This is a genomic window from Bradyrhizobium sp. Ec3.3 (assembly GCF_000472925.1).
Taxonomy (GTDB): Bacteria; Pseudomonadota; Alphaproteobacteria; order Rhizobiales; family Xanthobacteraceae; genus Bradyrhizobium.
Map to the genome: position 1 here is coordinate 55,541 of NZ_AXAS01000031.1, position 54,754 is coordinate 110,294.

General features: G+C 64.7%; 57 protein-coding genes (2 of these 57 cut by a window edge). 31 read left to right on the plus strand and 26 right to left on the minus strand.

Features of this window, described 5'->3' with window-relative positions; translation table 11 throughout:
* The 3 genes from mnmE to hemJ all read right to left on the minus strand — a co-directional run.
* Nucleotides 1–171, minus strand: partial view of a tRNA uridine-5-carboxymethylaminomethyl(34) synthesis GTPase MnmE gene (gene mnmE / locus YUU_RS0126520; protein ID WP_027525103.1) — the 5' portion only. Its footprint begins 1,230 nt before the window's first position; only the first 171 of its 1,401 coding nucleotides appear in the window; its start codon is at nt 169–171; the stop codon falls past the left edge of the window.
* A 319-nt stretch (nt 172–490) separates the two neighbouring features.
* Nucleotides 491–1,756: a transcription termination factor Rho gene (rho, locus tag YUU_RS0126525; RefSeq protein ID WP_027525104.1), complete on the minus strand. Its 1,266-nt coding sequence runs from the start codon at nt 1,754–1,756 to the stop codon at nt 491–493.
* Between the two features lie 251 nt (nt 1,757–2,007).
* A complete protein-coding gene (gene hemJ, locus YUU_RS0126530) occupies nt 2,008–2,463 on the minus strand; it encodes a protoporphyrinogen oxidase HemJ (RefSeq protein ID WP_371260505.1) in 456 nt (151 codons plus the stop codon).
* Nucleotides 2,464–2,910: 447 nt separating this feature from the next.
* Here hemJ and YUU_RS0126540 point away from each other — a divergent pair, with 447 nt between their 5' ends.
* Genes YUU_RS0126540 through dnaQ form a run of 4 tightly spaced genes read left to right on the plus strand, consistent with a single transcriptional unit; the run spans nt 2,911 to nt 5,731 of the window.
* Nucleotides 2,911–3,750 carry a pyruvate, water dikinase regulatory protein gene (locus tag YUU_RS0126540; protein WP_027525107.1) on the plus strand — a complete coding sequence of 280 codons (840 nt, stop codon included), beginning with the start codon at nt 2,911–2,913 and terminating at the stop codon, nt 3,748–3,750.
* Between the two features lie 7 nt (nt 3,751–3,757).
* A complete protein-coding gene (locus YUU_RS0126545; RefSeq protein ID WP_027525108.1) occupies nt 3,758–4,366 on the plus strand; it encodes a nucleoside triphosphate pyrophosphatase in 609 nt (202 codons plus the stop codon).
* A 22-nt stretch (nt 4,367–4,388) separates the two neighbouring features.
* The gene (gene coaE, locus YUU_RS0126550) at nt 4,389–4,988 is read left to right on the plus strand and encodes a dephospho-CoA kinase (RefSeq protein WP_027525109.1); all 600 of its coding nucleotides are present in this window, start codon (nt 4,389–4,391) and stop codon (nt 4,986–4,988) included.
* A gap of 20 nt (nt 4,989–5,008) precedes the next feature.
* Nucleotides 5,009–5,731, plus strand: a complete 723-nt coding sequence (gene dnaQ, locus YUU_RS0126555) for a DNA polymerase III subunit epsilon (protein WP_256375306.1) — start codon at nt 5,009–5,011, stop codon at nt 5,729–5,731.
* Between the two features lie 263 nt (nt 5,732–5,994).
* Here dnaQ and secB read toward each other — a convergent pair whose 3' ends face one another.
* The gene (gene secB, locus YUU_RS0126560; protein WP_027525111.1) at nt 5,995–6,477 is read right to left on the minus strand and encodes a protein-export chaperone SecB; all 483 of its coding nucleotides are present in this window, start codon (nt 6,475–6,477) and stop codon (nt 5,995–5,997) included.
* A gap of 398 nt (nt 6,478–6,875) precedes the next feature.
* Here secB and YUU_RS0126565 point away from each other — a divergent pair, with 398 nt between their 5' ends.
* Genes YUU_RS0126565 through YUU_RS0126575 form a run of 3 tightly spaced genes read left to right on the plus strand, consistent with a single transcriptional unit; the run spans nt 6,876 to nt 9,686 of the window.
* Entirely contained in the window at nt 6,876–7,580 is a 705-nt protein-coding gene (locus YUU_RS0126565) for a Tim44/TimA family putative adaptor protein (protein WP_027525112.1), read from the plus strand.
* Nucleotides 7,558–9,099, plus strand: a complete 1,542-nt coding sequence (locus YUU_RS0126570) for a murein transglycosylase A (RefSeq protein WP_027525113.1) — start codon at nt 7,558–7,560, stop codon at nt 9,097–9,099. Before YUU_RS0126565 ends, YUU_RS0126570 begins: the two co-directional genes overlap by 23 nt.
* Nucleotides 9,096–9,686, plus strand: coding sequence for a Smr/MutS family protein (locus YUU_RS0126575; protein WP_027525114.1), 591 nt, complete (start codon nt 9,096–9,098; stop codon nt 9,684–9,686). The genes YUU_RS0126570 and YUU_RS0126575 overlap by 4 nt, the downstream gene beginning before the upstream one ends.
* Before the next feature lie 230 nt (nt 9,687–9,916).
* Here the strand turns inward: YUU_RS0126575 and YUU_RS0126580 are convergent, their stop codons facing one another.
* From YUU_RS0126580 to hslV, 5 genes are all read right to left on the minus strand, one after another.
* The gene (locus YUU_RS0126580; RefSeq protein WP_027525115.1) at nt 9,917–11,041 is read right to left on the minus strand and encodes a hypothetical protein; all 1,125 of its coding nucleotides are present in this window, start codon (nt 11,039–11,041) and stop codon (nt 9,917–9,919) included.
* 225 nt (nt 11,042–11,266) lie between these two features.
* The gene (hslU, locus tag YUU_RS0126585; protein WP_027525116.1) at nt 11,267–12,571 is read right to left on the minus strand and encodes an ATP-dependent protease ATPase subunit HslU; all 1,305 of its coding nucleotides are present in this window, start codon (nt 12,569–12,571) and stop codon (nt 11,267–11,269) included.
* Nucleotides 12,572–12,624: 53 nt separating this feature from the next.
* Nucleotides 12,625–13,257 (minus strand): DUF2585 domain-containing protein, encoded by a 633-nt coding sequence (locus YUU_RS0126590; RefSeq protein ID WP_027525117.1) that lies wholly within the window; start codon nt 13,255–13,257, stop codon nt 12,625–12,627.
* The gene (locus YUU_RS0126595) at nt 13,254–13,739 is read right to left on the minus strand and encodes a GNAT family N-acetyltransferase (protein WP_027525118.1); all 486 of its coding nucleotides are present in this window, start codon (nt 13,737–13,739) and stop codon (nt 13,254–13,256) included. Before YUU_RS0126595 ends, YUU_RS0126590 begins: the two co-directional genes overlap by 4 nt.
* Nucleotides 13,740–13,742: 3 nt before the next feature.
* Nucleotides 13,743–14,300 (minus strand): ATP-dependent protease subunit HslV, encoded by a 558-nt coding sequence (gene hslV, locus YUU_RS0126600; RefSeq protein ID WP_027525119.1) that lies wholly within the window; start codon nt 14,298–14,300, stop codon nt 13,743–13,745.
* Nucleotides 14,301–14,578: 278 nt separating this feature from the next.
* Between hslV and hisB the strand changes: the two genes are divergently transcribed.
* The 7 genes from hisB to coaA all read left to right on the plus strand — a co-directional run bounded on the left by hisB (nt 14,579) and on the right by coaA (nt 19,408).
* On the plus strand, nt 14,579–15,172 hold the full coding sequence (gene hisB / locus YUU_RS0126605; RefSeq protein WP_027525120.1) for an imidazoleglycerol-phosphate dehydratase HisB: 594 nt from the start codon (nt 14,579–14,581) through the stop codon (nt 15,170–15,172).
* Between the two features lie 67 nt (nt 15,173–15,239).
* The gene (locus YUU_RS0126610; RefSeq protein ID WP_027525121.1) at nt 15,240–15,770 is read left to right on the plus strand and encodes a DUF2628 domain-containing protein; all 531 of its coding nucleotides are present in this window, start codon (nt 15,240–15,242) and stop codon (nt 15,768–15,770) included.
* Nucleotides 15,767–16,417, plus strand: coding sequence for an imidazole glycerol phosphate synthase subunit HisH (gene hisH / locus YUU_RS0126615; protein WP_027525122.1), 651 nt, complete (start codon nt 15,767–15,769; stop codon nt 16,415–16,417). Before YUU_RS0126610 ends, hisH begins: the two co-directional genes overlap by 4 nt.
* Nucleotides 16,405–17,154, plus strand: coding sequence for a 1-(5-phosphoribosyl)-5-[(5-phosphoribosylamino)methylideneamino]imidazole-4-carboxamide isomerase (gene hisA, locus YUU_RS0126620; protein WP_035663422.1), 750 nt, complete (start codon nt 16,405–16,407; stop codon nt 17,152–17,154). The genes hisH and hisA overlap by 13 nt, the downstream gene beginning before the upstream one ends.
* A 10-nt stretch (nt 17,155–17,164) precedes the next feature.
* Nucleotides 17,165–17,941: an imidazole glycerol phosphate synthase subunit HisF gene (gene hisF / locus YUU_RS0126625; RefSeq protein WP_027525124.1), complete on the plus strand. Its 777-nt coding sequence runs from the start codon at nt 17,165–17,167 to the stop codon at nt 17,939–17,941.
* A 79-nt stretch (nt 17,942–18,020) separates the two neighbouring features.
* On the plus strand, nt 18,021–18,344 hold the full coding sequence (locus tag YUU_RS0126630; protein ID WP_027525125.1) for a phosphoribosyl-ATP diphosphatase: 324 nt from the start codon (nt 18,021–18,023) through the stop codon (nt 18,342–18,344).
* Between the two features lie 107 nt (nt 18,345–18,451).
* Nucleotides 18,452–19,408: a type I pantothenate kinase gene (gene coaA, locus YUU_RS0126635; RefSeq protein WP_027525126.1), complete on the plus strand. Its 957-nt coding sequence runs from the start codon at nt 18,452–18,454 to the stop codon at nt 19,406–19,408.
* A 120-nt stretch (nt 19,409–19,528) separates the two neighbouring features.
* Here coaA and YUU_RS55245 read toward each other — a convergent pair whose 3' ends face one another.
* Nucleotides 19,529–20,185: a CGNR zinc finger domain-containing protein gene (locus YUU_RS55245; RefSeq protein ID WP_051389907.1), complete on the minus strand. Its 657-nt coding sequence runs from the start codon at nt 20,183–20,185 to the stop codon at nt 19,529–19,531.
* Between the two features lie 190 nt (nt 20,186–20,375).
* Here YUU_RS55245 and YUU_RS0126645 point away from each other — a divergent pair, with 190 nt between their 5' ends.
* A complete protein-coding gene (locus YUU_RS0126645) occupies nt 20,376–21,539 on the plus strand; it encodes a branched-chain amino acid ABC transporter substrate-binding protein (protein WP_027525127.1) in 1,164 nt (387 codons plus the stop codon).
* Between the two features lie 167 nt (nt 21,540–21,706).
* Here YUU_RS0126645 and YUU_RS0126650 read toward each other — a convergent pair whose 3' ends face one another.
* The 3 genes from YUU_RS0126650 to YUU_RS0126660 form a co-directional block, all read right to left on the minus strand.
* Complete coding sequence (locus YUU_RS0126650; protein WP_027525128.1) at nt 21,707–23,941, minus strand: ATP-binding protein; 2,235 nt, start codon at nt 23,939–23,941, stop codon at nt 21,707–21,709.
* Nucleotides 23,942–24,069: 128 nt separating this feature from the next.
* Nucleotides 24,070–24,537: a hypothetical protein gene (locus YUU_RS0126655; protein WP_027525129.1), complete on the minus strand. Its 468-nt coding sequence runs from the start codon at nt 24,535–24,537 to the stop codon at nt 24,070–24,072.
* A gap of 123 nt (nt 24,538–24,660) precedes the next feature.
* The gene (locus YUU_RS0126660) at nt 24,661–26,199 is read right to left on the minus strand and encodes a YifB family Mg chelatase-like AAA ATPase (RefSeq protein WP_027525130.1); all 1,539 of its coding nucleotides are present in this window, start codon (nt 26,197–26,199) and stop codon (nt 24,661–24,663) included.
* Between the two features lie 231 nt (nt 26,200–26,430).
* Here YUU_RS0126660 and YUU_RS0126665 point away from each other — a divergent pair, with 231 nt between their 5' ends.
* Nucleotides 26,431–26,676: a PilZ domain-containing protein gene (locus YUU_RS0126665; RefSeq protein WP_027525131.1), complete on the plus strand. Its 246-nt coding sequence runs from the start codon at nt 26,431–26,433 to the stop codon at nt 26,674–26,676.
* Between the two features lie 190 nt (nt 26,677–26,866).
* Nucleotides 26,867–27,634, plus strand: a complete 768-nt coding sequence (locus YUU_RS0126670; RefSeq protein WP_027525132.1) for a tetratricopeptide repeat protein — start codon at nt 26,867–26,869, stop codon at nt 27,632–27,634.
* Nucleotides 27,635–27,760: 126 nt separating this feature from the next.
* Here YUU_RS0126670 and YUU_RS0126675 read toward each other — a convergent pair whose 3' ends face one another.
* The 6 genes from YUU_RS0126675 to rsmI form a co-directional block, all read right to left on the minus strand.
* Nucleotides 27,761–29,050, minus strand: a complete 1,290-nt coding sequence (locus tag YUU_RS0126675; protein WP_027525133.1) for an AAA family ATPase — start codon at nt 29,048–29,050, stop codon at nt 27,761–27,763.
* Between the two features lie 2 nt (nt 29,051–29,052).
* Entirely contained in the window at nt 29,053–29,787 is a 735-nt protein-coding gene (locus tag YUU_RS0126680; protein ID WP_027525134.1) for a CpaD family pilus assembly protein, read from the minus strand.
* Between the two features lie 35 nt (nt 29,788–29,822).
* The gene (locus tag YUU_RS0126685) at nt 29,823–31,262 is read right to left on the minus strand and encodes a type II and III secretion system protein family protein (RefSeq protein WP_371260506.1); all 1,440 of its coding nucleotides are present in this window, start codon (nt 31,260–31,262) and stop codon (nt 29,823–29,825) included.
* A 553-nt stretch (nt 31,263–31,815) separates the two neighbouring features.
* Nucleotides 31,816–32,760, minus strand: a complete 945-nt coding sequence (gene gshB, locus YUU_RS0126690) for a glutathione synthase (protein ID WP_027525136.1) — start codon at nt 32,758–32,760, stop codon at nt 31,816–31,818.
* A 10-nt stretch (nt 32,761–32,770) separates the two neighbouring features.
* Nucleotides 32,771–33,178 (minus strand): YraN family protein, encoded by a 408-nt coding sequence (locus YUU_RS0126695; RefSeq protein WP_027525137.1) that lies wholly within the window; start codon nt 33,176–33,178, stop codon nt 32,771–32,773.
* Nucleotides 33,165–34,130: a 16S rRNA (cytidine(1402)-2'-O)-methyltransferase gene (gene rsmI / locus YUU_RS0126700; RefSeq protein WP_027525138.1), complete on the minus strand. Its 966-nt coding sequence runs from the start codon at nt 34,128–34,130 to the stop codon at nt 33,165–33,167. Before rsmI ends, YUU_RS0126695 begins: the two co-directional genes overlap by 14 nt.
* 240 nt (nt 34,131–34,370) lie before the next feature.
* Between rsmI and YUU_RS0126705 the strand changes: the two genes are divergently transcribed.
* The gene (locus tag YUU_RS0126705) at nt 34,371–35,600 is read left to right on the plus strand and encodes a penicillin-binding protein activator (RefSeq protein ID WP_027525139.1); all 1,230 of its coding nucleotides are present in this window, start codon (nt 34,371–34,373) and stop codon (nt 35,598–35,600) included.
* A gap of 151 nt (nt 35,601–35,751) precedes the next feature.
* Here YUU_RS0126705 and hemW read toward each other — a convergent pair whose 3' ends face one another.
* The 3 genes from hemW to rph are packed head-to-tail and all read right to left on the minus strand — an operon-like array spanning nt 35,752 to nt 38,255.
* Nucleotides 35,752–36,909 (minus strand): radical SAM family heme chaperone HemW, encoded by a 1,158-nt coding sequence (hemW, locus tag YUU_RS0126710; RefSeq protein ID WP_027525140.1) that lies wholly within the window; start codon nt 36,907–36,909, stop codon nt 35,752–35,754.
* Nucleotides 36,896–37,531, minus strand: a complete 636-nt coding sequence (rdgB, locus tag YUU_RS0126715) for an RdgB/HAM1 family non-canonical purine NTP pyrophosphatase (RefSeq protein ID WP_027525141.1) — start codon at nt 37,529–37,531, stop codon at nt 36,896–36,898. Before rdgB ends, hemW begins: the two co-directional genes overlap by 14 nt.
* 10 nt (nt 37,532–37,541) lie before the next feature.
* The gene (gene rph / locus YUU_RS0126720; protein ID WP_027525142.1) at nt 37,542–38,255 is read right to left on the minus strand and encodes a ribonuclease PH; all 714 of its coding nucleotides are present in this window, start codon (nt 38,253–38,255) and stop codon (nt 37,542–37,544) included.
* A 184-nt stretch (nt 38,256–38,439) separates the two neighbouring features.
* Here rph and hrcA point away from each other — a divergent pair, with 184 nt between their 5' ends.
* A complete protein-coding gene (gene hrcA / locus YUU_RS0126725; protein WP_027525143.1) occupies nt 38,440–39,528 on the plus strand; it encodes a heat-inducible transcriptional repressor HrcA in 1,089 nt (362 codons plus the stop codon).
* 99 nt (nt 39,529–39,627) lie between these two features.
* Nucleotides 39,628–40,242 (plus strand): nucleotide exchange factor GrpE, encoded by a 615-nt coding sequence (grpE, locus tag YUU_RS0126730; protein WP_027525144.1) that lies wholly within the window; start codon nt 39,628–39,630, stop codon nt 40,240–40,242.
* Nucleotides 40,243–40,404: 162 nt separating this feature from the next.
* Here grpE and pncA read toward each other — a convergent pair whose 3' ends face one another.
* Nucleotides 40,405–41,127 (minus strand): bifunctional nicotinamidase/pyrazinamidase, encoded by a 723-nt coding sequence (gene pncA / locus YUU_RS0126735; RefSeq protein WP_027525145.1) that lies wholly within the window; start codon nt 41,125–41,127, stop codon nt 40,405–40,407.
* Nucleotides 41,128–41,296: 169 nt separating this feature from the next.
* Nucleotides 41,297–42,235: a hypothetical protein gene (locus YUU_RS0126740; protein WP_027525146.1), complete on the minus strand. Its 939-nt coding sequence runs from the start codon at nt 42,233–42,235 to the stop codon at nt 41,297–41,299.
* 422 nt (nt 42,236–42,657) lie between these two features.
* On the opposite strand from YUU_RS0126740, the gene dnaK reads away from it, so the two are divergent.
* The 8 genes from dnaK (at nt 42,658) to YUU_RS0126780 (ending at nt 49,943) form a co-directional block, all read left to right on the plus strand.
* The gene (gene dnaK / locus YUU_RS0126745) at nt 42,658–44,559 is read left to right on the plus strand and encodes a molecular chaperone DnaK (protein ID WP_027525147.1); all 1,902 of its coding nucleotides are present in this window, start codon (nt 42,658–42,660) and stop codon (nt 44,557–44,559) included.
* A gap of 238 nt (nt 44,560–44,797) precedes the next feature.
* Nucleotides 44,798–45,931 carry a molecular chaperone DnaJ gene (dnaJ, locus tag YUU_RS0126750; RefSeq protein ID WP_027525148.1) on the plus strand — a complete coding sequence of 378 codons (1,134 nt, stop codon included), beginning with the start codon at nt 44,798–44,800 and terminating at the stop codon, nt 45,929–45,931.
* A gap of 88 nt (nt 45,932–46,019) precedes the next feature.
* On the plus strand, nt 46,020–46,619 hold the full coding sequence (locus tag YUU_RS0126755; protein WP_027525149.1) for a class I SAM-dependent methyltransferase: 600 nt from the start codon (nt 46,020–46,022) through the stop codon (nt 46,617–46,619).
* A gap of 57 nt (nt 46,620–46,676) precedes the next feature.
* Complete coding sequence (locus YUU_RS0126760) at nt 46,677–47,255, plus strand: NADPH-dependent FMN reductase (RefSeq protein WP_027525150.1); 579 nt, start codon at nt 46,677–46,679, stop codon at nt 47,253–47,255.
* Nucleotides 47,256–47,261: 6 nt separating this feature from the next.
* The gene (gene pyrF / locus YUU_RS0126765) at nt 47,262–47,972 is read left to right on the plus strand and encodes an orotidine-5'-phosphate decarboxylase (RefSeq protein ID WP_027525151.1); all 711 of its coding nucleotides are present in this window, start codon (nt 47,262–47,264) and stop codon (nt 47,970–47,972) included.
* A gap of 20 nt (nt 47,973–47,992) precedes the next feature.
* The gene (locus YUU_RS0126770; RefSeq protein ID WP_035663427.1) at nt 47,993–48,298 is read left to right on the plus strand and encodes a DUF1330 domain-containing protein; all 306 of its coding nucleotides are present in this window, start codon (nt 47,993–47,995) and stop codon (nt 48,296–48,298) included.
* 175 nt (nt 48,299–48,473) lie between these two features.
* Nucleotides 48,474–49,289, plus strand: coding sequence for a 4-hydroxy-tetrahydrodipicolinate reductase (gene dapB / locus YUU_RS0126775; protein ID WP_027525153.1), 816 nt, complete (start codon nt 48,474–48,476; stop codon nt 49,287–49,289).
* A gap of 30 nt (nt 49,290–49,319) precedes the next feature.
* Nucleotides 49,320–49,943, plus strand: coding sequence for a 2,3-bisphosphoglycerate-dependent phosphoglycerate mutase (locus YUU_RS0126780; RefSeq protein ID WP_027525154.1), 624 nt, complete (start codon nt 49,320–49,322; stop codon nt 49,941–49,943).
* Between the two features lie 104 nt (nt 49,944–50,047).
* Here YUU_RS0126780 and YUU_RS0126785 read toward each other — a convergent pair whose 3' ends face one another.
* Together YUU_RS0126785 and YUU_RS0126790 are read right to left on the minus strand one after the other, a co-directional pair.
* Nucleotides 50,048–50,944, minus strand: coding sequence for a bifunctional helix-turn-helix domain-containing protein/methylated-DNA--[protein]-cysteine S-methyltransferase (locus tag YUU_RS0126785; RefSeq protein ID WP_027525155.1), 897 nt, complete (start codon nt 50,942–50,944; stop codon nt 50,048–50,050).
* A 54-nt stretch (nt 50,945–50,998) separates the two neighbouring features.
* Nucleotides 50,999–51,517 (minus strand): DUF2244 domain-containing protein, encoded by a 519-nt coding sequence (locus tag YUU_RS0126790; RefSeq protein WP_027525156.1) that lies wholly within the window; start codon nt 51,515–51,517, stop codon nt 50,999–51,001.
* A gap of 22 nt (nt 51,518–51,539) precedes the next feature.
* On the opposite strand from YUU_RS0126790, the gene nth reads away from it, so the two are divergent.
* From nth to YUU_RS0126805, 3 genes are all read left to right on the plus strand, one after another.
* Nucleotides 51,540–52,322, plus strand: coding sequence for an endonuclease III (gene nth / locus YUU_RS0126795; RefSeq protein ID WP_027525157.1), 783 nt, complete (start codon nt 51,540–51,542; stop codon nt 52,320–52,322).
* 120 nt (nt 52,323–52,442) lie between these two features.
* Entirely contained in the window at nt 52,443–53,582 is a 1,140-nt protein-coding gene (locus YUU_RS0126800; protein ID WP_027525158.1) for an HlyD family secretion protein, read from the plus strand.
* Nucleotides 53,569–54,754, plus strand: the 5' portion of a protein-coding gene (locus YUU_RS0126805) for an MFS transporter (protein WP_027525159.1). The gene runs 443 nt beyond the window's last position; only the first 1,186 of its 1,629 coding nucleotides appear in the window; its start codon is at nt 53,569–53,571; its stop codon lies beyond the right edge, outside the window. The genes YUU_RS0126800 and YUU_RS0126805 overlap by 14 nt, the downstream gene beginning before the upstream one ends.

The following is a 54,754-nucleotide window of genomic DNA, read 5'->3' on the forward strand; positions in this document are numbered from 1 at the left end:
GCCGGTCGCATCGCGCAGCAGCACCCGATGTGCGAGCCGCGGCTTCGGCAACGTCCCAGCTAGCCTCGTCAGGACCTGGCTGGACTCTGCGCCCGAGACGCGAACGATCGCGATGGCGCTTGGTGGCCGCCCTGACGACAGCGCGAAAATGGTCTGGTCCCGCGGATGCATGACCTATTTGTCCGCGCGCCCGTCAAAACGCAATTCTCGTTTTTTGGGTCTGTTCGCGAGCTTGCCGGGCATTCCTGGCGGAGCAAGTGCTGCGTGCTGCGGCGCAATATGAAGCGCAGCATTTTGCTGCATGTTTTTGGTTCCAGCAGACCCAGAGCCAATGGCAAGAATAAAATTATATAGCAATATCAATTAATTATAAAAATATTAACTCAGTGAGCCAGATTCACATTTTGCTGCACGGTCGCGCAGCAACGCTGCAGCAAAAACGCAAAAGGGCGCCCACCGGCGCCCCTCGCGAAAATTGCTGTAACCCGGCTCAGGTGTTCATCGAATCGAAGAACTCGGCATTGCTCTTGGTCGAGCGCAGCTTGTCGAGCAGGAAGTCGATCGCGTCCATCGTGCCCATCGGGTTGAGGATGCGGCGGAGCACGTACATCTTCTTGAGCACCTGCGGATCGGTGATGAGCTCCTCCTTGCGGGTGCCCGAGCGCGAGATGTCGATCGCCGGGAAAGTGCGCTTGTCCGAGACCTTGCGGTCGAGGATCAGCTCCGAGTTACCTGTGCCCTTGAACTCTTCGAAGATGACTTCGTCCATGCGGCTGCCGGTATCGACCAGCGCGGTCGCAATGATCGTCAGCGAGCCGCCCTCCTCGATGTTGCGCGCGGCACCGAAGAAACGCTTGGGGCGCTGCAGCGCGTTGGCGTCGACGCCGCCGGTCAGCACCTTGCCGGATGACGGCACCACCGTATTGTAGGCGCGACCCAGGCGCGTGATCGAGTCGAGCAGGATCACGACGTCGCGGCCATGCTCGACCAGGCGCTTGGCCTTTTCGATCACCATCTCGGCGACCTGGACGTGACGCACCGCCGGCTCGTCGAAGGTTGACGAGACGACCTCGCCCTTCACCGAGCGCTGCATGTCCGTGACTTCTTCCGGACGTTCGTCGATCAGAAGCACGATCAGATAGCAATCCGGGTGATTCGCGGTGATCGAGTGCGCGATGTTCTGCATCAGCACGGTCTTACCGGTGCGCGGCGGCGCAACGATCAAGGCGCGCTGGCCCTTGCCGATGGGAGCGACGATGTCGATCACGCGCGCGGAGAGATCCTTTCGCGTCGGATCGTCGATTTCCATGCGGAAACGCTGATTCGGAAACAGCGGCGTGAGGTTGTCGAAATTGACCTTGTGCTTGGCCTTTTCCGGGTCCTCGAAATTCAGCGTGTTGACCTTGAGCAGCGCGAAATAGCGCTCGCCCTCCTTCGGGCTGCGAATATGGCCCTCGATGGTGTCACCGGTCCGCAGGCCGAAGCGGCGGATCTGCGACGGCGAGACGTAGATGTCGTCCGGTCCCGGCAGATAATTGGCGTCCGGCGAACGCAGGAAGCCGAAGCCGTCGGAGAGCACCTCGACGACGCCCTCGCCGACGATGTCGGTCTCAGCGAGCGAAAGCTGCTTGAGGATGGCGAACAACAGCTCCTGCTTGCGCATGGTGCTGGCATTCTCGACCCCATTCTCTTCCGCGAACGAGACCAGTTCGGCCGGGGTCTTGGACTTGAGGTCTTGGAGTTTGATTTCCCGCATTGGGGTGGTCCTGTGGGGTAACCTTGGAAGGGGGGTGCGAGGAGGCTTCGAAAATGCGGACGCGAGCAGGTAAGGTCCGCAGGTCTAGCAAGGTGAGTGCCGGTGAGGCTTCAAACCTGATGCGGCGCCCGGCTTTCGAAGAAGCTCGGACACAACCACATCCGCCTGCGTTGGGTGGGGATAGGGACAATATAGAAAATCGCTTGGCCCTCCGCAAGCCGAAGCGCTGAGCGCTGCCCCTCGAACTTTGCCTAGAACGGCTTCACGATCACCATGATCACGATGAAGATCATCAGGACCGTCGGCACCTCATTGATAATACGATAGAATTTCTGGGTTCGTGGACGCCGGTCGGCAGCGAAATCCTTACACCAGCGGGAAAAAAAGCCGTGGACCGCGGACAACACCAGCACCAGTGCCAGTTTTACATGCAACCAGGGCGAGGTGAACCAATGGCCGGACCACGCGAGATAGAGCCCGGCGAGCCAGGTCACGATCATCGCGGGGTTGATGATCGCCTTGAGAAGCCGGCGTTCCATCACCTTGAAGGTTTCCGACTGCTTTGAGCCGATCTCGGCCTCGCAGTGATAAACGAACAGCCGCGGCAGATAGAGCATGCCCGCCATCCAGGAGATGACGGCGATCACATGCAGCGCCTTGATCCAGGGGTAGAGCTCGTCGAGCATTTCCAACGTCCGAATTTGCATCCAGCGTTCCGATCGCTGGGGATAGTAAGAACTCGTTAAGTTCTCTCGGCGCACACATATCCGTCCGTAGTGCCCTTCTCAAATCTAGAATCTTAGATTCTTAAGGTTTGAGTCTGAATGACGGTGGATTGGACTCACGCAATGCTATCAGGCGCATTGCGGGCGCTTGTACACATCCATCAACATATCCCGCGCGATCCCGGCGAACGCGGATAATTCATCCATCTTCAAAGACTTGTGAGAAATTATCGGTAGCTTATGAAGCGGCTTGCCGGTGCTGTCCCGCTTCCCCTTCGCCTGTCCTCCGGACTTGTCCTTCCGGGCAGTGGTGTGAAGAAACTTGGCCGTTATCCCGCCCGTCCTGTCGCACAACCCTTTCCGAGGGGTTAAGCTCCACAGAAATTCACAAACCACTCAGCCTTCATCCCAAGCCCTCAAAGAGATTTCGTGCCGACCTCCAACAATTATTTCCATCTCCATCTGGTTTCCGACTCCACCGGTGAGACCCTGATCACCGTGGCGCGCGCGGTCGCCGCGCAATACGCCAACGTCACGCCGGTCGAGCACGTCTATCCGCTGGTGCGCAGCCAGAAGCAGCTCGATCGCGTGCTCGACGAGATCGAGGAGGCGCCGGGGATCGTGCTGTTCACGCTGCTGGAGAAGGATCTGGTCTCCCGGCTCGAGGACAAGTGCAAGCAAATCAATGTTCCGAGCCTGTCGATCATCGGCCCGGTGATGCAATTGTTCGAGGCCTATCTCGGCGCGGCAACGACGGGCCGTGTCGGCGCCCAGCACGTGCTCAATGCGGAATATTTCAAGCGCATCGACGCCCTGAACTACACGATGATGCATGACGATGGTCAGCACGTTGATGGCCTGGAAGAAGCCGACGTCGTCCTCGTCGGCGTGTCGCGGACGTCGAAGACGCCGACCTCGATCTATCTCGCCAATCGCGGCATCCGCACCGCCAACGTGCCGCTGGTGCCGGGCATTCCGGTGCCCTCGCAATTGGAGACCCTGACCCGGCCGCTGGTGGTGAGCCTGCATGCGACGCCGGAGCGGCTGATCCAGGTCCGTCAGAACCGGCTTTTGACGATGGGCGCCGATACCAGCAGCGACACCTATATCGACAAGCAGGCTGTGGCGGATGAAGTCGCCTTCGCCCGCAAGCTCAGCGCCAAGCACAATTGGCCGTTGCTCGAGGTGACGCGCCGCTCGATCGAGGAAACGGCGGCGGCGATCATGAAGCTCTATACCGACCGGCAACGCAACCGTCCCTCGGACTAGGCCGTCTATGTCCCTCTGGCGCGGCAAAGCTCCACTGATCCTGGCCTCGCAAAGCCAGGCGCGAAAAATGTTGCTGGCCAATGCCGGCCTCGCGTTCGAAGCGAGACCTGCCGATATTGATGAGCGCGGCGTGCAGGAAGCCTCGGAGCTGTCCAGCCCGCGCGAGATCGCGCTGCTTCTGGCGCGCGAAAAGGCGAAGGCAGTATCTGCTCAATGTCCCGGCTGTTACGTCATCGGTGCCGATCAGACCTTGGCGCTTGGCGAGCACCTGTTCACAAAGCCGTCCGGCCGGGCTCAGGCAATGGCGCAACTGCGCGATCTCGCCGGCCGCGCGCATGAGCTGCACTCCGCGGTCGCCGTGGCGCGCGACACCGCTGTCCTGTTTGAGGATGTTTCGGTCGCTCGCATGACCATGCGACAAATGACTGAGGTTGAGCTCTCCGCCTATCTCGATGCCGCCGGCGATAATGTCACTACCAGCGTCGGCGCCTATCAGCTCGAAAGCCTCGGAGTTCATCTGTTCGAGAAAATCGAGGGCGATCATTTCACCATCCTCGGCCTGCCGCTGTTGCCGCTGCTTGCGTTCCTGCGGCACGAGCGTCTAGTTGCTGACTGAACCGACAAATGGCTGCGACCTGATGCTGATCCTCGGACTGACCGGCTCGATCGGGATGGGCAAATCCACCACCGCGAATCTGTTCGCGGAGGCTGGTGTCCCCGTCTACGACGCCGATGCCGCCGTCCATCAACTCTATGAGGGCGAGGCGGCTCCCGCGATCGAAGCTGCCTTTCCCGGCACCACAGGGAACGGCAAGGTCGACCGTGCAAAGCTGTCGGCGCGGGTGGTCGGCGATGCCGCGGCGATGAAGCAGCTCGAGCAGATCGTCCATCCGATGCTCGGCGCCTCGCGCGCGCGGTTTTTCGCGGATGCCGAGGCCAGGAAGGCGCCCGTCGTCGTGCTGGACATCCCGCTGCTGTTTGAGACCGGCGGCGAGAAGCGCGTCGATGCGGTCGTCGTGGTCACGACCTCACCAGAACTTCAGCGCGAGCGCGTGCTGGCGCGCGGCACCATGGATGCCGAAAAACTCGACGCCATCATCGCCAAGCAGACGCCCGATGCCGAGAAGCGCAAGCGGGCCGATTTCGTGGTGGATACCTCGCACGGGCTCGATCCCGTGCGTGCACAGATCAAGCACATCCTGGCCGAGGTCGTTAAGATGCCGCAGCGGCGAAGCTGATTCGCTCATCTGACCGGCTCCTGAAGAATATGCGCGAAATCGTTCTCGACACTGAAACCACCGGCCTTGATCCCCTGCGCGGCGACCGCCTGGTCGAAATCGGCTGCGTTGAGATCTTCAATCGCATGCCCACGGGGCAGACCTTTCACCGCTACATCAATCCTGAAAGGGACATGCCGGCGGAAGCCTTTGCGGTGCACGGCCTGTCGAGCGAGTTTCTCGCGACCAAGCCGCTGTTTCACGAGGTCGTTGACGAGTTCCTGGAATTCATCGGCGATGCGCCGCTGGTGATCCACAACGCCTCGTTCGACATCAGCTTCATCAATGCCGAGCTCGACCGCATCAAGCGCGCCGCGATCCCGCGCGAGCGGCTGGTCGACACGCTCCTGTTGGCGCGGCGCAAGCATCCCGGCGTGTCGAACCGGCTCGATGATCTCTGCTCGCGCTATGCGATCGACAATTCCCACCGCACCAAGCACGGTGCGTTGCTCGACTCCGAGCTGCTCGCGGAAGTCTATGTCGATTTGATCGGCGCCCGGCAGTCGCAGCTCATCCTGGCATCTGACGCCGAGGAAATCCGCGTCGGGGCGAGTGGCGATGCACCGCGGCGGCAGCGGCCGGCACCGCTGGCCCCACGCGTCAGCGAGGCGGAGCGCGAGGCCCATCGGGCCTTCATTGCGACGATGGGTGAAAAGGCGATCTGGAACGAGTATCTCGCCCAGCCGGCAGCAAGTCCGACCTAACTAGACCCTGATGAGATGAGGTCTGGTGGCCGCGGCGGAAGTGCGCTCTCCCGCTTGCGGGAGAGGGTGTTTCCGCAATCGACACTCCCGATGTGGAGAAAGCCCCCACCCGGCGCTTCGCCATAGCCGAGGCTTTGCCTCGGCGTTTTTTAAGAGGACGGCCGCCGAAGGCGGCCTGTGCCTCCCCCGCAAGCGGGAGAGGTTGCATCGAGCCCGTGGCTAGTCGTTCCAACCAAGAGCCATCATTATTAATTAGACCTGACTCAGCTCGGCTTGACCTGACCCTGGGCGGCCATTTGTCGCTCCATGTTCTGCCGGTAGAGACCGACGAAGTCGACCGGATCCAGCATCAGCGGCGGGAACCCGCCGTCGCGCACGGCGGTGGCGATGATCTCGCGGGCGAACGGGAACAACAGCCGCGGGCATTCGATCATGACCAGCGGATGCAGGTTTTCCTGCGGCACATTGACGATGCGGAACACGCCGGCATAGGCGAGCTCGAAGGAGAACATCACCTTGCCCGCGGTCTCGGCCTTGCCTTCGACCGACAACACGACCTCGTACTCGTGTTCCGAGAGGTTGTTGGCATTGACGTTGATCTGGATGTTGATCTGGGGCTGCTGGCTCTGCGGCTGCAACGAGGTCGGGGCGTTCGGATTCTCGAACGACAGATCCTTGGTGTATTGCGCCAGCACGTTGAGCTGCGGAGCCTGGCCTGCCTCGGGGGTGCCGTTTCCGTTGGTCATGAAAATGTCTCCTTACCCGAATGGGCCTGATATCGCGGCCGGTTGGCTAACATAGGCCTGCCTCGTTCCACAAGGACGAAGGGCCCCGGATTCGGCCGCCTGGCAGTGTCGAAAAGGGTGGCCTTTTACCCATTCTGGCCCAACGGAGTACTTCTTAAACGATTGAAGATGCGCGATTTCCAGTCAGGATCCGATTTCCCCTTAAGGATAAAACGCGCTACAATTCGCGCTGTGCCAAAAGGCGCCATTGGCCGGGCAAGATTTCGTGCCTACATCGCTTGGATCTGAAGCGGACCTAAAAAGGTGATGTGACTTGCCGTTCCTGTGTGGAACGGTTGACTGGCCGGACTGATTTTCCCGGCGAAGACCCTGAGCAGAGACCAGAGAGCGAACACGACGTGGATATCTACACCATCATCTTCCTAGCGTTGGCGGTCTTCATTTTCCTGCGCCTGCGCAGCGTGCTCGGGCAGCGGACCGGCAATGAGCGGCCTCCGTTCGACCGCACCGCCCGCAATGCGCTCCAGGGTGCCCAGGACAAGAACGTCGTGACCATGCCGGGCAAGGTGATCGATCAGGCTCCGCTGGCGCCGACCGCCGACGTCACGCAGCCTGCCGACCGCTGGAAAGGACTGACTGAACCCGGCACTGCGCTGGGCCAGGGGCTGGACGCGATCGTCGAGAAGGACTCGTCCTTCGATCCGCGCCACTTCCTGTCCGGCGCCCGCAGCGCCTATGAGATGATCGTGCTCGCCTTTGCCAATGGCGATCGCCGGTCGCTGCGCGACCTCTTGTCCTCCGAAGTGTTCGAGAGCTTCGACGCCGCGATCAAGGACCGCGAGAAGAACGAGCAGAAGACCGAGACGCGCTTCGTCTCGATCGACAAGGCCGAGCTGGTCGGCGCCGAGATGCGCGACCGCACCGCGCAGCTCACCGTTCGCTTCGTCTCGCAGATGATTTCGGTCACGCGCGACAGGGCCGGCAACATCGTCGACGGGAATGCCGACAAGGTCGCCGACATCACCGACATCTGGACCTTCGCCCGCGACACCACCTCTCGCGATCCGAACTGGAAGCTGGTTGGCACCGGAAGCGCGCATTAAGGCAGCCCTGACAAATTGCGCGACGGCGCTGTGCGCAGGTGCCGTCGCGCTGTCGTCGTTTTCGCTCGGCGCTGAAGCGGCGCGCCGCCATCACTACAGCCGCAGTGCTCCCGAGATCGCCGCCCCACCACCGCGGGCGTTGCCCTACCCTCAGCTCGCGTTGCCGTTCGAGATTCCCGGCGCGCAATATCTGCCGCTTGCCTGGTCCGAGGTGGCCGGCTGGAGCGATGACGATCATCTCGCGGCCTACAAGGCGTTTCGCGCGAGCTGCAAATCGATCGCCGCGCAGCAGCCGGCGGTCGTCGAGCCGAAGGCGATCGGCGGCTCGCTTGGCCAGCCGTGCAAAATCGCCAAGTCGCTCGACCTTTCCGACGAGAGCAAAGCCAAGGCGTTTTTCGAAGAGCATTTTTCGCCGCTACGGATCTCGCGGCTCGGCGAGGCCGACGGCTTCGTGACCGGCTATTACGAGCCGGTGCTCGACGGCTCGCACGTCCAGACCGACGTCTACAACGTCCCGGTCTATCGCCGCCCCTCGAACCTGTTCGTGCGCGGCTTCAAGCAGGATGCGCTGAGCCTGCCCAACAAGGGCCCGGTGTACCGCAAGATCGGCCGCCGCAAGCTCGTGCCCTATTACGATCGCGGCGAGATCGAGGATGGCGCGATCGCCGGCCGCGGCCTCGAGCTCTGCTGGCTCAAGGATCCGACCGACCTCCTGTTCGCGCAGATCCAGGGTTCGGCGCGGATCAAATTCGACGACGGCTCGACGATCCGGATCAACTACGACGCCTATAACGGCTATCCCTATACGGCGGTCGGACGCATCCTGATCGAGCGCGGCATCATCCCGAAAGAGGAGATGTCGATGCAGAAGATCAGAGAGTGGATGGCGCAAAACCCCGATGGCGCCAAGGAGCTCCGCCGCCAGAACCGCTCCTACATCTTCTTCCGCCAGGTCAATCTGTCCGACAAGGACGAGGCGGTCGGGGCGCAGGGCATTCCGCTGACGGCGGGCCGATCGATTGCGGTCGACAAATCGCTGCATGTCTATGGCACGCCGTTCTTCATCGAGGGTGAGCTGCCGATCGACTCCGAGAAATCGAAGACGCCGTTCCATCGCCTGATGATCGCGCAGGACACCGGGTCGGCGATCATCGGCCCCGCGCGCGCCGACCTCTATTTCGGCGCCGGCCAGGAAGCCGGCCGCGTCTCGGGCCGGCTGCGCCACAACATGCATTTCGTGATGCTGGTGCCCAAAAGCCTCGATCCCGTCGCGCGCGGTTCGAGGCTGCCCCTACCCGATCCGCGGCCGTCGGCGAAGATCGCAAAGCTGTTTCCACAACCAGATCAGGCGAAACCCGTTGAATCTGGGAAAGCTGGCGCGGCGTCAGCCACCGTGTCACAAGCCAGGGATGCCACCGTCGCGGTGGCGAGCCCCGTGCCGCTGCCGGAGCCGCGTCCCGCCATCAAGCCCGTTCGCGAGCAGCGCAAGCACGTGCGCCGTCGTACCAGCCCGCAATGAAGCGATCGTCCCGTCCGCCTGTCCTGGACCCGCCGCCCTCGCCCCGCCGTCGCGCGCTCAGCGAAGACGAGCGCGCGCTGTGGGACACGGTTGCGAAGCAGGTCAAGCCGCTTCGAAAACTTCGGGTGACGAAGGCGGAGGCGGCGGCGCGCGCCGAAGTTTTGCCGGCTGCGCCTGCCGCAAAGCATCCAGTGCCCGCAAGGCCGATTGTCCCCGCGCCGGCTCCCCGCGTGATGAAGCCCGCCGTCCCGCCTTTGGCGCCGCTCGGCAAGCGCGAGCGCGCAAAACTGTCGCGCGGCCGCAGCGAGATCGACGCGCGGCTTGATCTGCACGGCATGACCCAGATGCGCGCCCATCGCGCGCTCTCAGGCTTCATCCAGCGCGCCCATCACGACGGCCTGACCTTCGTGCTCGTCGTCACCGGCAAGGGAAGGACCGGCGGCGAAAGCGGCGTGCTCCGCCGCCAGGTGCCGGAATGGCTGAGCCTGCCGGAATTCCGTGCCTTTGTCGTTGGATTCGAGGAAGCCCATATCGGCCATGGCGGCGAGGGCGCGCTTTACGTGCGAATTCGCCGGGCGAGATGTTAGAGAACTCGATTTGGCCGCGGGCTCCCCTAACCTCTCCCGCTTGGCGCGCCGAAGGCGCGGGTGAGGGCTCTCTCCGCATCGGGAGTGCCCCATTGCGGAAACACCCTCTCCCATAGCCGATGCTTCGCATCGGCGTTCTTTTTCTAAGAACGGCGGCCGTAGGCCGCCTACGCCTCTCCCGCTAGCGGGAGAGGGAGCGCACCTCCACAGCGGCTGCTGGCAGTGAATCTTCAGAACGGCCGCACGATTCCGACGCGCGGGATCAGGGTGATGATTAGCCCGAAGATGTTCGTCTTGCGATCCTCGGTCGGGATCGGCGGCACTTCCCGCTTGGACGGTAGCATCTTCACCGCGTGCAGGATCAGGAACATGCAGACCGCCCAGTTCGAGATCCAGCGCGAATAGTCGAACACCATCGCGAACATCACGACATAGGCGAGGCTGACGCCAGCGATGCCTGCGATGACAAGACGCCGGTGCGTCTCATCGGCGAGCGCGCGGATCAGGTTCGCAAGATAGCGCCAGAGCGGCGTGTGCAGCCAGATCAGCAGCGCAAACACGGGCACGCCGAGAATGTTGTGGGGCATGCGGCCCCAGGTGTCCGCAAGCTCCTTCGAAAGCGGCTGGTACCAGATGTAGCTGAATTGCAGGAGATCGGTACGCGACGGATCGGCCATCCGGCCCTTGAGGTACGCGACGAAATCCGCCTCCGGTATCGGCATCGTTCCGAGGAATTGCGCGGCCAAGAACAGCGCACCGACGCAGAGCAGCGCCGCGAGGCCGAACGCGACGTTCGCGCGATTGATGCCGTGCCCGAGATAGTGCCTGACGACGACGATCATGATGATCGTCGGCACGTACATCAAGAGATGAATGTGGTGGATCAGGATCAGCACGATCGCGAACAGGGCAGCCAGCGCGACATAGAGGATCGAGCGCGCCGGGATCAGCAGCAGCACGATCGCGAGCGCACAGCCATAGATGTCGAAATGGCCGAGCGTGTGCATGAAATTCTTCAGGAAGAACGGCGAGCCCGCGATGAACACGAACAACGGCAGGGTCTTCTCGTTGAGACCGAACACCTTGCGGAACAGCTGAACCAACAAAGCGAGTGTGACGAGCCATGTCACCCCGCCAAGCGCAAACACCAGCCACACCGGCACCTTCGCCGTGAACAGCGCAATGATGGCGCCGATCAGCGCGCGCTTGATGAAGCCGAAATGATAGTCGACGAGCAGGTGGATATAGGGGACGTAAGGCGGCAGCAGGATTTTATGGATGAACACGCCGGCGATCACGAAGACGTTGATCGCGAGCAACAGGCGCCAGGGATTTTGCCAAAGGCTAGCGCGCACAGCGCACCTGCGCTGCGGACATTACCTCCGCCGTCGTCCCGGACAAGCGAGCTCCTGGCAACGCGCAGCGTTGTCCAGAGCGAGCGCAGATCCGGGACCCATAACCACAGGAGGTCGTTTGAGCCGAGATTGGGGCCGCCATCTGTATCAACAATAAGCGCTCGGGGTAATGGGTCCTGGCTTTCGCCAGGACGACGGCCCGATAGATAGCGGACTGGCCGGAAATTACAAAATAAACCGGCTGAGATCGGCGTTCTTGGCGAGGTCGCCGATGTGCTTCTGCACGTAGTCGGCATCGATCTGGATGGTCTCGCCGTTGCGGTCGGGGGCGGTGAAGGAGATCTCGTCCAGCACCCGTTCCATCACGGTCTGAAGCCGCCGCGCGCCGATATTCTCGACCGTCGAATTGACGGCGACCGCGATGTCGGCGAGCGCGTCGATGGCGCCGTCGGTGATGTCGAGCGTCACGCCTTCGGTGTGCAGCAGCGCGACATATTGCTTGATCAGCGAGGCCTCCGGCTCGGTGAGGATGCGCCGCATGTCGTCGCGGGTCAGGGCCTGCAATTCGACGCGGATCGGCAGGCGGCCCTGCAACTCAGGCAGCAGATCCGAGGGCTTTGCGACGTGGAAGGCGCCGGACGCGATGAAAAGGATGTGGTCGGTCTTCACCGTGCCGTGCTTGGTCGAGACGGTGGTGCCCTCGATCAGCGGCAGCAGATCGCGCTGCACGCCCTCGCGCGAGACGTCGCCGCCGACGCGGCCATCGCGCGCGCAGATCTTGTCGATCTCGTCCAGGAACACGATGCCGTTGTTCTCGACTGCGCTGATCGCCTCCAGCGTGAGCTGGTCGTTGTCCAGCAGCTTGTCGGATTCCTCGTTGACGAGGATCTCGTGCGAGCCCTCGACCGTCAGCCGCCGCGTCTTGGTGCGACCCCCGAGCTTGCCAAAGATGTCGCCGATCGAGATCGCGCCCATCTGCGAGCCCGGCATGCCCGGGATCTCGAACATCGGAAGGCCGCCGGCGGCGGACTGCGTCTCGATCTCGATTTCCTTGTCGTTGAGCTCGCCGGCGCGCAGCTTCTTGCGAAAGGATTCCCGCGTCGCCGAGCTCGCATTGGCACCGACCAGGGCATCCAGCACGCGCTCTTCGGCGGCGAGCTGGGCGCGCGCCTGCACGTCCTTGCGCTTCTTCTCGCGCACCTGGGTGATGGCGACCTCGACGAGATCGCGCACGATCTGCTCGACGTCGCGGCCGACATAGCCGACCTCGGTGAATTTCGTGGCCTCAACCTTGAGGAACGGTGCGTTGGCGAGCTTGGCCAGCCGCCGCGCGATCTCGGTCTTGCCGACGCCGGTCGGGCCGATCATCAGGATGTTCTTCGGCAGCACCTCTTCGCGCAAGGAGCCCTGAAGCTGCTGGCGCCGCCAGCGGTTCCGGAGCGCGATCGAGACGGCGCGCTTGGCGTCGGACTGGCCAACGATGAAACGGTCGAGTTCGGAAACGATTTCGCGGGGGGAGAAGTCTGTCATGGGACCTTAGCTAGGGTCAGAAACCGGCCGGGACAAGCCGCAATTTGGTGGGGTCAGATGATCGGCGGACCGGATTGCCATTGTTTCACGGCCTCGATCGGATGGACCAGCATCAGAATATTAAGCGTCAGATTGTCGCGAATGTGGAGCGCCATCATGATCTCGAAAACGAGCCCGATCAGCACCGTGGCCTTGACCGGCAGAACACGCGCCGCGAGGAAGCCGAGCACCATGAACAGCGTGTCTGAGACCGAGTTGACGATGCTGTCGCCGTAATAGTCCAGCGAGATCGTGCCGGCGCGATAGCGCTCGATGATGAAGGGCGAGTTCTCGACGATCTCCCAGCTGCCTTCGATCAGCATGGCGATGATCAGCCGCGCCGGCCAAGACAAGCTTAAAAAATTGAGCTGGAAGAACGGCAGGCGCGCGAACAGCAGCCAGGTCAATCCGTAGAACAGGAAGCCATGGAGGATGTGGGAGAAGCTGTACCAGTCGGCGATGTGCTGGGAATTCTCCGAGCTGTTCACCACGCCGTGCCAGAGCTTGACATAGCCGCAGGTGCAGATCGGCACCCGGCCCATGGCAAACAGGATCGAGGCCTGCAGCGCCAGCAGCGAGAGCGCGAGGCCGATCCAGTAGATCGGTGGAACCGCCGTCTTGATGGTATGGGTTGGCGCTGGAGTCATGGATTGCGCATCATCAGCAACGATGGCCCGTCGGGTGTCTCCACCATGCCAACTCTCTCGAAACCCGCTTTTTCATAGGTGCGTACGGCGCGATAGTTCAGCGGATCGGGGTCGGTCACTATGCGCGGCAGCCCTTGCCGCAGCTTCTCATCGACGAACTGCCGGATGAACGATGAGCCGTGCCCGCGCCCGATCATGTCGGCTTCACCGATGAACTGATCGATCCCACGCGTACCCTCCGGCTGCGGCCCAAAGCCCGTATTCCATGCGGTCAGGCTGTAGCACTGAAGATAGCCGAACGGCCGGCCGCCAGCCAACACGATGAACTGGTCCATCGCAGGCTCGATGAGGTCACCGCTCACGAGCGCAAATTGCTCGTCCGGATCGCCCCACCATTCCCGCACATGGGCCTCTTTCAGCCACCGCAGGATCAGCGGCAGATCGGCCGCTGTCATGGGGCGGAAGGCGTAGGCCGGCGCCACTGGCTAGCCGCTCGACAGGCTTTCGATCGTCACGTTGCGGTTGGTGTAGACGCAGATGTCGGCGGCGATGTCGAGCGAGCGGCGGACGATGGTCTCGGCGTCCTTGTCGGTGTCGAGCAGGGCGCGGGCCGCCGCCAGCGCGTAGTTGCCGCCCGAGCCGATCGCCATCACGCCGGCCTCGGGCTCCAGCACATCGCCGGTCCCGGTCAGGACCAGGGAGACGTCCTTGTCGGCCACGATCATCATGGCCTCGAGCCGCCGCAGATACCTGTCGGTGCGCCAGTCCTTGGCGAGCTCGACCGCGGCCCGGGTCAGCTGCCCCGGATATTGCTCGAGCTTGCTCTCCAGCCGCTCGAACAGGGTGAAGGCGTCGGCGGTCGCACCCGCAAAACCGCCGATCACGTCGCCCTTGCCGAGCTTGCGGACCTTTTTGGCGTTGGACTTGATCACCGTCTGGCCGATCGAGACCTGGCCGTCGCCGCCGACCACCACCCTGCCGCCCTTGCGGACGGTTACGATCGTCGTGCCGTGCCAGACCGAGCTGTTCTGGGAATCCTGCATGAAGTACCTCGTTGTCCGGCCTGATTTAGGCGGTCCGGTCCGAGGGCACAACCGGCGCACAACGGGCCACTCCGGTCCTAAATTCGCTCACCATAGGCCGAAGTAGAGCCCCGCCAGGAGCATCCCGCAGTAGCGAAGGCGTCATTTGGCTGTTAAAAGACCGCCGTTTTCGGCCCAAGCGAGCATGATCCGGAAAAGTGGACGCCGGTTTTCCCTCGCGACAAACGCGGAGCGTTTGCGCGGAGATCATGCTCAACTAGAGTGGAAGCCAGCTTTCAATGCGCACCGCGACGATCAAGCGCAAGACCAAGGAAACCGACATCGAGGTATCCGTGAACCTCGATGGATCCGGCGTGTCCAATATCGCGACCGGCATCGGCTTTTTCGACCATATGCTCGATCTCCTCGCCCGCCATTCCCGCATCGACCTCACGGTCAAGGCGGTGGGCGACCTGCACATTGATTATCACCATACGACCGAAGACACCGGCATCGCGCTCGGCCAGGCCGTGAAGCAGGCGCTCGGTAACATGGCGGGCATCACCCGCTATGCCAGCGTCCACATGCCCATGGACGAGACGCTGTCGCGCGTCGTCATCGACATCTCGGGCCGTCCGGTCCTGGTGTTCAAGGCCGACTTCCCCCGCGACAAGATCGGCGAGTTCGACACCGAGCTCGTGCGCGAGTGGTTCAACGCCTTCGCCATGAACGCGGGCGTGACTCTCCACGTCGAGACCCTATATGGCGAGAACAGCCACCATATCGCCGAATCCTGCTTCAAGGGTCTGGCGCGGGCGCTGCGCACCGCCGTGGCGATCGACCCAAAGGCGGCGGGCGAGGTGCCCTCCACCAAGGGCTCGCTCGGTGGCTGACATCTCCGTCTCGCGGCGATGAGCGCCGCTGGCGGTATCGAACATCTCTGAGAACGGGCAATCCAACATGCCTGCCTACACAGTTCATGCTCCCGGCCCCAGCGGCGCGGACCTGCGCGCGACGGACAACTTCGTCTTCGTGCGCGATGGCTTTCATTTCTGGGCGATGATCTACGGCCCGTTCTGGCTGTTGTGGCACCGGCTGTGGCTGGCGCTGCTCGGCTGGGTGATCTTCTTTGCCGCGTTCCAGGCCGGGCTTTCGAGCCTTGGCGTCGGCCGCTCCTCGATCTTCCTTGCCGATATCGTCCTGGCCCTCCTGATGGGCTTCGAGGCGTCGAGCCTGCGCCGCTGGACGCTGTCGCGCGGCAATTGGCGTCAGCTCGACGTCGTCATCGGCGACGATCGGGAGACCGCCGAGCGCCGTTTCTTCGAGCGCTGGAGTCAGAAGCAGCGCGGCATCGTCAATGATCAATGGGCCGTCGATCGCGGCGGTCCGCCGCCGACCCGCTCCGTCCCGGGTCAGTCGTTCTCAAACCCGCCGCCGCTTCCGTCCGGCGGCATCATTGGATTGTTTCCAGAACCGGGAGGGTCGCGATGAGCGTCGCCATCATCGATTACGGTTCCGGCAATCTGCATTCCGCCGCAAAAGCCTTCGAGCGCGCCGCGCGCAGCATGGAGGACGGGCAGAAGGTCTTCGTGACGAGCGATCCGGATCAGGCCTACAGCGCCGATCGCCTCGTGCTGCCCGGTGTCGGCGCCTTCGCCGATTGCCGGCGCGGCCTTGATGCCGTCAACGGCATGGTCGAGGCGATCACCGAAGCGGTGCGCGTGAAGGCGCGGCCGATGTTCGGCATCTGTGTCGGCATGCAGCTGTTCGCGAGCCGCGGCAAGGAGCATGTCATCACCGAAGGCCTGAACTGGATCGCCGGCGACGTCGAGAAGATCACGCCGCGCGACGAAAACCTGAAGATCCCGCACATGGGCTGGAACACGCTCGACGTCCTGCGCGAGCACCCGGTGCTGGAAAAGCTGCCGCTGGGGCCAAAGGGCCAGCACGCCTATTTCGTGCACTCCTACCACCTCAATGCCGCCAATGAAGCGGACGTGCTCGCGCGCGCCGATTATGGCGGACCGGTCACGGCGATCGTTGCCAAGGACACCGCGATCGGCACGCAGTTTCACCCCGAGAAGAGCCAGCGCTTTGGGTTGGCCCTGATCTCGAACTTTCTGAGATGGAAGCCGTGATCCTCTTCCCCGCCATCGATCTGAAGAACGGCCAGTGCGTGCGCCTGGAGCAAGGCGACATGGCGCGCGCCACCGTGTTCAACCTCGATCCAGCGGCGCAGGCGCAAAGCTTCGTCGCGCAGGGATTTGAATATCTCCACGTCGTCGATCTCGACGGCGCCTTTGCCGGCAAGCCGGTGAACGCCGCGGCGGTGGAGGCCATGCTGAAGACGATTCCGATCCCGGTTCAGCTCGGCGGCGGCATTCGCGATCTTGCGACCGTCGAGGCCTGGCTCGCCAAGGGCATCACCCGCGTCATCATCGGCACGGCTGCCGTGCGCGATCCGGAGCTGGTGAAGAGCGCGGCGAAGAAATTTCCGGGCCGCGTCGCCGTGGGACTCGATGCCCGCGACGGCAAGGTCGCCGTCGAAGGCTGGGCCGAGACCTCGCAGGTGACGGTGCTGGAAATCGCGCAGCGTTTCGAGGATGCCGGCGTCGCCGCCATCATCTTCACGGATATCGCCCGCGACGGCCTGCTCAAGGGCTTGAACCTCGACGCGACCATCGCCCTTGCCGACGCCATCTCCATCCCCGTGATCGCCTCCGGCGGCCTTGCCTCGATCGAGGACGTCAAGGCGATGCTGGCGCCGCGGGCGAAAAAGCTCGCAGGCGCGATCGCCGGCCGTGCGCTCTATGACGGCAGGCTCGACCCCGCTGACGCCCTCACCCTGATCCGCAACGCGCGCGCTGCCGCTTAGGAGACGAGACATGTTCAAGGTGCGCGTGATCCCCTGCCTCGACGTCAAGGACGGCCGGGTCGTCAAGGGCGTCAACTTCGTCGACTTGCGCGATGCCGGCGATCCCGTCGAGGCGGCGATCGCCTATGACGCCGCCGGCGCCGACGAGCTCTGCTTTCTCGATATCACCGCGACCCATGAGAACCGCGGCATCATGCTGGACGTGGTCCGGCGCACCGCGGAAGCCTGCTTCATGCCGGTCACGGTCGGCGGCGGGGTGCGCAAGGTTGATGATATCAAGACGCTGCTGCGCTCGGGCGCAGACAAGGTCTCGATCAACAGCGCTGCGGTGTCGCGGCGCGAGTTCGTCAAGGAAGCCGCGGAAAAGTTCGGCGAGCAGTGCGTGGTGGTCGCGATCGACGCCAAACGCGTCAAGCGCCCCGGCGGCTCCGACCGCTGGGAGATCTTTACGCATGGCGGGCGCAACTCGACAGGCATCGATGCGATCGAATATGCCCAGGAGGTGGTGTCGCTGGGGGCTGGTGAAATCTTGCTCACCTCGATGGACCGCGACGGCACCAGGCAGGGCTTTGACATCCCGCTGACCCGGGCGATCGCCGACAGCGTTCCCGTTCCCGTGATCGCCTCGGGCGGCGTCGGCAATCTCGATCACCTCGTCGACGGCATCCGCGACGGCCACGCCACCGCGGTGCTGGCGGCGTCGATCTTCCACTTCGGGGAATTTACCATCCGCGAGGCCAAGGACCACATGGCCCGCCGCGGCCTGCCGATGCGGCTGGATGCCTGACGACTCCGCTTCGCGGAAATGCTACATGTGCAGGTCTGGACCGGCCTGTGAGGCTGGCGTGTGCCTCTGAGTATTTTGTATGTCGCGTTTCACGATCCACGACCTGGCCGCAACCATCGATGCCCGCGCCGCGGCTGGTGGCGAGGTGTCCTATACCCGCAAGCTCCTGGACAAGGGCGCGGAACATTGCGCGAAAAAGTTCGGCGAGGAGGCAGTCGAAACCGTAATCGCAGCAGTCGAAAACGATCGCGCGCATCTGATCGCTGAAAGCGCCGACCTGCTCTACCACTTCCTTGTGCTGCTCAAGGCCCGTGGCGTAAAGCTGGAAGAGGTCGAGGCGGCGCTGGACAAACGCACCTCGATGTCAGGGTTGGAAGAGAAGGCGTCGCGCAAGAGCGACTAGAGCATGATCCGGACCCGGAGGACCGTGTTAGCGCAAAGTGCGAAGCGGTTTTCGGAAAAGATCATGCTCAAGGGAAAGAGCTAAAGTCGCAACGGAAAGGCGGCGTCATGGATATCCGCGCACCCGAGCAGATCTATAATCCCTACCGCGTCTACACGCGCGAGCAGTGGGCAGAGCTGCGAAACGACACGCCGATGACGCTTGAGCCGGGCGAGTTCGACCGCCTCCGCTCGCTGCACGACCGCCTCGACTTGCAGGAGGTCGAGGACATCTACCTGCCGCTCTCGCGTCTGCTGTCGATCTATGTCGATGCCATGCAGCGCCTGTATTACGCACAGCGTCAGTTCCTCAACATCCGCGATCGCAAGATGCCCTACATCATCGGCGTCGCAGGCTCGGTGGCGGTCGGAAAGTCCACCACCGCCCGCGTGCTCCAGGCGCTGCTCGCGCGCTGGTCGCCGCGGCCGAAGGTCGACCTGATCACGACGGACGGTTTTCTCTATCCCCTTGCGGTGCTGGAGCGGCAGGGACTGGTGCAGAAAAAAGGCTTTCCGGAAAGCTACGATCTGCCGCTGCTGCTCAGCTTCCTCTCCGACATCAAGGCCGGCCGCCACCCCGTGCGCGCGCCGGTCTATTCGCATCTGACCTACGACATCGTGCCGAACCAGTGGGTCGAGATCGACCAGCCGGACATCCTGATCGTCGAGGGCGTCAACGTGCTGCAGACCGGCAAGCTGCCGCGTGACGGCAAGGCGGTGCCGGTCGTCTCCGACTTCTTCGACTTCTCGGTTTATATCGACGCTGACGAAGCGGCGTTGCGGCAGTGGTATGTGAAGCGCTTCCTGGCGCTCAGGGACACTGCGTTCACCGATCCCAGATCCTATTTCCACCGTTATGCGCTGCTGTCGGACGAGGAAGCCACCGCCACCGCGACCGCGATCTGGGAGCGCACCAACCTCGCCAATCTCGAGGACAACATTCTGCCCACCCGCCCCCGCGCGACGCTGATCCTGAAGAAGGGCGCCGACCACGTGGTGGAGTCAGTGGCGCTCAGGAGGCTGTAGGCTTCGTGGTGTGGTTAGCCGAAGGCGTAACCCACCACGTTCTATCTCGGCGGGAAGATAAAGAGGTGGGTTACGGTTCGCTAACCCACCCTACGTTGCTACGTTACCCGTCAACCGCGATCAGCCCTTTCGCGCCTGTTTCTGTCTGTCGCGGGCGGCGCGCACCTTGGCGCGGTTGCCGCAGACGCGCATTTCGCACCAGCGGCGGCGGTTGTTCTTGGTGGTGTCGAAGAACAGCCAGCCGCATTCCTGGCCTGCGCAGCGCCTGGTGCGCAAGAGGTCCTTCTCCATCAGAAGCGTCAACGCGGACAGCGTGATGGGGCCGAGGATCGCAGCTTCGATGTCGCGGCGCGGATCAAACACCCAGATGTAGCTGCCCATGCGCATCCTCATCTCGGCGTGGCGCAGGTGTTCCGCGTGGGCGGCTGACAAGAGATCGAGGGGCCTTGCCGGGACCGGCCGCTGCTCGGCGAGCGCGGTGCCGATCGTCCAGATCAGCTCGCGCAGCTCGATTGCGCGCGCAAAGGCTTGGCGCGCGCGGCGCGGATGGCCTGACAGCTGGGCACGGATGTAGGCGCAATCGGACGGCGCCATGACGCGGGCGTGTTCGATCCACTGCATCAGCGTGTCGAAATCCCGCAGGTGCTCCTGGTGCGCGGCAGAGCCGCGCGCCGACGACGTGTTGGTGAAATCCCACGCCAGTTCGCCGCCGACGAGATCGAGGCTGCTGGCGCGCGAGGGTGGAAGCACGGTCTTGGTCCGCGGGATGGTGCTCATGTGTAACCATCAAACTGCACAAGGAAGCTCGCCGTGGCGTGCCGGCCGCCCTGCCCCGTGATGAAACCGGTTCATCTCAGGCGTTTTCGCAGGCCGGCGCAAGGGAAAAGCTGTAACCATCTATCGATTGTTGACTGGCGACGGGGTGCGTGACAGCCTGATACCTCTAAAACGATCTTTGGAGGTTACCATGACCTGTCGTCGCGGCGCTCTCCCCCTGCTCGTGTCCGTTCTGGCTCTTGCGGTTGCGGGCTCGTCCGCGGCGCAACTGGCCGGCAAGGACGTCAAGATCGGCATCGGCGGTCCGTTGACCACGACCTCGGCCGGTTTTGGTGTCGAGATGAAACAGGCGGTGGACCTCGCGGTCGACGAGCGCAACGCGGCGGGCGGCGTCGCCGGCGCCAAGGTTGTTGCGACGGCGATCGACGACAAGGCCGACCCCGAGACCGGAAGGGCCGTCGCCAAGGCGTTTTGCGATGATCCGGCCATTTTGGGCGTGGTCGGCCACGTCAACAGCGGCGTCGCCATTGCCACCGGCCAGATCTATGCGGACTGCTCGCTTGCGGTGATCACGCCGATGGCGTCGAACCCGAAAGTGACGGAGAGCGGCTTTGCCACCGTCTTCCGCCTGACCAACCGCGACGACCGCAAGGGGCCGGGGCTGGCACGCTACCTGATGGAGAAGCTGGGCAAGAAGCGCGCGCTCGTGGTCGACGACGGGACGTCCTACGGCGTTGGCCTCGCCGACCAGTTCGTTGTGGGCTTTGGCGCCGGCGGCACCGTGGTCGCGCGCAAATCGGTCAAGGTCGGCGAAAAGGATTTTGCCGATTTCGTCAAATCGTGGCCTGGGGATTTCGACGTCCTGTTCTTTGCCGGCATTCGCGAAGGCGCGCTGATCCTCAAGGAGATGCGTGCGCAGGGCCTGACCCAGCTGTTCACCTGCGGCGACGGATGCTGGGACACCAAGGCCTTCATCCAGGCCGCCGAAGGCGCGGCGACGACGGCCGAAGGCGTTCGCATTCTCTCCGCGGCGCCCGCGATCGGCACCGTGCCCGGCTCGTCCGACTTCGGCGCCAGCTACACGGCGAAGTACGGCCCCATCAACAACTATGCCGCGAGCTCCTATGATTCAGCGCGGGTGTTGATGGCCGCGATCACGGAAGCCGCCAAGGCGAAGGAAGGCCTGCCAACGCGTGCCGACGTCGTGGCGGCGCTGCGAAAATTGACCTTCCAGGGCATCGCCTATGCCAAGCCGGTGCAATGGACCGAGAAGGGCGACAACAAATCGGCCGTCATTTTCGTCAACGTGGTCGAGGGCGACCATTTCAAGCAGGTCGACCAGATCGGCGAGTGAGGCTTTGCCGGGTCTTGCGCAAAGCGCGCGCCGGTGACAGCTGCGGTAGGGTATACTGCTCCCACATCGTCATTGCGAGCAAAGCGAAGCAATCCAGAATCCCTCCGCGGAACGATTCTGGATTGCTTCGTCGCTTCGCTCCTCGCAATGACGACGGAGAAATACGGTCACACCGCCAGATGCCGTGACGCTGCCAGGCCGGCGAGCGCCTCCTCCAGCTTCTCGCGGTCGAGCGGCTTGATCAAGAAGCCGTCCATGCCGGCTTCGAAACAGGCGTAGCGATCTTCCACCAGCGTGTTCGCGGTCAGCGCCAGGATGGGCGTGCGGCGACCGCCCTCGCCTGCTTCATGCGTGCGGATGCGCATCGCCGCTTCGATGCCGTCGAGCTGCGGCATCTGGATGTCCATCAGCACGAGATGATACGGCGTGCCCGCGGATTTCGCCGCGAGCCAGGATTCCAGCGCCGCTTCGCCATGGGTTGCGATCACGACGCGATGCCCAAGCCGCGTCAGCAGCGATCGCATCAACAGCGCGTTGATCTCGTTGTCCTCAGCGACCAGGATTGACAGACCCTTTGTCACAGCAGACGGCGTGACGGACGCCTCCGCCGGCGGCTCCGGCGCGAGCTCGGGCGAGGCGACTTCCGGCGCCAGCGACAGGCGCGCGGCGAGCGAGGCGGCGCGCAGTGGCTTCACCAGATAACCCGTGAAGGCCGGTGATAACGGTTCGTGCCGCGTGGCGGGCGTCAGCAGCACCAGCCGTTGCACGGCATGACTACGGGCCGCATCGCCAAGCCGCGCCGCCACCTCCGGACCGAGCGCGCGATCGATCAGCACTGCATGCCAGGAGCGCTCTGGCAGTAGCGCCAGCGCGACGTCGACGTCCGAGACCGTGCAGGTCTGGCCGCCCCAGCGCTCCAGCCGCCGCGCGATCAGCGAAGCCTCGATGCCCTGGGCTGCGATCAGCAGGATCGAATTACCTGTGAGGTCGGGACTCGGAAACGTGGTTTGTCCCGTGCTGGCTTGGGCCGGCGCGAGCGAAATCGAGACTTCGAAAGTCGAGCCCCTGCCCGGCTCGCTCTCCAGCGTGATCCGGCCGCCCATGCGCTTGACGATGCGCTCGCTGATCGCAAGGCCAAGCCCGGTGCCGCCATAGGTGCGCGCCACGCGCTCGTCGGCCTGCTCGAATTCGCGGAAGATGCGCGACTGCGCTTCGGGCGCAATGCCGATGCCGGTGTCGCGCACCAGGAAGCTGATCTCGTTCGGCCACAGGCCGGGCTCGACGATCAGCGCGACGCCGCCATGCGCGGTGAACTTGATGGCATTGCCGGCGAGATTGAGCAGCACCTGGCGCAGCCGCGCGGCATCGCCGACGACGTCGAGCGGCAGGCGCTCGTCGACATAGGCCGCGATCTCGAGGTTTTTTGCCTGCGCGCGCGGCGCGAGCAGCTCGGTAATCTCCTCGACCAGGGTCGACAGCGCGAAGGGACGCTGCTCGAGGTCGAGCTTGCCGGCCTCGATCTTTGAATAGTCGAGCAGCTCCTCGATCAGCGCGGTCAGCGCTTCGCCCGAGGTTTTCACGGCCCGCGCGTAGGTCGTCTGCTCCGGCGTCAGCGTGGTGTCGAGCAGCAGGCTGCTCATGCCGATGATGCCGTTGAGCGGCGTGCGGATCTCGTGGCTCGCCATGGCGAGGAAGCGCGACTTGGCGCGATTGGCTGCGTCAGCCTGGTCGCGGGCCTCGGAGAGCGCGCGTTCGGTCTCGGTGCGGTCGGTGACGTCGCGGCCGACGCTCTGGAGCTCGGCCGGCTGACCGGCATCCAGCCGCACGAAGCCCTCGCGCCAGGCGATCCAGCGGGCGCCGATTGGCGTTGCGATTCTCTGGTCGTGGACGCGCGTGCCGTTGCTTTCGAGCGCGCTGTCGCCCTGCTCCAGCACGTCGAAATCAAAGCGCGTGCCGATCAAGGCGCTGCGCGCCTGCCCGGCAAGCTCGCAATAGGCGTCATTGGCAAAGGTGATGCGTCCCTGGGTGTCGCGCAGCACGATCAGATCGCTCTGCGATTCGAAGAGGCTGCGCGCGCGCTCCTCAGCTTCCTTCAGCTCCCAGTTGCGATCGACCAGCGCCTCGTTATGCGTCGCGAGCGAGCGCAGCCGCTTGTTGACGAAGCGCAGCCGCATGCTGAGCGTGGCGAGCCCAAGGCAGGCGAGGGCGAACAGGAAGCTCGCGCCGATCGCAAAGGCGTTGGGATCGTAGCCGGACTTTTCGGCCCGGCTGCCGGCGATGAAGCCGTAGGCGCCGCCGAACGTCGCCGAAAAGATCATGAAGGAGCGGATCGCGAAGGCGACCCTGGGATGGCGGCGCCTGAAGCGGCGCATGCGCACTTTGATCCGGAACGACCGACCCATCGCCAAAGATCCTCAACTCCGCCTAAGATTTCTTTTGCCCGCCCTCGGTGACGATGTGTCGTCCGACCTTGCGAACAGTTTGAGGTTTTGCGGTCGGCTTGAAACAAAGTTGATGAGACGTTAACGCCTCAGAGCGAGGCAGCCTGCAGATGGCGGTGCGCGCCGGCAGCACCGACGATCAGGGCTGCGGCATCGCGGGCCGAGAACGTCTTCGACCGCACATAGATGCGGTAGTCCGCCGGGCCTTCGCTGGAGAGATAGATGACCGGGGCATCGCTGCTGGGGTGCGCGGAGATCGCGACGAGGCGCGTTGTTGCGCTGGCCTGGCACGCGTCCGTTTCCGAGGTGGGCCCGTCGTCGACGAGGACGAAATCCGCAACCTCAGCGGTCTCGGTGATCAGTACGCGGACGGTGGCGCGGGTGGGGTCGTCGGTGAAGGCAACGTGCAGGCCGGCAGCCCAGGGAACCGATGCGAGCTCGACCGGAGTCTCGCCGACGGCGATGCAGGGATGCGACGCCGATCCGGGGCCGCCACGCACGAACACCGCCGCCGCCATCAGGGGAACAACCGAAGCCAGGATCTTGAAACGCAACATGACACTCTACTCGCCCAAGGACTCCCCCAAAGGCCCAGAGAAACGGCCGTGATGAACGCGTGGGCCTTATGGTTTGCAGAGCGTAAAGGAAACTCGTTACCGCCGGGTTGATACGGATGGTCGTCACGCCAGCTGGCGCACATCCTCCGCGAGTGCGCGGTAGGAGAGGGCCTCGGCGAGATGCAGCCGGCCGATCGTCTCAGTGTTGTCGAGGTCGGCCAGCGTGCGCGCCACCCGCAGCACGCGGTGATAGCCGCGCGCCGACAGCCGCATGGTCTCGGCGGCATCGCGCAAGAGCTTCTGGCCCTGCGCGTCGGGCTTTGCGATTTCTTCCAGCACAGCGGCCGGCGCCTCGGCATTGGTACGCACATTCGGCAATCCCGCGGCCTGATAACGCGCGAGCTGAATGCCACGCGCAGCGGCGACGCGCGCGGCGACTTCGGCGGAGCCTTCCGCCGGCGGCGGCAGGATCAGGTCGGCCGCCGTCACCGCCGGCACCTCGATGCGCAGATCGATGCGGTCCATCAGGGGACCGGAGATGCGCGCCTGGTAGTCCGCCGTGCAGCGATCGATGCGACCGCGCTTGCAGGCGTAGCCGGGCTCGAACGCGTTGCCGCAGCGGCACGGATTCATCGCCGCGACCAGCATGAAGCGGGCAGGGTAGGTGACGCGGTGATTGGCGCGCGACACCGAGACCTCGCCGTTCTCCAGCGGCTGGCGCAGCGAATCCAGCACGCGCGGATCGAACTCCGGAAGCTCGTCGAGAAACAGCACGCCCTGATGCGCGAGCGAGATCTCGCCGGGTTTTGCCCGCATGCCGCCGCCGGTCAGCGCGGCCATGCTGGCGGAATGATGCGGCGAGCGGAACGGCCGCCGCGAGGTCAGCGCGCCGCCTTGGATTTCGCCGGCGACCGAGGCGATCATCGAGACTTCCAGAAGTTCGCCCGGCGACAGCGGCGGCAGGATCGAGGGCAGGCGCGCGGCCAGCATCGACTTGCCGGCGCCCGGTGCGCCGATCATCAGCAGATGATGTCCGCCGGCCGCCGCGATCTCCAGCGCGCGCTTGGCGCTTTCCTGGCCCTTGATGTCGCGCAGATCGAGCGGGGAGGCGGCCGCTTCATGCACCTTCGGCGAAGGCCGCGACAGCACCTGCGTGCCCTTGAAGTGGTTGGCGATCTGGATCAGCGAGCTGGCGGCGATGATCTGAATGTCCGGGCTCGCCCAGGCCGCTTCCGAGCCGCAGGCTGCCGGGCAGATCAGCCCTTCCTCGCGGGCATTGGCGCCGATCGCGGCCGGCAGCACGCCGGCGACCGGCGCGATCGAGCCGTCGAGGCCGAGCTCGCCGAGCACCGTGAAGCCGGTGAGCGCATCCGGCGGGATGGCGCCGATCGCCGCCATCAGCCCGAGCGCAATCGGCAGGTCGTAATGGCTGCCTTCCTTCGGCAGGTCGGCCGGCGCCAGATTGACGATGATCCGCCGCGCCGGCAGCGCCAGCCCCGAGGCGATCAGCGCCGAGCGCACCCGTTCGCGCGCCTCCGAAACCGCCTTGTCCGGAAGACCGACAATGGCAAAGGCCGGCAGGCCAGGGGCGACCTGCACCTGCACGTCGACCGCACGGGCCTCGATCCCCTCAAAGGCGACGGTAGAAACCCGCTGAACCATGCTCGAACCAGCCTGCCCCTCTTGCACAATCGAGGGTAGCAGGCGGCCGTTTGTCTGGCAAGAACAAGACGGGAACATCTATCCCGCCCTCCAGGCACGTCCTAACGAGGCGTAAACGGGACGGGGACAGTAAGCCTCGAATGCGAGCCGATCCGCTCAGCACATCCCAACGAATGTTCGCTACCTGTAGAGGCGCGGGATGGGCCGTGATCTAACAAGTGAATAATCGAGATGCTTGCAAATCGCCGGAGAAGCGAACGTCGGGTGTGCAGTCGGCTTGCCAAGATACATTTTGGCGCGGGGTCGCTGCCGAGGGACTGCACGATCACGGATATTTCCGATGGCGGTGTGAAAGTGGTGGCGGAGTTCCTGGAAGTGCCGCCGCAGTTCACCATCATCTTCGCGCCGGACTATTCTCGCCAGTGCCAGCTCCGCTGGCGCATCGGCTGCGAATTCGGCGCCGAATTCATCGACTAGAGCCTGATCCGGACCCGAAGGGCCGCGTTAGCGCAAAGTGTGAAGCGGTTTTCCCTCGCGACAAACGCGGAACGCGTTTGCGCGGAGATCGTGCTCAAACAATAAGACCGCACGAGGCGACGCTCCTTAACCGGAATTTAGCGTTAATCGGGAAAGCATCTCTGATCAGTCGCCGACGGTAGATCAGAGCATGTCCCTGCGTTCGTCCCTTGTCTCTTCTCCGGCGCGATTGCTGCTCTCCGCGCTTCTCGCGCTCGGGCTTTGCGGTTGTCAGACCACCGGGCTCGAGGACGTCACCGGCGCGCTCGGCATCAGGTCGGAAACGACCCGTGAGGCCAAGCCTGATATGGACGCCTTGCGCGAGCGCTACCGGGCCACGCCAGGCGATCCCGAGATCGCGTTGCAATACGGCAAGGCGCTGCGCGAGAACGGCCAGCGCTCGCAGGCCGTCGCCGTGCTCGAGCAGGCCGTGCTCACCCACTCCAACAACAGGCCGCTGCTTGCGGCTTATGGCCGCGCTCTCGCCGACAACGGCAATTTCCAGCAGGCCTTCGATGTCCTGAGCCGCGCGCATACGCCGGAGGATCCCGACTGGCACATCCTGTCGGCGCAGGGCACGGTGCTCGATCAACTCGGCCGCAACGAGGAGGCGCAGCAATATTACGGCAGCGCCCTGAAGATCGTGCCGGACGAGCCGTCGGTGCTGTCCAATCTCGGCCTGTCCTACGTGCTCCAGAACAATCTGCCCAAGGCGGAGGAAACGCTGCGCCGCGCCTATGAGCGAGCGCCGCAGGATGCGCGCGTGCGGGCCAATCTCGCGCTCGTGGTCGCACTGGAGGGCCGCCAGGCCGAGGCCGAGGGCATCGTGAAGGCTGATCTGCCGCCGGACGAGGCCCAGGCCAAGGTCACGGCGCTAAGGCAGCTCCTCACCAAGAAGCAGCAGAGGGCGGAGAAGTAGCTGCCGCCCGCGACAGGCCAGGCTAGGGCATGATGAGTGCACCGTGTCAGCCGGCGAACTCGGATCACCTCTCCCGTAGGGAGAGGTGAGTATCGAGGCGCCGGACGGATCTGATCTTGTCAGAGCTTACGACGCCTTGCGGTGCGGCGCGGATTCGCGCTTCGGCTTGCCCTTCAGCTTCTTCAGCAGCGGCGCCAGCAGCGACTGCCTCGGTTTCTTGACCTCGCCGCGCCCGGCAAGCCGGTTGGCGAGGTTCTGGAACGTCTCGGCGGTGCGGTGGCTCTTGGAGACCTCCGCGATCATCTGGCCGTTATTGGCGGCCGTCGAGAACAGCTTCGAATCGAAGGGAATGACCGCGACCGGCTGGCTTTCCATGGTCTTGGCGAAGGCCTTGACCTCGATCTCCGCGCGCTTGTGCATGCCGACCTGGTTGAGGCAGTAGAGCGGCGGCCGATCGTTGGGCCGCGCGGCCTTCAGCACGCTCAGCATGTTCTTGGTGTTGCGTAAGTTGGCGAGATCAGGCTCGGCCACGATCACGATGTCGTCGGCGTTGATCAGCGCGCGGCGCGTCCAGCCCGACCATTGATGGGGCACGTCGAGCACGATGCAGGGCGTGGTCATGCGCAGCGTGTCGAAGACCGCATCGAAGGCTTCGGCGCCGAAATCATAGACGCGGTCGAGCGTGGCGGGTGCTGCCAGCAGGCTGAGACGCTCGGTGCATTTGGCGAGCAGGCGCTCCATCAGCGCGGTGTCGGGGCGCTCCTGCGTCAGCACCGCGTTGGCGATGCCCTGCACCGGATCCTGGTTGTAGTCGAGGCTCGCGGTCCCGAAGGCGAGATCGAGATCGATCACGACCGAATCGAGCGCCAGATCGCGCGCGATGGTCCAGGCGACGTTGTGCGCGATCGTGGATGCACCGACGCCGCCCTTGGCGCCGACCACCGCGATGACGCGGCCGGTGATGATGGCTTCCGAGGCCGAGAACAGGCTGCAGATCGAGCGCACCACGTCGATGGTCTCGACCGGCCCGATCACGTAGTCGTTGACGCCGCGGCGCACCAGCTCGCGATAGGGCGCCTCGTCGCTGGGATTGCCGATCACGACCACGCGGGTGCCGGGATCGCAGACGCCGGCGAGGTCGTCGAGCCCTTCGAGGATGTCGCGCGTGCCGTCGGATTCGATCACGATCACGTTCGGCGTCGGCATCGTGCTGTAGGCCTCGACCGCCGCAGCAAGCCCACCTTCCTTGACGGTCAGATGCGCCTTCGCAAGCCGGCGGTCCTGGCCGGCCGCGGTGATCGCGTCATAGGTCTGCTCGGTCTCGCAAAACGCCTGCACCGAGACCCGCGGGACCGGCGCAATGTGTTCGTCGGGGTGCTGCGGATCGTCGGCGTCGTCTTCGTAGTGGGCGCTCATTGTCATTTGCCCGTGTCGCTGAGTTTGGCCTTGTCGGCGTCGGGATAGGTCGTCGAGGTCGGCATGCCCTTGCGGTACTTTTCGAACGCGATCGCGCGCCGCTCTGCATAGGCAGGCGTTTCGGCGCGCGGCTGCTCGAGATCGGCGGGGTTGTCGATCATCGCCGCGAGGTTGCGCTGCGTCGCGCAGCCGAGGTTGAAGTACGGCCTGTTCTCGTTGTAGCCGGGGTCGAAGATCGACGGCCCGGTATCCTCCGGCCACAGCCCGCAGGGACCTGCGACCGCGGCGATCTTCGAATAGCTCAGCCGGATGGTCGGCAGCAGGGCGGCATCCTCGGGGCGATAGGGGCGCTGCACGATGCCGCGCGCGGGCACGCCGCCGGCCGCCAGCACCGAGCGGATTTCGTGGTAGGTCGCAGCCGCAGCGCGGGCGTTCTTGGTGTCGACGGGCACGTCGACCACGACGGCGCCGGTGCCTTCATGCGCCCAGTCCCGCGCGATGCCCATGACGTCGGCGCGCTGCGCTTCTGACAGGCCGCCGCGGGCCTGGCCGACGAAGATCACGATCGAGCGCTTGCCTTCCTGCACCGCGATCGGATGGCGCTGGCGATAGTCGGTCGGCACCGTCTGGGTGACGACCTCCTCGGTGGTGTTGCATGCACCGAGCATGACGGAGAGCCCCATCAGCGCGACCGCGAGGCGTAGCTTGTTGCGGCAATCGACCGGTAGTCTCGTCATCGCTTCATCCCCCTCGTGTTGAAGCTTCGTTCGTCTCAGTCGATGATGAAGCCGAAATCGCCCTGGTAGCCGGTGACGGGATCGATGTGGCGTGCGATGCCGTAGAGACGGTTCATGCGGCCGAGCAGCGCGGATTGCGAATCCGATGGCGGCGCAAATCCGTCATTGGGCCGGGACAGTTCCTTCTGCGCGACCGCGCGCACGACATAGGGCGTCACGATCACCATCAGCTCGGTTTCGTTGTTCACGTAATCCTGGCTGCGGAACAGCTGGCCAAGCACCGGGATCTGGTCGAAGCCGGGCAGGCCGTTGATCGCCTGCTTGGTCTGTTGCTGGATCAGGCCGGCCATCGCCATCGAGCCGCCCGACGGAATCTCGAGCGTGGTCTCGGCGCGGCGGGTCTGGATCGAGGGGATCGTGACGGAGCTCGTGGAGTTCGAGGAGATGTTCTGCGAGACGGTGATTGAGTTGGTATTCGACAGCTCCGAGACCTCGGTCATCACACGCAGGCTGATGCGGCCCTCGCTCAGCACCACCGGTGTGAAGTTCAGGGAGATGCCGAACTTCTTGTAGGAGATCTGCGTGGTGCAGACGTGCGTGACGGGATCGCAGGCATAGCCTCCCGGAATCGGAAATTCGCCGCCTGCGATGAAGGTTGCCGATTCGCCCGAGATCGCGGTCAGATTCGGCTCGGCCAGCGTCTTCACGACACCGGCGCTTTCCATGGCGCGGATGGTTGCGGCGACCGTGACCGAGCCCTTGGAGAGAGCGCCCAGCCCAAGCCCGTTGTTACTGACCAGCGGCCCGCCACTTACGGAGAACGGGTTGGAATTGTTGAAGCTCACGACCGCCGTGCCGGCATTCAGGCTGGCGCTGAGGTCGACGCCCATCTGCTTGATGATGTCGCGGCGCATCTCGGCGACCACGACCTTCAGCATCACCTGGTCGCGACCGCGCACGACGATGTTGTTGACGACCTTGTCGGCGCCGCCGACAAGTTTCGAGGCGACGTCGCCGGCCTGCTGCGCTTCGACCGGGCTCGACACCGAGCCGGTCAGCATGACGCCGTCACCGACGCCTTCGATCTGGACGCCCGGCATCGACTGCCGGAGCGCGGCGCGCACGCCGTTGAGGTCGCGCTTCACCGCGATGTCGTAGGCGGCGACCTGCTGGCCGTCGGCCGAAAAGAACACGACGTTGGTCTGCCCGACCGCGCCGCCGATGATATAGGCGCGCTGTGCTGAGCGGATCACGGCGTTGGCGATCTTGGGATCTGCGACCAGCACGTCCTTCACCTCGCGCGGCAGGTCGATCACCACCGACTTGCCGACGCCGAGCGCGAGGAAGCGGGTCCTGGCCGGAGCGATCGTTGCGACCGGTGACACGCCGAGATCAGGCGCCTGCACCGGGGTCTGGTTGCCGACCGGTGCGTCCGCCGCGATCGCCGGTGCTGCGGCGAGGCCCAGCATCAGCATGATCCCCATCCCGAAAGAACGCGCGCCATTCCCCCGAATGCGCACCGCGTTCCGATACTCCCCACTCATCATCCCCGGGTATCCCCATCACTTACGCGGGCACTCGAACCGCACGTGGCGGGTTCCCTCGTCGTCGATGAGTAGGCAGTAAAAGTATAAGTGGTGTTGCGAGGCCGAATCTGATCGCCGGTCACGCAGCGAGTTTTGGCTGCATGGTGAACGCCGCGTTATTCGGAATGCGAGAACTCCGTAGATTCACGCACGGGCAAAGGGGTTTTATGTCAGTGCGTGACACGACATGGTGAATGGGTAGTTAGTTCGCGACGCGAATGCCTGTAGCGACGGAGCGAGCGCTTCATCCGCAATGTCGTCCTGGCCTTCGCGGGGACGACGGAGGAGAGTGAGGCGCGAGCGTGCTTCAGCGCCGTCATTGCGAGCGCAGCGAAGCAATCCAGAATCCTTCCTCGGAGGGACCCTGGATTGCTTCGCTGCGCTCGCAATGACGTGGAGAGGACGTCGAGCCGCCGATGCGGCGCGTCCGCGGACCTTGAGGTTACTTGCTCCGCTTCTTCTCGATCACGTCCCAGATCTTCGCCGCCACGTCCGGCCCGCCGAGCCGGGAGATCGCGCGGATACCCGTGGGCGAGGTCACGTTGATCTCGGTGAGCCTGTCATTGATCACGTCGAGGCCGACGAACAGCAGGCCGCGTTCGCGCAGTGCCGGCCCGACCGTTTCGCAGATCTCGCGTTCGCGCGGGGTGAGGTCGGTTGCCTGCGCCGCGCCGCCGCGCACCATGTTGGAGCGGAGGTCGTCGGGCGCCGGGACGCGATTGACGGCACCGGCGAACTCGCCATTGACCAGGATGATGCGCTTGTCGCCGTGCTTGACCTCGGGAATGAACTGCTGGATCACCCAGGGCTCCTTGAAGGTCACCGAGAACATGTCGTAGAGCGAGCCGAAATTCATGTCCTGCGGCATCACGCGGAACACCGCGGCGCCGCCATGGCCGTGCAGGGGCTTCATGACGACGGCGCCGTGCTGCTCGCGGAAGGCGTTGATCTCGTCGAGATCGCGCGAGATCAGGGTCGGCGGCATCAGCTGCGGAAAGTTCATCACGAACAGCTTTTCCGGCGCGTTGCGTACGCTCGCGGGATCGTTGACGACCAGCGTCTTCGGATGGATGCACTCCAGGAAATGGGTCGAAGTGATGTAGGCGAGATCGAACGGTGGATCCTGGCGCAGCAGCACCACGTCAAAGCCGTTCAGCGCCTCGCGCCTGGGCTCGCCGAGGGTGAAGTGATCACCGGGCTCGTCGCGTACGGTCAGGAGCTGGACAGGCGCGACCAGCTCGTTGCCGACCTGCGACAGCTTGTCGGGTGTATAGTAGGACAGCCCGTGGCCGCGCTTCTGCGCCTCCAGAAGCAGCGCGAAAGTGGAATCGCCGCGGATGTTGATGCGGGCGATGGGGTCCATCTGGACGGCGACGTTCAGTTTCATGGGCTGCCTTTCAGGTCGAGGCGTCGAATGCCGCCAACACATGGCGTGGAAGTGACCGCGGCGCAATCAGCATGGCGTCGAATCGCAATTCAAATTCGGCATGCTCGGGATGCGCGGCGAGCCACCCCTGAGCGGCGTCGATGATGCGCTGCTGCTGGCGCGGCGTCACGGCGAAGGCGGCCTCATCGAGGCTGGCGCGGGCCTTGACCTCGACGAAGGCGATCAGATTGCGCCGGCGCGCCACGATGTCGATCTCGCCGTGCGGCGTGCGGAAGCGTCGCGCCAGAATGCGATAGCCCTTGGCGATCAGGAAGGCCGCGGCGCGGCTTTCCGCGGAAATGCCGGTCTGGAACGCGGCGACGCGTTCGGGCGCGGGGACTTTTGGCTCGGCGGGCCGGGCGCCGTCAGTCTTCGCCATCGTTGCCCCGTAAATCCTTGCGCAGATTCTTGGCGAGTTCGAGCGCGCGGGCATAGACCTCGCGACGCGGCCGGCCGGAGAGCTCGACCGCATGCGCGACCGCGTCCTTGACGCTGCTGGTCGCGAGCTGTTCGCGCAGGAGATCGTCGAGCGCATCCGGCGTCATCTCCTGCGCATCGGCTGCCGGCGGGCCGATCACCAGCACGAACTCGCCGCGGGTCTCCAGCGCGTCGGCCCGGCCGGCGAGCTCGCCGAGCGAGCTGCGCGAAATCTCCTCGTGCAGCTTCGTGAGCTCGCGGCAGATCGCGGCTTCGCGATTGCCCATGACCTCGGCGAGATCGGCCAGCGTCTCCTGCACGCGATTGCCGGAATCGAACAGCACCAGGGTCGCATCGATACGGGCGAGCTCGGTGAGGCGCTTGCGGCGTGCGGTTGATTTGGCGGGCAAGAAGCCTTCGAAGAAGAAGCGGTCGGTCGGCAGCGCGGCGACCGACAGCGCCGCCAGCACCGAGGACGGGCCGGGGAGCGCGTAGACCGCGTGGCCCGCTCTCGATACCTCGCGCACCAGCTTGAAGCCGGGATCGGAGATCAACGGCGTGCCGGCATCGGAGACCAGTGCGATCGAGCCGCCCTGGGACAGCGCCTCCAGGATCTTTGGCCGCGCCGCCTCCGCATTGTGCTCGTGATAGGGTTTGAGCTGCGCCGAGATGCCGTAGCGCTCGGTCAACCGCCGCGTGATCCGGGTGTCCTCGCAGGCAATGATGTCGACGCCGGCGAGCGTCTCGAGTGCCCGCAAGGTGATGTCGCCGAGATTGCCGATGGGGGTGGCGACGAGGTAGAGGCCCGGCGCCGCCTTGCTGGCTGAAAAGTGGTGGGTGCCAATGGCAAAACCGCGCGCAGCGGGTTCCGCCGCACCTTCAGGCGTATTTATCGGGGCGGCTTTTGCGCGCATAATGGATACTTAAAGGGAGAGACGCGCTTGCGCCATATTCGCGGCGAGAAGCCCGCGTTGGTGCAGCCCGGCAAAATCGGCGGACAGCTTGCCATGATGGAGGGGCGGCCGCGTTAAGCGGTCATTATCCTTTTGTTTTGGTTAACTATTTGTCGACAATATGCTGCAATCCGCGTCCTCCCTTGCGGAGGTGAAGTCCTGACCGGGCCTTGGATGGGCTGGTCGTTACGAAGAGCTGCCATGCCGGGCCCGCGTTACCCCAAGTCTCCCACCTCCGGGCCCGCTTCGTCGGGAGCGACCCGGCGCAGCGCGCTTGGGCTGCTATTGGGCGCGCCGCTGCTCTCGGCCTGCACCGGCGTGCAGCAGAGTCTCAGCCAGTTCTCCAATCCCTTCAGCTCCTCCTCGCAGCCGGCACCGGCCGGGCCGCAGCAGCAGGCCACCACCGCCGGCACCGGCGGGGTGAAGGTCGGCCTGATCCTGCCGCTGTCGGCCGCCGGCAATGCCGGGCTTGCTGCGCAGTCGATGCGCAACGCCGCGGAGATGGCGCTCGCCGAATTCCAGAACCCGAACGTCCAGCTCCTGATCAAGGACGACAACGGCACGCCGCAGGGCGCGCAAGGCGGCGCGCAGCAGGCGGTCGATGAAGGTGCGGAGATCATTCTGGGGCCGCTGTTCGCCCAATCCGTGCCCGCCGTCGCGCAGGTCGCGCGCACGCGCGGCATCTCGGTGATGGCGTTCTCGACCGATGCCAGCATCGCCGGCCGCGGCGTCTTCCTGTTGAGCTTCCTGCCCGAGTCGGACGTCAACCGCATCGTCGAATATTCCGCCAGCATCGGAAAGCGCTCCTTCGCGGCGCTGCTGCCGGAGAATGCCTATGGCAATGTGGTGGAGGCAGCCTTCAAGGCCGCCGTGCCGCGGCGGGGTGGACGCGTGGTTGCGTTCGAGAAATTCGGCGGCGATCGCGCCACGCCGGCGCGCAACGTCGCGCAGGCGCTCGGCAGCGCGGACGCGCTGTTCATCGCCGATGACGGCGATTCCGTCGTCGCGGTGGCCGATGCGCTGACCGCGGCGGGCGCCAACCTGCGTAACATCCAGTTGCTCGGCACCGGCCTGTGGGACAATCCGCGCGTCTATGCCAGCCAGGCACTGCAAGGCGGTCTCTACGCCGCGCCGGACCCGGCGGGCTTTCGCGCCTTCTCCGGCCGCTACCGCACGAAATATGGCGCCGAGCCGGTGCGCACGGCGACGCTCGCCTATGATGCGGTGGCGCTCGTCGCAGCGCTCGCGCGCACGCAAGGCACCACGCGCTTCTCACAGGACGTTCTCACCAACGCGTCCGGCTTCGCCGGCATCGACGGCCTGTTCCGCTTCCGTGCGGATGGGACGAACGAGCGCGGGCTCGCGGTGATGAAGGTCACAACCGGCGGCGGCGTCGCGGTCGCAGGCTCGCCAAAGAGCTTTGGGGCGTGATGGATCACCTCTCCCGCTTGCGGGAGAGGTCAGCGCGCAGCGCCGGGTGAGGGCTCTCTCCTCTTGGGGATTCCCACCGCGGCGACACCCTCTCTCCCCAACCTTCCCCCGCAAGCGGGGGAGGGAGCGCAACGCCGATGCGGTTGATACGTTAAGCCGCCAGATCCGCCACTACCGCATCGAGCACCGGAAAACCGCTGCTGGTCACGCGCAGGCGCCCCGTCGTGTCGACGGTGATCGCGCCTTCCTCGCGCAAGAGCGCGATGCGGCGGGGATCGAGCGGCCGGCCGGCGAGCGCGGCGTAGCGCTTGGGGTCGATGCCTTCGGCGAGCCGCAGCCCCATCAGCAGGAATTCGTCGGCGCGCTCCTCGCTGTTGAGGAGCTCGTCGGTGACGACGCCGTCGCCGTTGGTCTCGACCCGCATCAGCCAGGCTTCGGGACGCTTCTCGGTGGCAGTCGCGTGCCTGATGCCGTCGATGTCGAGCCGGCCGTGCGCGCCGGGACCGATGCCGGCATATTCCTCGCCCCGCCAGTAGACCAGATTGTGCCGGCACTCGGCGCCGCGACGTGCGTGATTGGAAATCTCGTAGGCGGGCAGGCCGAGCTTGTCGCAGGTCTCTTGCGTCACGTCATAGAGCGCGCGCGCGACCGCCTCGTCCGGCGTCTTCAGCTTGCCGGCCTGGTGCAGGCCGAAGAACGGCGTGCCTTCCTCGATGGTAAGCTGATAGAGCGACAAATGCTCGGCGGCTTCATCGATGGCGTGGCGAAGCTCACCCTCCCACATTGCCGGCGTCTGGTCCGGGCGGGCGTAGATCAGGTCGAACGAGTAGCGGTCGAACGAGCGGCGTGCGATGGCAACCGCATCGAGAGCCTCGCGCGCGCTGTGGAGGCGTCCGAGCATCTTCAGCGAGACATCATCGAGCGCCTGCACGCCGAGCGAGACGCGGTTGACGCCGGCTGTGCGATAGCCGGCAAAGCGCGTGGCCTCGACGCTGGTCGGGTTGGCTTCCAGCGTGACTTCGACATCGCCAGCGACGCGCCAGTGCTTGCCGATCGCGTCTAACACGGCGCCGACGGTCGCCGGCTGCATCAGGGACGGCGTGCCGCCGCCGAGGAAGATCGAGGTGACGTCACGGCCGGGCGCGCGCTCGGCGGTGGTCTCGATCTCGCGGGCGAAGGCGCGGGCAAAGCGTTCCTCGTCGATCGCGGCGTGGCGGACATGGCTGTTGAAGTCGCAATACGGACATTTCGACAGGCAGAACGGCCAGTGCACGTAGACGCCGAAGGCGCCCCTGTCAGCGCGGCTCAAGGCAGATCTCCGCAAGTTTCACGAAGGCGCGGGCGCGGTGCGAGAGGCCAAGGCCCAATGGCGGCAGGCCGTGCTTCTCGATGCTTTCCATCTCGCCAAAGGTGCGCGCGTGGCCGTCGGGCAAAAACATCGGGTCGTAGCCGAAGCCGGCGGTGCCGCGCGGCGGCCAGACCAGCGTGCCGTCGACGCGCGCCTCGACCTCGTCGAGATGATCATCGGGCCAGGCGACGCAGAGTGCGGAAACGAAATGCGCCCTGCGCTTGTCCGGCGTGGTGGCGCCGCGCTCCCTTAACAGGCGCTCGATCTGCGCCATCGCCGCGGCAAAATCCTTTTTGGGGCCCGCCCAGCGCGCGCTGTAGATTCCCGGCGCGCCGTCGAGTGCGTCCACCACGATGCCGGAATCATCGGCGAAGGCCGGAAGCTTCATTGCCTTGGCAGCGGCGATCGCCTTGATCGCGGCATTGCTGCGAAAGTCGTTGCCGGTCTCTTCGGGCTCGTCGAGGCCAAGCTCGCCGGCCGAGACCGCCTCGACGCCGTGCGGCGCGAGCAGCTCCCGCATCTCGGCCAGCTTGCCGGGATTATGGGTCGCGATGATCAGCTTGCCTGTGATTCGCCGGTGCATGGCCTATTGACTACGCCACCGCCATTTTCTGCAAGTCCACGAGACGCGCGACACCCTTGCGGGCCAGCGCCATCAACGACAGGAACTCGCCTTCCGTGAACGGCTCGCGTTCTGCCGTTCCCTGCACCTCGATGATGCGGCCATCGCCCGTCATGACGAAATTGGCGTCGGTCTCGGCTTCGGAGTCCTCGGCATAATCGAGGTCGAGCACTGGGGTGCCGTTATAGATGCCGCAGGAGATCGCGGCGACGTTGTCGCGCAGCACGTTGGCCTTGACCATGTTGCGCGTCTTCATCCAGTTGACACAGTCGGCCAGCGCGACCCAGGCACCGGTGATCGAGGCCGTGCGCGTGCCGCCGTCGGCCTGGAGCACATCGCAATCGACCGTGATCTGGCGTTCGCCGAGCGCTTCGAGATCGACGATGGTGCGAAGCGAGCGGCCGATCAGGCGCTGGATCTCGACGGTACGGCCGCTCTGCTTGCCGGCGGAAGCCTCGCGGCGGGTACGTTCCGAGGTCGCACGCGGCAGCATGCCGTATTCGGCGGTGACCCAGCCACGGCCCTGGCCCTTCAGCCACGGCGGCAGGCGGTCTTCCAGCGTGGCGGTGACCAGCACATGGGTGTCGCCGAATTTCACCAGGCAGGAGCCTTCCGCATATTTGACCACGCCGCGCTCCAGCGTCACGGGGCGCAATTCGTCGGGCGCACGGCGGCTTGGCCGCATGGGAAATCCTCCAAAACTCGCAGGGAAAAGGCTGTTCGCGGTGCTTGTAGGAGGGGGAAGGGGGCCCGGCAAGGCCTTTTCCCCCCGGGGGCGGCGAAACGCCGTCCCCACCCTGGCCAAAGACGCGCTTGTCAGGGGCCTTCCGGATGGACAAATTATGTGCATCTGAGAGGAGTTACCGTCTGTGGCCCATCACGATCCGATTCATCTGATCGCGCCGCGCGCGGGCCTCGCCCAGCTCAACGAGCGTTCCCGCGACATCTTTCGTCAAATCGTCGAGAGTTATCTGGCGACGGGCGAGCCGGTCGGCTCCCGCAATATTTCGCGCCTGATCGCGCTGCCGCTGTCGCCGGCCTCGGTGCGCAACGTCATGGCCGACCTGGAACAGCTCGGCCTGATCTATGCCCCGCATACCTCCGCCGGCCGGCTGCCGACGGAACTCGGCCTGCGCTTCTTCGTCGATGCCCTGATGCAGGTCGGCGAGCTCAACGAGGCCGAGCGGCAATCGATCCAGAGCCAGCTCACCACTGTCGGCCATGCCCAATCGGTCGAGGCGGCGCTGGAGGAGGCGTTGACGCGGCTGTCGGGCCTCACCCGCGCCGCGGCCGTGGTCTTGACGCCGAAGTCCAATGCGCGGCTGAAGCATATCGAGTTCGTCCGTCTGGAACCCGAGCGGGCGCTGGTGATCCTGGTCGGCGAGGATGGCCAGGTCGAAAACCGCGTGCTGACGCTGCCGCCCGGGGTTCCCTCCTCGGCGCTGACGGAGGCTTCCAACTTCCTCAATGCCCGTATCCGCGGCCGTACCCTCGCCGAGGCGCGGCTCGAGCTGGAAACCGCCCTCGGGCAGGCCCGCGCCGAGCTTGACCAGCTCACCCAGAAGGTGATCGCGGCGGGCATCGCGAGCTGGTCCGGCGGCGAGAACGAGGACCGCCAGCTCATCGTGCGCGGCCACGCCAATCTGCTCGAAGACCTGCATGCGCTGGAGGATCTCGAGCGGGTGCGGCTGCTGTTCGACGATCTCGAGACCAAGCGCGGCGTGATCGACCTGCTCGGGCGCGCCGAGACCGCCGAGGGCGTGCGCATCTTCATCGGCTCGGAGAACAAGCTGTTTTCGCTGTCGGGCTCCTCGACGATCATCTCGCCGTATCGGGATGCCGCCGGTCATATCGTGGGCGTTCTGGGTGTGATCGGGCCGACGCGGCTGAATTATGCCCGCGTGATCCCGACCGTGGACTATGCCGCCCGCATCGTCAGCCGCCTTCTGGGTGGCTGACGCCCGTTTTCGCCTGATCACGGGCGCTTGATTTTCGCGCTGCGAAGCACGATATCCCGGCGAGAAAAATCCCTTGAGACGAGTTCGAGAAGGCAGCCGATGACCGATCCAGACCGGCAACCTGAAGACACGACCGCGCCGACCGGCGAGCCCGTTGTGTCGAAGCCCTACATCATGCCCGACGACCCGGAGCCCGGTTCGGTCGAGATCCTGCAGAAGGAAGCGGCTGAGGCGCGCGACCGCATGCTGCGGACGCTGGCCGAGATGGAAAACCTGCGCAAGCGCACCACCAAGGAGGTCGCCGACGCCAGGCTCTACGGCATCACCGGCTTTGCGCGCGACGTGCTCGATATCGCCGACAACCTCCAGCGTGCGCTCGATGCGGTGCCGGCCGAGGCGCGTGCCAATGCCGATCCCGGCCTGACCGCGCTGATCGAGGGCGTGGAGCTCACCGAGCGCTCGCTGCTCAACGCGCTGGAAAAGCACGGCGTGAAGAAGTTCGACCCCTCGGGCCAGAAGTTCGATCCGAATTTCCAGCAGGCGATGTTCGAGGTGCCCGATCCGTCGGTGCCGTCGGGCACCGTGGTTCAGGTGGTCCAGGCCGGCTACACCATCGGCGAGCGCGTGCTGCGCCCGGCCCTCGTCGGCGTCGCCAAGGGCGGTGCGAAAGCCGCTGCCGCCGCTAACAACAACGAGTCGAACGGCGCGGCGTGAGCCGCGCTTCCCGCGTTCCCACAGACCTCGACCCTCATGGTGAGGAGGTGCGCTAGCGCCCTCTCGAACCATGAAGGCCCCCGCTGCGGCAGCTCGGCCTTCATCCTTCGAGACGACCGCTTCGCGGTCTCCTCAGGATGAGGGTTTAGCATCGCGCATAGCTTACGCCGTCGCCGCGATATCCGCAGACTGGATCCGCTTCACGCCCGCCTTGGCCATGTCGGCCCAGGCCTTGGCCAGCGAGCCCTGGGTGTCGATGCCACGGCAGGCGTCCTCCACCACATAGACTTCGAAGCCGGCCTTGCGCGCGTCGAGCGCGGTCCAGGCGACGCAAAAATCGGTCGCGAGGCCCGCGACGAAGACGCGCTTGATCTTGCGCGACTTCAGGTAGGCGGCAAGCCCCGTCGATGTCTTGCCGTCGGCCTCGAGGAAAGCCGAGTAGCTGTCGACGTCCTTGTGAAAGCCCTTGCGGATGATGAGCTCGGCCTGCGGGATCGACAGGTCCTTCGAGAGCGCGGCGCCGTCAGTGCCCTGCACGCAATGGTCGGGCCACAGCACCTGCTTGCCGTAGGGCAGGTCAATGGTCTCGAACGGCTTCTTGCCGGAATGAACGGAGGCGAACGACACGTGCCCCGGCGTGTGCCAGTCCTGCGTCATCACGATGTTGGCGAACGATTTTGCGATCTTGTTGATCACCGGCACCACCTGCTCGCCTTCCTTCACGGCAAGGCTGCCGCCGGGAAGGAAGCAGTTTTGCACGTCGATCACGAGCAGCGCGGAGGCATCGTCGGGCTTGATCGCCGTCGCTGCCCAGAGCTTGCTTGAAACGAGGCTCGCGAGAGCAACAGTCGAAACGCCCGCGAGTACTCTGCGCCGATCCAGCATCGTACGTCCTCCCTCCAGGATGAACCCAACGGAAGCAGAGGCTAGTTCCATTTGTGTACAAACAAAAGCCCGAAAATGCGGCCGGGTTTGGCTAGCGCTTGGGCCTCGGCCTCGTACTCGGTTCGCCTCTCCCGCGGGGGAGGGAGCGCCATCTCGCGCGTGAATTCACTTAGCCTTTGGGCTGGATGCCGTCGCGTACCGCGCGGAAGCGGGTGAAGGCCTCCGACCACTGGTCGCGCGGGGCGCTGGCGATGATGCGCAGTGACGTGCCGCCGCCGAAGCGGATCCACTGCACCACCGTGACCGCTGTCTTGTCCTTGCCGCTGACGCCGTCGAGGCGGGTTTCCATTGCCGGCTGGCCGTTGACGCGGATCTGCTCGGACATGGTGATCCTGGACTCGCGCATGCCGGGGATCTGCATCGCCGCTTCCTGCGCGAAACGGGCGCGGTCGTCCGGCTGCTGCGGCGTTGCGCCGATCAGGCCGATGATCATGTACGGCTTGGGCTCGAAGCCCGTGGTCTCGTCGCCGTCGGCCAACACGATGCTGGCGCCCGGCGACAGCGTGCGGACGTTCTTGAAGTCGGCGAGATCGGTGATCCTGAACGGCATCTGCGCGAGCTGCTCGTCGACCGGCACCTCCTTGCGCGTCACCGCGGTGGCGAACATCTGCCGAACCGCGTCGTCCGAGTAGATCTTGGTGGCGTTCTCGGGGATCTGCACGGCGACATAGCCGGAGAAGCCGGTGCCTGGCACGATCATCGAATAGCGCTTCACAGTTGCCGTGCCGGCCTTGCCGGTCTCGACGGTGTAATAGGCAAGGCCCGCCGGCGTATCGAGCTTGTCCGGCTTGATGCCGCCGGCGCCGCCGGGATTGGCCTTGAAGGCGTTGGCGACCTCGCCATAGGCGTCGGGCGGCAACTCGGTGACCAGCACCTTCACGCCTCCGTCGTCGCTCTCGAAGCCCGGAAAGGTCTTGGCCGGGGAGAGGCCGATCAAAGGCACCATGCCGACGCGCGCACCCGGCGCGAAAACGGCATCGGCCGCGAGGGCCGGAACGGCGGAAACAATGAGAAGGGCAAGCGCGGCGAGGGGGCGTATCAATTTCATGGCTAGTCTACTTGGTCCACATTGAGGCCGTTCGATGGTGGGGCATCGGGCCCCTTTGTCGCGCGGGGCGCGGCCCTGGCGGTGCTGTCCGGCCGCCCGGTTTTGTCGCCCGGACTATTAACGGGTTTGGCTGCGCCGTAACAGGGTGGGGCACGATCGGACATGGCCGGGCGCTGAGGCTGGCCCTGAGGATTGAACCCGTTAATAAACCCTCACCGCGAGGGGTCTTTGAGGCCGGTATGATCTTCCAAAACCCAATGTTTTCGCGGCTGAAACTTGCGTTCGGTCCTTGCGGGCCCCTCCCCCCCTCCTATATGAGCCTCAACCATCGCAATATCGCGGATGTTTGATCTTAGGGGGTTTTGGATCGGGTGCCTTCTGGGCCCAACCAACCTGCCGCAATAAAGAAGGATATCAGGACCATGGGAAAGGTCATTGGGATCGACCTCGGCACCACGAACTCGTGCGTCGCCGTAATGGATGGCAAGAACGCCAAAGTCATCGAGAATTCCGAGGGCATGCGCACGACGCCTTCGATCGTCGCCGTCACGGACGACGGTGAGCGCCTCGTCGGCCAGCCTGCCAAGCGCCAGGCCGTCACCAATCCCGAGCGCACCTTCTTCGCAGTGAAGCGCCTCATCGGCCGCCGCTACGACGACCCGATGGTCGAGAAGGACAAGAAGCTCGTTCCGTACAAGATCGTGAAGGCTTCCAACGGCGACGCCTGGGTCGAGGCCGACGGCCAGACCTACTCGCCCTCGCAGGTCTCGGCGTTCATCTTGCAGAAGATGAAGGAGACCGCGGAAGCCCATCTCGGCCAGAAGGTCGAGCAGGCCGTCATCACCGTTCCCGCCTACTTCAACGACGCGCAGCGCCAGGCAACCAAAGACGCCGGCAAGATCGCGGGCCTCGAAGTGTTGCGCATCATCAACGAGCCGACCGCGGCTGCGCTTGCCTATGGCCTCGACAAGACCAAGGCCGGCACGATCGCCGTGTACGATCTCGGCGGCGGCACGTTCGATATTTCGATTCTCGAGATCGGCGACGGCGTGTTCGAGGTGAAGTCGACCAACGGCGACACCTTCCTCGGCGGCGAGGATTTCGACATGCGCCTCGTTGGCTATCTCGCCGACGAGTTCCAGAAGGAGCAGGGCATCAACCTGCGCAACGACAAGCTCGCTTTGCAGCGCCTGAAGGAAGCCGCTGAAAAGGCCAAGATCGAGCTGTCCTCAACGACGCAGACCGAGATCAACCTGCCGTTCATCACGGCGGACCAGACCGGGCCGAAGCATCTGACTATGAAGCTCACCCGCGCCAAGTTCGAGGCGCTGGTCGATGACCTCATCCAGAAGACCGTCGAGCCCTGCCGCAAGGCGCTGAAGGATGCCGGCGTGACCGCCGGTGAGATCGGCGAAGTGGTTCTGGTCGGCGGCATGTCGCGCATGCCGAAGGTCCAGGAAGTCGTGAAGCAGCTGTTCGGCAAGGAGCCGCACAAGGGCGTCAACCCCGACGAAGTCGTCGCGATCGGCGCTGCGATCCAGGCCGGCGTGCTCCAGGGCGACGTCAAGGACGTGCTGCTGCTCGACGTCACCCCGCTGTCGCTGGGCATCGAGACGCTGGGCGGCGTGTTCACCCGCATCATCGATCGCAACACCACGATCCCGACCAAGAAGAGCCAGGTGTTCTCGACCGCCGAGGACAACCAGAACGCGGTCACCATCCGCGTCTTCCAGGGCGAGCGTGAGATGGCGGCCGACAACAAGATGCTCGGCCAGTTCGACCTGATGGGCATTCCGCCGGCCCCGCGCGGCATGCCGCAGATCGAGGTGACCTTCGACATCGACGCCAACGGCATCGTCAACGTCTCGGCCAAGGACAAGGCGACCGGCAAGGAGCAGCAGATCCGCATCCAGGCCTCCGGTGGCCTGTCGGAAGCCGACATCGACAAGATGGTCAAGGACGCCGAGGCCAATGCCGCGGCCGACAAGCAGCGCCGCGAGGCGGTCGACGCCAAGAACCATGCCGACGCGCTGGTGCACTCCACCGAGAAGGCGCTGGCCGAGCACGGCTCGAAGGTCGCCGAGACCGAGCGCCGCGCCATCGAGGATGCCGTCAGCGACCTCAAGGAAGCGCTGAAGGGCAACGATGCCGAGGCGATCAAGGCCAAGACCAACACGCTGGCCCAGGCTTCGATGAAGCTCGGCGAAGCCATGTACAAGCAGCAGGCCGAGGCCGACGCCAAGAAGGATGCTGCCAAGGACGACGTCGTCGACGCGGAGTTCACCGAAGTCGACGACGACAAGAACAACAAGAAGTCCGCTTAAAGCCCGCGAGGGTCATGATGCGGATGGCTTGGACCCATAATGCGACGGCCTTCCCCCGACAGGGGGAGGCTTTCGCGCCGGGCCGAACGGGGCGCCTCCTCGTTACGATCGATCAACTCCCAGCCGCTCTTCTGAACGCTGCTTTGCAGTCCTCTGCCGCAAGGCGCGAGGGCGCTCGTATCGTCGCGTGGCGACGTTGTTTCACCCCGACGTGAACTGCGACTAGACCGGGTTCAACATGTCCACCAAGCGCTGCTATTACGAAACCCTCGAAGTCGAACGCGACGCCGACGATTCCATCCTGAAATCGTCCTTCCGCAAACTGGCGATGAAATTCCACCCCGACCGCAATCCCGGGGACGACAGCAGCGAAGTGCGCTTCAAGGAAATCAACGAGGCCTATGAGGTCCTGAAGGACAAGGACAAGCGCGCGGCCTACGACCGTTACGGCCACGCGGCCTTCGAGCAGGGCGGCGGCTTCGGAGGCGGCGGTGCCGGTTTCGGCGCGGGCTTCGCCTCGTCCTTCTCGGACATTTTCGAAGATTTGTTCGGCATGGCCGGACAGCGCGGCCGCGGCGGCCGCGAGCGTGGGGCGGACCTGCGCTACAACATGGAGATCACGCTCGAGGAAGCCTTTGGCGGCAAGACCGCGCAGATCGAGATCCCGGTCTCCGTCACCTGCGAATCCTGCTCGGGTACCGGCGCCAAGACCGGCACCAAGCCGAAGACCTGCTCGACCTGCGCCGGCGCGGGCCGCGTGCGGCAGTCGCAGGGCTTCTTCACGCTGGAGCGCACCTGCCCGGGCTGCCAGGGCCGCGGCCAGATGATCGAGGACGCCTGCCCGTCCTGCGCCGGGCAAGGTCGCGTCACGCGCGAGCGGACGCTGTCGGTCAATATTCCCCAGGGTGTCGAGGACGGCACGCGGATCAGGCTCGCCGGCGAAGGCGAGGCCGGGGTACGCGGCGGTCCGGCCGGCGACCTCTACATTTTCCTGTCGCTGTCCCAGCACCAGTTCTTCCAGCGCGACGGCGCCGACCTGCATTGCCGCGTGCCGATCTCGATGGTCACGGCGGCCCTTGGCGGCGAATTCGAGGTGCCGACCATCGACAAGGGCAAGTCCAAGGTGAAGATTCCGGCCGGAACCCAGTCCGGCCGCCGATTCCGCATTGCATCAAAAGGCATGCCGGTGCTGCGCTCGCGCCAGATGGGCGACATGTACGTCCAGGTCGCCGTCGAGACGCCGCAAAACCTCACCAAGAAGCAGCAGGAATTGCTGGCCGAGTTCGAAAAGCTCTCCTCCGGCGCGACACAGCCGGAATCCGCGGGCTTCTTCGCCAAGGTCAAGGATTTCTTCGGTAATCGGGCGAATTGACTCGGCTTGACCGTACCGTCCGCGGCCTATACGTCTTTATGACCATTTTCTGACACGCCGCGGCGACGCGGTCCCGTCCGGTCCTGACATGCCCATGCAATCGTCCGTGCGCGCGTTGAAGAAGCCCCGTCTCGACGACGAGGTACGCTTTCTCCGGTCGTGGATTGAAAAGCCGCTGCACATGGGTGCGGTGATGCCGTCGGGCCGCCTGCTCGCCCGCACCATGGCGCAATATGTCGATGTCGATTCGGACGCACCGGTGGTCGAGCTTGGGCCCGGCACCGGCGCCATCACCAGCGCGCTGGTCGAGCGCGGCATCGACCAGAAGCGCCTCGTCCTCGTCGAATACAATCCCGGCTTCTGCGCGCTGCTGCGCGACCGCTATCCGCAAGCCAAGGTGGTGCAGGGCGATGCCTACCGCCTGCGCGACACGCTCTGGAACGTGCTGGGTGGACCCGCCTCGGCCGTCGTCTCCGGCCTGCCGCTGGTCACCAAGCCGATGTTCACGCGCCTGCGGCTCATTCGCGATTCCTTTGCCGCGCTCGCGCCCGGCGCACCCTTCGTGCAATTCACCTATTCGGTGGTGCCGCCGATCCCGAAATCGCTGCCCGGCGTGTCCACAGAGGCCTCGGAACGGATCTGGATGAACCTTCCGCCGGCCCGCGTCTGGGTGTATCGCAAAGACTAATTCCGCCGGCTTTCGTCTTCGCGCGGCGGATCCTTTTCGCCGAACGCGTTTTTCTGGATGGCCGCACCCAAGATCCTGATCATACCCGGCTCGCTGCGCACCGGCTCGCACAATGCGAAGCTGGCGGCGGTCGCCGCCTATGAATTCGCCCAGGCCGGCGTCGACGTCACCCGCGTCTCGCTCGCCGACTTCCCGCTGCCGATCTACGACGAAGATCTGTACGTGAAATCCGGCGTGCCCAAGCACGCCGTGAACCTCAAGCGCATGATCGGTGCGCATCAGGGCATCTTGATCGTCACGCCCGAATACAACGCTTCCGTGCCGCCGCTGCTCAAGAATGCGATCGACTGGATCAGCCGCGTCCAGGACCCACACGAGAAGCGCGGCGAAGTGTTTCGCAACCGTGCGTTTGCGATCGCCGGCGCATCTCAGAGCAGGCTCGGTGGCAGCCGAGCACTCGCCGCGCTGCGGCTGATCCTGAGCTCCTGCCACGCCAATGTGATTGCCAGCCAGCTCGCGCTCGCCTTTGCCGACCAGGCCTATGACGATATGGACAGGCTGAAGAACGAGAGCGATATCGCCGGGTTGAAGGAGCTGGTGCGGCAACTGATCGACATTTCCCAACGCATGATGTGAGGTGACATGACGCAAGCCGAAATTGCCCCCCGCGACCGCCTGATCGTCGCGCTCGACCTGCCGAGCCCGGAACTGGCGGAGGCGATGATCGATCGGCTCGGCGACAGCGTCACCTTCTACAAGATCGGCTATCGGCTCACTTATGCGGGCGGCCTGCCGCTGGTCGGCAAGCTCGCGGATCGCGGCAAGAAAGTGTTTCTCGATCTCAAGCTGCACGACATCGGCAACACGGTGATGCAGGGTGTCCAGAGCATCAGCAAACTCGGCGCGACCTTCCTCACCGTGCATGCCTATCCGCAGACCATGAAGGCGGCGGTCGAAGGGCGCGGCGCGTCGGCCTTGAAGATTCTCGGCGTGACCGTGCTGACCTCCTACAATGACGATGATCTGCATGCGGCCGGCTACCGGCTCGGCGTCTCCGAGCTGGTCGAGGCGCGCGCGCAGCAGGCGCAGGTGCTTGGCGTCGACGGGCTCGTCTGCGCGCCCGAGGAAGCGGGTAGCTTGCGCAAGATCGTCGGCCACCAGATGAACCTCGTCACGCCCGGCATCCGCCCGGCAGGCTCGGCGACCGGCGACCAGAAGCGCATCATGACGCCGGGACGCGCGATTGCCGCTGGGGCCGACTATCTCGTGGTCGGACGTCCCATCGTCGAAGCTGCAGATCCCCGGGCGACTGCCGAGGCCATCCAGGCCGAGATCGCGCAAGCGCTCACCTGAACATCACAAGGAGAAGAAGAATGGCAGCAAAGGGCTACTGGATCGGGCGCGTCGACGTGCACAATGACGAGGGCTACAAGCCCTATGCGGCCGCCAATCTCGCGATCTTCAAGAAGTTCGGCGGACGCTACGCCGTGCGTGGCGGCAAGCTCACCAGCGTCGAGGGCCAGAGCCGCGCACGCAACGTCGTGATCGAATTTCCCGACTACGAGACCGCGCTCGCCTGCTACAACTCGCCGGAATACCAGGCCAACATCAAGGTGCGCCAGCCGCATTCGATCGCCGACCTCATCGTCATCGAGGGCTACGACGGCCCGCAGCCGTAACTCCAAATCTCCACCGTCATTCCGGGGCGCCCGAAGGGCGAACCCGGAATCTCGCGCCACAACCTCGAGATTCCGGGTTCGATGCTGCGCATCGCCCCGGAATGACGCGGTTCTGGCCCCTCGGTTGCCGGAACAGCATCCCCCCGCTACAACGGGCCCCGAAGAGGATCACACCATGTCCGAGATGCGCTTGATTGTTGCTGGAGCCGGCGGCCGGATGGGCCGGGCGTTGACGCGTGCGATTTCCGAGACCGAAGGTGGGGTGCTGGCCGGCGCGCTGGAAGCGCCCGGCTCGGAACTTTTGGGCAAGGATGCCGGCGTGCTCGCAGGGCTTCCGGCCAATGGCGTGCAAGTGTCGGCCGATCTCTGGGCGATGTCGGCAGAGGCCGACGGCATTCTCGACTTCACCGTGCCGGCCGCGACCATTGCCAATGTCGCGATCGCCGCGCAGCGCGGGCTCGTTCATGTCATCGGTACGACCGGCCTCTCGGCGTCGGACGACGCGGTGATCAAGAGCGTCACCAACCGCGCCGTCGTCGTCAAATCCGGCAATATGAGCCTCGGCGTCAATCTGCTCACCGCGCTGGTCAAGCGCGTGGCGCAGTCGCTTGGCGACACTTTTGATATCGAGATCGTCGAAACGCATCACCGTGCCAAGATCGATGCGCCCTCGGGCACGGCACTGATGTTGGGCGAAGCCGCAGCCAGCGGCCGCGGCATTTCGCTCGGGGATCATTCGGCCCGTGGCCGCGACGGCATCACAGGCGCGCGTCGCACCGGCGACATCGGCTTTGCCTCCTTGCGCGGCGGCACCGCGGCCGGCGATCACAGCGTGAGCTTCCTCGGCCCGTTCGAGCGGTTGACGCTGTCGCATCACGCCGAGGACCGCATGCTGTTCGCCCATGGCGCGCTGAAGGCGGCGCTGTGGGCCCATGGCAAGAAGCCGGGCCTCTACTCGATGGCCGACGTGCTCGGTCTCGGCGATACCTGATCAATCGAACGCAACGAACGGAAAGCAGGAATGAGCGAACGTCTTCTCGTGCTCGTGCGCCACGGCCAGAGCGAATGGAATCTGAAGAACCTGTTCACGGGGTGGAAGGATCCCGATCTCACCGAGCAGGGCGTGGCGGAAGCCAAGGAGGCCGGCCGCAAGCTGAAGGCGAAGGGCCTCGTCTTCGACGTCGCCTTCACCTCGGTGCTGACGCGCGCCCAGCACACGCTCGATCTCATTCTCACCGAGCTTGGCCAGACCGGCCTGCCCACGTCGAAGGATCTCGCGCTGAACGAGCGCGACTATGGCGATCTCTCCGGCCTCAACAAGGATGACGCGCGCAAGAAATGGGGCGAGGAGCAGGTCCACGTCTGGCGCCGTTCCTACGACGTACCGCCGCCCGGCGGCGAAAGCCTGAAGGACACGCTCGCGCGCGCGCTGCCCTATTACGTGCAGGAGATCTTGCCGGGCGTGCTCAACGGCAAGCGCACGCTGGTCGCCGCCCACGGCAATTCGCTGCGCGCGCTGATCATGGTGCTGGAAAAGCTCTCGCCTGAAGGCATTTTGAAGCGCGAGCTGGCGACAGGTGTGCCGATCATCTACCGGCTGAATGCGGATTCGACGGTGGCGTCGAAGCTGGATCTGGCGAGCTAGTAAATTGAGGCGTCATTCCGGGGCGCTCGAAGGGCGAACCCGGAATCTCGAGATTCCGGGTTCGATGCTGCGCATCGCCCCGGAATGACGGAGTAGGTGGCAAGCTACTGCATCCCGAGCTGCCCCGCTTCCCATCCCAGCATCGCCTGCTTGCGGGTGACGCCCCAGTGATAGCCGGTGAGCTTGCCGTCCTTGCCGAGCGCGCGGTGGCAGGGCACGACGAAGGAGACGGGATTCTTGCCGACCGCAGCACCGACCGCGCGCGAAGCCTTCGGGCTGTTGATCTTGCAGGCAATGTCCGAATAGGACACCGCGCGTCCCATCGGGATCTTCAACAGCGTCTCCCACACCCGCACCTCGAAATCGGTGCCGATCATAACCACGCGCAGCGGCTGGTCCGGCCGCCACAGCTTTGTGTCGAAGATGCGCTGGGCGAGCGGCGCGGTGCCTTCATGATCCTCGACGTAAGTTGCCTTCGGCCAACGCCGCGTCATGTCGACGAGTGCGGTCTGCTCCTCGCCGGGATCAGCGAAGGCAAGTCCCGACAATCCGCGACTGGTCGCGATCACGATCGCGGTGCCGAACGGACATGGATGGAAACCGTAGCGCAAGGTCAGGCCCGCGCCGCCGTTCTTCCATTCGCCCGGTGACATCGCTTCGTGGGTGACGAAGAGATCGTGCAGCCGTCCCGGGCCCGAGAGACCCGAGTCGAGCGCAGCGTCGAGGATGCTCGCGGAATCGCGCAGCACGTGCTTGGCATGGTCGAGCGTCAGCGCCTGCATGAAGGCCTTTGGCGTGATCGACGCCCAGCGGCGGAACAGGTGGTGCAGCTCATCCGGCGTGACGCCGGCCGCATCCGCCATCGCCTCGATGGTCGGTTGCGCGCGCCAGTTCTCCGAGATGAAGGCGATCGCGCGGCGCACGGAATCATAGTCCCGCAGCGCGGCATTCTGGGAGCCCGGCCTGGCCAGGCGCTGGTCATGTATGGCGAGTGTCATCATGACTGGAAATGTAGGACGAGCAGGCGCTCCAAACCACCCGATTTCTGACGGGGTTCAGGTGACCGGATTGTAGGTCGGGCCGCGCTTGGCGGCGTTCAGGGCGTCCAATAAAGCTTTGGAAAAGCTGGCCTTTTCATCGGGTCCCAAAAAGATGCCGACCGACAGGCGGCGGCCGCGCGAGACCAGATAGACCCGCTCGATGCCGAACTCCTCGTCCGCTTCGAGATCGAGCTTCACCCAGAGCGGATTGAACACCCATTCGGCGACATGGCCGCGATGGCTGATCCGCCGCACGCGCAATTCGGAGACCGTGACCACGATCTCCTCGCTCGCCCGCGCGGTGCGGAAATTGACCTTGAAGGCCCACCAGATCACCAGCACGTCGAGGCCGAAAAAGCCGAACACCGGCCAGGCGCCCATCATCAGGAAGGCGATCCCGGTGACAAAGCTGACGACGCTCAGGAAAAGCATCACGGCGAGAAAGCCGGTGCGGTTCAGCGAGCGATGCGGCGTCAGCAGCGCAGAGAAGATCTGCACCTCGCTCTCGCGCTCAAATTCGTTGCCTGTACTCATGGCCTGTCAGTATATCCCGGTCATGGCAAAAATCACCCGCAAGACGGCCGTCCGCAAATCCTCTGTGCCGAAGAAGAAGGCAAAGGCGAAAGCCGCCAAGCCCGCGCGGGCCGCAAAGACATCGCTCAAGGCCATAAAACCCAAGACGGTCAAGCCCAAGACAATAAAACCCTGGACACCGGCCGAGATCCACGAGGTCTTTTCCCGCTTCCGCAAGGCCAATCCGGCGCCGAAGGGGGAACTCGAGCATCTCAATCCCTTTACGCTGCTCGTTGCCGTCGTGCTGTCGGCCCAGGCCACCGACGCCGGTGTCAACAAGGCGACGCGCGAATTGTTTCAGGTCGCCGACACCCCGCAAAAGATGCTCGATCTCGGCGAGGAGCGCTTGCGCGACTACATCAAGACCATCGGCCTCTATCGCACCAAGGCGAAGAACGTGATCGCGTTGTCGGCCAAGCTGTTGACCGATTTCGGCGGCGAGGTGCCGCGCACGCGCGCGGAGATCGAGTCGCTGCCGGGTGCCGGGCGCAAGACCGCCAATGTCGTGCTCAACATGGCCTTCGGCGCGCACACGATGGCGGTCGACACGCACGTCTTCCGCGTCGGCAACCGCACCGGCCTCGCGCCCGGCAAGACGCCGCTCGAGGTCGAGCTCGGTCTCGAAAAGGTGATCCCGGCCGAGTTCATGCTGCATGCCCATCATTGGCTGATCCTGCACGGCCGCTATACTTGCCTCTCGCGCAAGCCGCGCTGTGAGGTATGCCTGATCAACGATCTCTGCCGATGGCCGGAGAAGACGGTCTGAGGCAAAGTTTCTCCGTCATTCCGGGCTCGACGCTCCGGGCCGCGCTTCGCGGTCCCGTCGCATCGTCCCGGAATGACGATGATAGGAATTGTGTTCGCGACATGATTTCGGGGTGGTGCCGTGAGTCAACAAGAACAAGTCAGTTCGCCGCCGCCTGCCGCTCCCCTCGTCGCTTCCAGGCCGACGCAACGACCGGCCCCGAGCCTGTGGAGCCGGCTCGCCATTCCGCTGTTTGCCGTCATCGTCGCGCTCGGCTTCGTCGCGTTGGCGACGCTGCGTTTCGACGAATGGGTCGGCAGCGCGACGATCCAGACCACCAATGATGCCTATGTCCGCGCCGAGCTGACGCGGCTGGCGAGCCGGGTGACGGGTGAGGTGCTCAACGTCGCGGTCACCGATTTCCAGCGCGTGCACGCCGGCGATCTCCTGATCCAGATCGATCCCGCCGATTATCAGGCCCAGGTCGCACAGGCCGAAGCGAACGTTGCTGCCGCGCAGGCTGCGCTGGACAATCTGAGCAATCAGGTCGAGCTGCAATATGCGACGATCGCGCAGGCCGAGGCGGCGCGGCTCTCCGCCGAAGCGCTGGAGGTCGAGGCGCAGCAGGAGCAGCAGCGCCAGCAATCGCTGTCGCAGACCGAGGCCGGTACGCGGCAGCGGCTGGAGCAGGCGGTCGCATCGCTCGCGAAGGCGCAGGCCGACGTGCGTGCAAGCCGCGCCGTGATCGCCGCGCAGCGCCACCAGCTCGAAGTCCTGCAAGGAACCAAGAAGCAGCGCGCCGCCGACCTCGAAGCGGCCAAGGCGACGCTTGCAAGCGCCAGGCTCAAGCTCGGCTACACCAGGATCACAGCGCCGTTCGACGGCGTCGTCGGCGAGCGCCAGGTGCAGCCCGGCGACTACGTCAATATCGGCACCAACCTCATCAACGTCGTGCCGCTGCCCAAAGTCTATGTGATCGCGAACTACAAGGAGACCCAGCTCACGCATGTGCAGCCGGGCCAGCCGGTTGACATCACTATCGACAGCTTCCCGCGCCAGCGCCTGCGCGGCCGCGTCGAGCGCATCGCGCCGGCGACCGGCTCGCAAGTGGCGCTGCTGCCGCCGGATAACGCGACCGGCAATTTCACCAAGGTCGTGCAGCGCGTTCCCGTGCGTATCCAGCTCGACGACAACCAGCCGCTCGTCGAGCGCCTCCTGCCGGGAATGTCCGTCGTCACCAGCATCCACACCGACGGTGCGGGGACGAATGGCGGCAAATGACGGTGCCGATCGCGGACCTCTCTCGCGCGGCGGCATCGCGCCACGACCGGTCTTCGCTGTCGGGGCCGTGCTGCTCGGTTCGTTCCTTGCCAATTTCGACAGCCGGCTGACCACGGTTGGCCTGCCTGATCTGCGCGGTGCGTTCTCGCTCGGCTTCGACGAGGGAGCCTGGCTCTCCACCGCCGGCATCGGCTCGCAGATCTTCATCGCGCCCGCGGTGGCCTGGCTGGCGACGGTGTTTGGCCTGCGTCGCGTGCTCGGTATCCCGAGTCTCGTCTACGCCGTCATCTCCTTCATCATTCCCTTCGTTCACGATTTTCCAGCGCTGATCGCCCTCAGCATCGTGCATGGCCTGCTGCTCGGCACCTTCGTGCCGGCGACGTTGATGATCGTGTTCCGCAACCTGCCAATCCGCTGGTGGCTGCCGGCGATTGCGATCTACGCGATCCGCGTCGGCTTTGCGCTGGATACCTCGACCTCGCTGGTCGGCTTCTATGTCGACCATCTTGGCTGGCAATGGCTGTACTGGCAGGGCGTCGTCATCGCGCCGCTGATGGGCCTGATGGTCTATCAGGGCACGCCGAGCGAGCCGGTCAATCACGACCTGCTGCGCCATGCCGATTGGGGCGGCATGGTGCTGCTCGGTGCCTCCGTGTCGATGATCTATGCCGGCCTCGACCAGGGCAACCGGCTGGACTGGCTGGAGTCGGGCACGGTGATGGCGCTGATCACCGGCGGAGCCGTCCTGTTCGTCGGCTTCCTCATCAACGAGTCGCTAGTCCGCCAGCCCTGGGCGCATGTCAACGTGCTGTTCTCGCGCAATGTCGGATTGTCGCTGATCTTGATCCTGCTCTATACGCTGACCAGCCTCTCCAACTCGTCGCTGGTGCCGAATTTCCTTGCCACCATCGGCCTGCTCAGGCCCGAACAGAGCGGCCTGTTGCTGCTCACCTATGGCGCGCTACCGATGTTCGTGCTGGTGCCGCTCTCGATCTGGCTGCTGCGGCATTTCGATACGCGGACGGTGGTGGTCGTGGGATTTGCCTGCTTTGCCGCGGCCAATCTCTGGGGCACCCAGCTCACCCACGAGTGGGCGCGCGCGGATTTCGTCGGCATCGTGCTGCTGCAGGCGATCGGACAGTCGCTGACCCTGTTGCCGCTCATCATCACGC

Excerpts from the sequence above, each read along its gene's own strand:
- rho (WP_027525104.1), bottom strand. The coding sequence starts at position 1,756 with ATGCGGGAAATCAAACTCCAAGACCTCAAGTCCAAGACCCCGGCCGAA.
- hemJ (WP_371260505.1), bottom strand. The coding sequence starts at position 2,463 with ATGCAAATTCGGACGTTGGAAATGCTCGACGAGCTCTACCCCTGGATC.
- YUU_RS0126545 (WP_027525108.1), top strand. The coding sequence starts at position 3,758 with ATGTCCCTCTGGCGCGGCAAAGCTCCACTGATCCTGGCCTCGCAAAGC.
- coaE (WP_027525109.1), top strand. The coding sequence starts at position 4,389 with ATGCTGATCCTCGGACTGACCGGCTCGATCGGGATGGGCAAATCCACC.
- secB (WP_027525111.1), bottom strand. The coding sequence starts at position 6,477 with ATGACCAACGGAAACGGCACCCCCGAGGCAGGCCAGGCTCCGCAGCTC.
- YUU_RS0126575 (WP_027525114.1), top strand. The coding sequence starts at position 9,096 with ATGAAGCGATCGTCCCGTCCGCCTGTCCTGGACCCGCCGCCCTCGCCC.
- hslU (WP_027525116.1), bottom strand. The coding sequence starts at position 12,571 with ATGACAGACTTCTCCCCCCGCGAAATCGTTTCCGAACTCGACCGTTTC.
- YUU_RS0126590 (WP_027525117.1), bottom strand. The coding sequence starts at position 13,257 with ATGACTCCAGCGCCAACCCATACCATCAAGACGGCGGTTCCACCGATC.
- hslV (WP_027525119.1), bottom strand. The coding sequence starts at position 14,300 with ATGCAGGATTCCCAGAACAGCTCGGTCTGGCACGGCACGACGATCGTA.
- hisB (WP_027525120.1), top strand. The coding sequence starts at position 14,579 with ATGCGCACCGCGACGATCAAGCGCAAGACCAAGGAAACCGACATCGAG.
- YUU_RS0126610 (WP_027525121.1), top strand. The coding sequence starts at position 15,240 with ATGCCTGCCTACACAGTTCATGCTCCCGGCCCCAGCGGCGCGGACCTG.
- hisH (WP_027525122.1), top strand. The coding sequence starts at position 15,767 with ATGAGCGTCGCCATCATCGATTACGGTTCCGGCAATCTGCATTCCGCC.
- hisA (WP_035663422.1), top strand. The coding sequence starts at position 16,405 with ATGGAAGCCGTGATCCTCTTCCCCGCCATCGATCTGAAGAACGGCCAG.
- hisF (WP_027525124.1), top strand. The coding sequence starts at position 17,165 with ATGTTCAAGGTGCGCGTGATCCCCTGCCTCGACGTCAAGGACGGCCGG.
- YUU_RS0126630 (WP_027525125.1), top strand. The coding sequence starts at position 18,021 with ATGTCGCGTTTCACGATCCACGACCTGGCCGCAACCATCGATGCCCGC.
- coaA (WP_027525126.1), top strand. The coding sequence starts at position 18,452 with ATGGATATCCGCGCACCCGAGCAGATCTATAATCCCTACCGCGTCTAC.
- YUU_RS55245 (WP_051389907.1), bottom strand. The coding sequence starts at position 20,185 with ATGAGCACCATCCCGCGGACCAAGACCGTGCTTCCACCCTCGCGCGCC.
- YUU_RS0126645 (WP_027525127.1), top strand. The coding sequence starts at position 20,376 with ATGACCTGTCGTCGCGGCGCTCTCCCCCTGCTCGTGTCCGTTCTGGCT.
- YUU_RS0126650 (WP_027525128.1), bottom strand. The coding sequence starts at position 23,941 with ATGGGTCGGTCGTTCCGGATCAAAGTGCGCATGCGCCGCTTCAGGCGC.
- YUU_RS0126655 (WP_027525129.1), bottom strand. The coding sequence starts at position 24,537 with ATGTTGCGTTTCAAGATCCTGGCTTCGGTTGTTCCCCTGATGGCGGCG.
- YUU_RS0126660 (WP_027525130.1), bottom strand. The coding sequence starts at position 26,199 with ATGGTTCAGCGGGTTTCTACCGTCGCCTTTGAGGGGATCGAGGCCCGT.
- YUU_RS0126665 (WP_027525131.1), top strand. The coding sequence starts at position 26,431 with ATGCTTGCAAATCGCCGGAGAAGCGAACGTCGGGTGTGCAGTCGGCTT.
- YUU_RS0126670 (WP_027525132.1), top strand. The coding sequence starts at position 26,867 with ATGTCCCTGCGTTCGTCCCTTGTCTCTTCTCCGGCGCGATTGCTGCTC.
- YUU_RS0126675 (WP_027525133.1), bottom strand. The coding sequence starts at position 29,050 with ATGAGCGCCCACTACGAAGACGACGCCGACGATCCGCAGCACCCCGAC.
- YUU_RS0126680 (WP_027525134.1), bottom strand. The coding sequence starts at position 29,787 with ATGACGAGACTACCGGTCGATTGCCGCAACAAGCTACGCCTCGCGGTC.
- YUU_RS0126685 (WP_371260506.1), bottom strand. The coding sequence starts at position 31,262 with ATGCTGATGCTGGGCCTCGCCGCAGCACCGGCGATCGCGGCGGACGCA.
- gshB (WP_027525136.1), bottom strand. The coding sequence starts at position 32,760 with ATGAAACTGAACGTCGCCGTCCAGATGGACCCCATCGCCCGCATCAAC.
- YUU_RS0126695 (WP_027525137.1), bottom strand. The coding sequence starts at position 33,178 with ATGGCGAAGACTGACGGCGCCCGGCCCGCCGAGCCAAAAGTCCCCGCG.
- rsmI (WP_027525138.1), bottom strand. The coding sequence starts at position 34,130 with ATGCGCGCAAAAGCCGCCCCGATAAATACGCCTGAAGGTGCGGCGGAA.
- YUU_RS0126705 (WP_027525139.1), top strand. The coding sequence starts at position 34,371 with ATGCCGGGCCCGCGTTACCCCAAGTCTCCCACCTCCGGGCCCGCTTCG.
- rdgB (WP_027525141.1), bottom strand. The coding sequence starts at position 37,531 with ATGCACCGGCGAATCACAGGCAAGCTGATCATCGCGACCCATAATCCC.
- rph (WP_027525142.1), bottom strand. The coding sequence starts at position 38,255 with ATGCGGCCAAGCCGCCGTGCGCCCGACGAATTGCGCCCCGTGACGCTG.
- grpE (WP_027525144.1), top strand. The coding sequence starts at position 39,628 with ATGACCGATCCAGACCGGCAACCTGAAGACACGACCGCGCCGACCGGC.
- pncA (WP_027525145.1), bottom strand. The coding sequence starts at position 41,127 with ATGCTGGATCGGCGCAGAGTACTCGCGGGCGTTTCGACTGTTGCTCTC.
- YUU_RS0126740 (WP_027525146.1), bottom strand. The coding sequence starts at position 42,235 with ATGAAATTGATACGCCCCCTCGCCGCGCTTGCCCTTCTCATTGTTTCC.
- dnaK (WP_027525147.1), top strand. The coding sequence starts at position 42,658 with ATGGGAAAGGTCATTGGGATCGACCTCGGCACCACGAACTCGTGCGTC.
- dnaJ (WP_027525148.1), top strand. The coding sequence starts at position 44,798 with ATGTCCACCAAGCGCTGCTATTACGAAACCCTCGAAGTCGAACGCGAC.
- YUU_RS0126755 (WP_027525149.1), top strand. The coding sequence starts at position 46,020 with ATGCCCATGCAATCGTCCGTGCGCGCGTTGAAGAAGCCCCGTCTCGAC.
- YUU_RS0126760 (WP_027525150.1), top strand. The coding sequence starts at position 46,677 with ATGGCCGCACCCAAGATCCTGATCATACCCGGCTCGCTGCGCACCGGC.
- pyrF (WP_027525151.1), top strand. The coding sequence starts at position 47,262 with ATGACGCAAGCCGAAATTGCCCCCCGCGACCGCCTGATCGTCGCGCTC.
- YUU_RS0126770 (WP_035663427.1), top strand. The coding sequence starts at position 47,993 with ATGGCAGCAAAGGGCTACTGGATCGGGCGCGTCGACGTGCACAATGAC.
- dapB (WP_027525153.1), top strand. The coding sequence starts at position 48,474 with ATGTCCGAGATGCGCTTGATTGTTGCTGGAGCCGGCGGCCGGATGGGC.
- YUU_RS0126780 (WP_027525154.1), top strand. The coding sequence starts at position 49,320 with ATGAGCGAACGTCTTCTCGTGCTCGTGCGCCACGGCCAGAGCGAATGG.
- YUU_RS0126785 (WP_027525155.1), bottom strand. The coding sequence starts at position 50,944 with ATGATGACACTCGCCATACATGACCAGCGCCTGGCCAGGCCGGGCTCC.
- YUU_RS0126790 (WP_027525156.1), bottom strand. The coding sequence starts at position 51,517 with ATGAGTACAGGCAACGAATTTGAGCGCGAGAGCGAGGTGCAGATCTTC.
- nth (WP_027525157.1), top strand. The coding sequence starts at position 51,540 with ATGGCAAAAATCACCCGCAAGACGGCCGTCCGCAAATCCTCTGTGCCG.